At 45.4% G+C, this 57671-nt stretch carries 45 protein-coding genes, 2 pseudogenes and 1 riboswitch (1 of these 48 running past the window's edge); of the genes and pseudogenes, 14 read left to right on the top strand and 33 right to left on the bottom strand.

The window, feature by feature from the left end; genetic code table 11:
* Positions 1-146, bottom strand: partial view of a PAQR family membrane homeostasis protein TrhA gene (gene trhA, locus JJQ88_RS13935; protein ID WP_210366655.1) — the 5' portion only. It extends 493 nt beyond the left edge of the window; 146 of the gene's 639 nt are visible here — the first part of the coding sequence; the start codon lies at positions 144-146; its stop codon lies off the left edge, out of view.
* 438 nt (positions 147-584) lie between these two features.
* Positions 585-4772: a S8 family serine peptidase gene (locus tag JJQ88_RS13930; RefSeq protein WP_210366654.1), complete on the bottom strand. Its 4188-nt coding sequence runs from the start codon at positions 4770-4772 to the stop codon at positions 585-587.
* Positions 4773-5113: 341 nt separating this feature from the next.
* On the opposite strand from JJQ88_RS13930, the gene JJQ88_RS13925 reads away from it, so the two are divergent.
* Together JJQ88_RS13925 and JJQ88_RS13920 are read left to right on the top strand one after the other, a co-directional pair.
* The gene (locus JJQ88_RS13925) at positions 5114-6502 is read left to right on the top strand and encodes a M28 family peptidase (RefSeq protein WP_481748307.1); all 1389 of its coding nucleotides are present in this window, start codon (positions 5114-5116) and stop codon (positions 6500-6502) included.
* Positions 6503-7091: 589 nt separating this feature from the next.
* A complete protein-coding gene (locus JJQ88_RS13920) occupies positions 7092-7280 on the top strand; it encodes a PspC domain-containing protein (protein ID WP_210366652.1) in 189 nt (62 codons plus the stop codon).
* A 447-nt stretch (positions 7281-7727) separates the two neighbouring features.
* Here the strand turns inward: JJQ88_RS13920 and JJQ88_RS13915 are convergent.
* The 11 genes and pseudogenes from JJQ88_RS13915 to JJQ88_RS13870 form a co-directional block, all read right to left on the bottom strand.
* A pseudogene (locus JJQ88_RS13915) lies at positions 7728-8251 on the bottom strand (cysteine hydrolase family protein).
* Between the two features lie 57 nt (positions 8252-8308).
* On the bottom strand, positions 8309-10111 hold the full coding sequence (locus tag JJQ88_RS13910) for a M3 family oligoendopeptidase (protein WP_349237139.1): 1803 nt from the start codon (positions 10109-10111) through the stop codon (positions 8309-8311).
* A 170-nt stretch (positions 10112-10281) separates the two neighbouring features.
* Positions 10282-10766 (bottom strand): annotated as a pseudogene (locus tag JJQ88_RS13905) (class I SAM-dependent methyltransferase); the annotation flags it as partial.
* A gap of 248 nt (positions 10767-11014) precedes the next feature.
* A complete protein-coding gene (locus JJQ88_RS21570; RefSeq protein ID WP_282597704.1) occupies positions 11015-11146 on the bottom strand; it encodes a hypothetical protein in 132 nt (43 codons plus the stop codon).
* Positions 11147-11545: 399 nt separating this feature from the next.
* Positions 11546-12721, bottom strand: a complete 1176-nt coding sequence (locus JJQ88_RS13900; protein WP_246861180.1) for an epoxide hydrolase family protein — start codon at positions 12719-12721, stop codon at positions 11546-11548.
* Between the two features lie 137 nt (positions 12722-12858).
* Positions 12859-13296: a MarR family winged helix-turn-helix transcriptional regulator gene (locus JJQ88_RS13895; protein WP_246861179.1), complete on the bottom strand. Its 438-nt coding sequence runs from the start codon at positions 13294-13296 to the stop codon at positions 12859-12861.
* 317 nt (positions 13297-13613) lie between these two features.
* Positions 13614-14747, bottom strand: coding sequence for a M14 family zinc carboxypeptidase (locus JJQ88_RS13890; RefSeq protein ID WP_210366650.1), 1134 nt, complete (start codon positions 14745-14747; stop codon positions 13614-13616).
* A gap of 337 nt (positions 14748-15084) precedes the next feature.
* Positions 15085-15582 (bottom strand): histidine phosphatase family protein, encoded by a 498-nt coding sequence (locus JJQ88_RS13885; protein WP_210366649.1) that lies wholly within the window; start codon positions 15580-15582, stop codon positions 15085-15087.
* A gap of 129 nt (positions 15583-15711) precedes the next feature.
* A complete protein-coding gene (locus JJQ88_RS13880; RefSeq protein ID WP_210366648.1) occupies positions 15712-16746 on the bottom strand; it encodes a ribonucleotide-diphosphate reductase subunit beta in 1035 nt (344 codons plus the stop codon).
* A 15-nt stretch (positions 16747-16761) separates the two neighbouring features.
* Positions 16762-18978: a ribonucleoside-diphosphate reductase subunit alpha gene (locus JJQ88_RS13875; RefSeq protein ID WP_210366647.1), complete on the bottom strand. Its 2217-nt coding sequence runs from the start codon at positions 18976-18978 to the stop codon at positions 16762-16764.
* Between the two features lie 12 nt (positions 18979-18990).
* On the bottom strand, positions 18991-19455 hold the full coding sequence (locus JJQ88_RS13870) for an acyl-CoA thioesterase (protein WP_210366646.1): 465 nt from the start codon (positions 19453-19455) through the stop codon (positions 18991-18993).
* A 155-nt stretch (positions 19456-19610) separates the two neighbouring features.
* Positions 19611-19794: riboswitch (cobalamin riboswitch) on the bottom strand.
* 598 nt (positions 19795-20392) lie between these two features.
* Here JJQ88_RS13870 and JJQ88_RS13865 point away from each other — a divergent pair.
* Positions 20393-20899: a GNAT family N-acetyltransferase gene (locus tag JJQ88_RS13865; RefSeq protein WP_210366645.1), complete on the top strand. Its 507-nt coding sequence runs from the start codon at positions 20393-20395 to the stop codon at positions 20897-20899.
* Positions 20900-20961: 62 nt separating this feature from the next.
* Here JJQ88_RS13865 and JJQ88_RS13860 read toward each other — a convergent pair whose 3' ends face one another.
* The 7 genes from JJQ88_RS13860 to JJQ88_RS13830 form a co-directional block, all read right to left on the bottom strand.
* Positions 20962-23325 carry a sensor domain-containing protein gene (locus JJQ88_RS13860; RefSeq protein WP_210366644.1) on the bottom strand — a complete coding sequence of 788 codons (2364 nt, stop codon included), beginning with the start codon at positions 23323-23325 and terminating at the stop codon, positions 20962-20964.
* A 225-nt stretch (positions 23326-23550) separates the two neighbouring features.
* On the bottom strand, positions 23551-24471 hold the full coding sequence (locus JJQ88_RS13855) for a 4Fe-4S dicluster domain-containing protein (protein WP_210366643.1): 921 nt from the start codon (positions 24469-24471) through the stop codon (positions 23551-23553).
* 32 nt (positions 24472-24503) lie between these two features.
* Positions 24504-25337 carry a dimethyl sulfoxide reductase anchor subunit family protein gene (locus tag JJQ88_RS13850; protein ID WP_210366642.1) on the bottom strand — a complete coding sequence of 278 codons (834 nt, stop codon included), beginning with the start codon at positions 25335-25337 and terminating at the stop codon, positions 24504-24506.
* A 21-nt stretch (positions 25338-25358) separates the two neighbouring features.
* The gene (locus JJQ88_RS13845) at positions 25359-25898 is read right to left on the bottom strand and encodes a DMSO/selenate family reductase complex B subunit (RefSeq protein ID WP_210366641.1); all 540 of its coding nucleotides are present in this window, start codon (positions 25896-25898) and stop codon (positions 25359-25361) included.
* A gap of 19 nt (positions 25899-25917) precedes the next feature.
* On the bottom strand, positions 25918-28488 hold the full coding sequence (locus JJQ88_RS13840) for a molybdopterin-dependent oxidoreductase (RefSeq protein ID WP_210366640.1): 2571 nt from the start codon (positions 28486-28488) through the stop codon (positions 25918-25920).
* Between the two features lie 14 nt (positions 28489-28502).
* Entirely contained in the window at positions 28503-29225 is a 723-nt protein-coding gene (locus JJQ88_RS13835; RefSeq protein ID WP_210366639.1) for a TorD/DmsD family molecular chaperone, read from the bottom strand.
* Positions 29226-29241: 16 nt separating this feature from the next.
* Complete coding sequence (locus JJQ88_RS13830; protein ID WP_210366638.1) at positions 29242-30564, bottom strand: radical SAM protein; 1323 nt, start codon at positions 30562-30564, stop codon at positions 29242-29244.
* 273 nt (positions 30565-30837) lie between these two features.
* On the opposite strand from JJQ88_RS13830, the gene JJQ88_RS13825 reads away from it, so the two are divergent.
* The 4 genes from JJQ88_RS13825 (at position 30838) to JJQ88_RS13810 (ending at position 35665) form a co-directional block, all read left to right on the top strand.
* On the top strand, positions 30838-32061 hold the full coding sequence (locus tag JJQ88_RS13825; protein WP_210366637.1) for a PucR family transcriptional regulator: 1224 nt from the start codon (positions 30838-30840) through the stop codon (positions 32059-32061).
* 18 nt (positions 32062-32079) lie between these two features.
* Positions 32080-34071 carry a molybdopterin-dependent oxidoreductase gene (locus tag JJQ88_RS13820; RefSeq protein ID WP_210366636.1) on the top strand — a complete coding sequence of 664 codons (1992 nt, stop codon included), beginning with the start codon at positions 32080-32082 and terminating at the stop codon, positions 34069-34071.
* Entirely contained in the window at positions 34064-34603 is a 540-nt protein-coding gene (locus JJQ88_RS13815) for a 4Fe-4S dicluster domain-containing protein (RefSeq protein WP_210366635.1), read from the top strand. The genes JJQ88_RS13820 and JJQ88_RS13815 overlap by 8 nt, the downstream gene beginning before the upstream one ends.
* A gap of 120 nt (positions 34604-34723) precedes the next feature.
* Positions 34724-35665: an endonuclease I family protein gene (locus JJQ88_RS13810; protein ID WP_210366634.1), complete on the top strand. Its 942-nt coding sequence runs from the start codon at positions 34724-34726 to the stop codon at positions 35663-35665.
* Between the two features lie 42 nt (positions 35666-35707).
* On the opposite strand, the gene JJQ88_RS13805 is transcribed toward JJQ88_RS13810, so the two are convergent.
* The 6 genes from JJQ88_RS13805 to JJQ88_RS13780 form a co-directional block, all read right to left on the bottom strand.
* Complete coding sequence (locus JJQ88_RS13805; RefSeq protein WP_210366633.1) at positions 35708-37261, bottom strand: SagB/ThcOx family dehydrogenase; 1554 nt, start codon at positions 37259-37261, stop codon at positions 35708-35710.
* An 11-nt stretch (positions 37262-37272) separates the two neighbouring features.
* Positions 37273-39219 carry a TOMM precursor leader peptide-binding protein gene (locus JJQ88_RS13800; RefSeq protein WP_210366632.1) on the bottom strand — a complete coding sequence of 649 codons (1947 nt, stop codon included), beginning with the start codon at positions 39217-39219 and terminating at the stop codon, positions 37273-37275.
* On the bottom strand, positions 39216-41117 hold the full coding sequence (locus JJQ88_RS13795; protein ID WP_210366631.1) for a putative thiazole-containing bacteriocin maturation protein: 1902 nt from the start codon (positions 41115-41117) through the stop codon (positions 39216-39218). Before JJQ88_RS13795 ends, JJQ88_RS13800 begins: the two co-directional genes overlap by 4 nt.
* Before the next feature lie 129 nt (positions 41118-41246).
* Complete coding sequence (locus JJQ88_RS13790) at positions 41247-41528, bottom strand: heterocycloanthracin/sonorensin family bacteriocin (protein ID WP_210366691.1); 282 nt, start codon at positions 41526-41528, stop codon at positions 41247-41249.
* Between the two features lie 698 nt (positions 41529-42226).
* On the bottom strand, positions 42227-43069 hold the full coding sequence (locus JJQ88_RS13785) for an ATP-binding protein (protein ID WP_210366630.1): 843 nt from the start codon (positions 43067-43069) through the stop codon (positions 42227-42229).
* Between the two features lie 20 nt (positions 43070-43089).
* Positions 43090-44553 carry a replication initiator protein A gene (locus JJQ88_RS13780; protein ID WP_210366629.1) on the bottom strand — a complete coding sequence of 488 codons (1464 nt, stop codon included), beginning with the start codon at positions 44551-44553 and terminating at the stop codon, positions 43090-43092.
* A 186-nt stretch (positions 44554-44739) separates the two neighbouring features.
* Here JJQ88_RS13780 and JJQ88_RS13775 point away from each other — a divergent pair, with 186 nt between their 5' ends.
* Positions 44740-45606: a patatin-like phospholipase family protein gene (locus JJQ88_RS13775; protein ID WP_210366628.1), complete on the top strand. Its 867-nt coding sequence runs from the start codon at positions 44740-44742 to the stop codon at positions 45604-45606.
* A 376-nt stretch (positions 45607-45982) separates the two neighbouring features.
* Positions 45983-46207, top strand: coding sequence for a hypothetical protein (locus JJQ88_RS13765; protein ID WP_210366626.1), 225 nt, complete (start codon positions 45983-45985; stop codon positions 46205-46207).
* A gap of 239 nt (positions 46208-46446) precedes the next feature.
* Here JJQ88_RS13765 and JJQ88_RS13760 read toward each other — a convergent pair whose 3' ends face one another.
* Positions 46447-47172 (bottom strand): phosphatase PAP2 family protein, encoded by a 726-nt coding sequence (locus JJQ88_RS13760; RefSeq protein WP_210366625.1) that lies wholly within the window; start codon positions 47170-47172, stop codon positions 46447-46449.
* Positions 47173-47584: 412 nt separating this feature from the next.
* Between JJQ88_RS13760 and JJQ88_RS13755 the strand changes: the two genes are divergently transcribed.
* Entirely contained in the window at positions 47585-48376 is a 792-nt protein-coding gene (locus JJQ88_RS13755; RefSeq protein WP_210366624.1) for a TIGR00266 family protein, read from the top strand.
* Between the two features lie 452 nt (positions 48377-48828).
* On the opposite strand, the gene JJQ88_RS13750 is transcribed toward JJQ88_RS13755, so the two are convergent.
* Positions 48829-49380, bottom strand: a complete 552-nt coding sequence (locus JJQ88_RS13750; protein WP_210366623.1) for a hypothetical protein — start codon at positions 49378-49380, stop codon at positions 48829-48831.
* Positions 49381-50096: 716 nt separating this feature from the next.
* Between JJQ88_RS13750 and JJQ88_RS13745 the strand changes: the two genes are divergently transcribed.
* A complete protein-coding gene (locus JJQ88_RS13745) occupies positions 50097-51191 on the top strand; it encodes an alpha-helical endospore appendage domain-containing protein (protein WP_210366701.1) in 1095 nt (364 codons plus the stop codon).
* Positions 51192-51452: 261 nt separating this feature from the next.
* Here JJQ88_RS13745 and JJQ88_RS13740 read toward each other — a convergent pair whose 3' ends face one another.
* From JJQ88_RS13740 to JJQ88_RS13720, 5 genes are all read right to left on the bottom strand, one after another.
* Positions 51453-52148 (bottom strand): Dph6-related ATP pyrophosphatase, encoded by a 696-nt coding sequence (locus tag JJQ88_RS13740; RefSeq protein ID WP_210366622.1) that lies wholly within the window; start codon positions 52146-52148, stop codon positions 51453-51455.
* 76 nt (positions 52149-52224) lie between these two features.
* Positions 52225-52689, bottom strand: a complete 465-nt coding sequence (locus JJQ88_RS13735; protein WP_210366621.1) for an NUDIX hydrolase — start codon at positions 52687-52689, stop codon at positions 52225-52227.
* A gap of 197 nt (positions 52690-52886) precedes the next feature.
* Positions 52887-54170: an FtsW/RodA/SpoVE family cell cycle protein gene (locus JJQ88_RS13730; protein WP_210366620.1), complete on the bottom strand. Its 1284-nt coding sequence runs from the start codon at positions 54168-54170 to the stop codon at positions 52887-52889.
* Between the two features lie 7 nt (positions 54171-54177).
* Positions 54178-54582 carry a PadR family transcriptional regulator gene (locus tag JJQ88_RS13725; protein WP_210366619.1) on the bottom strand — a complete coding sequence of 135 codons (405 nt, stop codon included), beginning with the start codon at positions 54580-54582 and terminating at the stop codon, positions 54178-54180.
* Positions 54583-54586: 4 nt separating this feature from the next.
* A complete protein-coding gene (locus JJQ88_RS13720; protein ID WP_210366618.1) occupies positions 54587-55120 on the bottom strand; it encodes a sigma-70 family RNA polymerase sigma factor in 534 nt (177 codons plus the stop codon).
* Positions 55121-55264: 144 nt separating this feature from the next.
* On the opposite strand from JJQ88_RS13720, the gene JJQ88_RS13715 reads away from it, so the two are divergent.
* The 3 genes from JJQ88_RS13715 (at position 55265) to JJQ88_RS13705 (ending at position 57502) form a co-directional block, all read left to right on the top strand.
* The gene (locus JJQ88_RS13715) at positions 55265-55648 is read left to right on the top strand and encodes a VOC family protein (protein WP_210366617.1); all 384 of its coding nucleotides are present in this window, start codon (positions 55265-55267) and stop codon (positions 55646-55648) included.
* 277 nt (positions 55649-55925) lie between these two features.
* The gene (locus JJQ88_RS13710; protein ID WP_210366616.1) at positions 55926-57089 is read left to right on the top strand and encodes an MGDG synthase family glycosyltransferase; all 1164 of its coding nucleotides are present in this window, start codon (positions 55926-55928) and stop codon (positions 57087-57089) included.
* Between the two features lie 89 nt (positions 57090-57178).
* Entirely contained in the window at positions 57179-57502 is a 324-nt protein-coding gene (locus tag JJQ88_RS13705; protein ID WP_210366615.1) for a hypothetical protein, read from the top strand.
* Positions 57503-57671: the final 169 nt, after the last annotated feature.

Below are 57671 nucleotides of genomic sequence, written 5' to 3'. Positions count from 1 at the left end.
AAGCTGACGACGTGCCAGGCCGTTCCGTGCAGGGATGATAACACAATCAGGAAGACAAGTGCTGCGATACTTAATAGGGCGCCTACCCCGTGGATGATTGCATTGGCTATTTCCTCCCGCTTCGTGAATATATGAACATTTGCCATTTTATTGACTCCTTTATTCTTTAACCTGTATTCCTCGAAGGACTCTCGTTTTATTTTTCTATAGTAATAGAAGCTGTATCTACTATAACATTTGTTAATCGAGTTCTAAAGGAATCAATTTATTTTCCATGCTTCAAACTGATTTTTCTTCCAAGTAAAGGAGGTATTAAGACGAAAATGGCCAGCCCGTTAAACTACCCGGAACTGGCCATTTAATAAAGTCCTTACATCCTTAAATTACAGATTGGACCAACAAACCTACCTGCGGATCTTCCTCTGAAAAACATCTGTTTCTGTATCAAAGGCCAATCGGAAACCATTTTGTGCGACCTCAACGTGTATTTCCTCATTGGTACATTTGACTACTGACATAAATGTGTTGGTGTTGGCTTCATCCTCTAAAAAACAACCCTGGAAAATGATTGAGCCAAACCTTTTTCAATTCTTGGATATTATTTTTACCGCCTTACTTTCATACACGACTTTTAGCTGTTTCCAGGTTTCATTGCTAAATGTATCCTTAGACCAAACCGTAATGATGTTTTCTCCATCTTCTAATTTTACATTTATACTGAAGACACCATCTTTCACAACGGTTTCTTTTCCATTCACCCTGACAAAGGCTAAGTTCAAATCATCTGCTCGTCCTTGGACGGTAATGGATTTCTTATGTGTTACCTCTCCTTCTGCTGGTGATTCGATTATAATATCCGGGGCGATAGAGTCTGCCTCTACTGCGACCTCTGCCGTTGTTTCATTGCCTGCCAAATCTTTTGCTAAAACCTTGAGAATATTTTTTCCCTGATCTAATTCAAGTTGTGCTTCAAAGGAGCCATCTGCGACAGTTACTTCAGTACCATTGACGGAAACAGAATCCAGGTTCTTGTCCTCAACCTGTCCTTTCACGGTAAGCGCGGTCGTATTGAACCGTTCACCGTCAGCTGGTGACTCTATGGATATGACTGGTTTCTCCTGGTCAAGGATTGCAGTGACTGAATTGGATGGCCGGGTCAGGGACGGACCTTGAGCTACTTTGGCTGTTAAGACATTTTCCCCATTTGATAAAGTAACTTTTGCCGTGAAATGTCCATCATCCGAAGAAGTGACTACTGCGGTTTCAACTCCATTGTTATATAAGTAAACTTTGGTATTCGGCTGTGCCTCTCCCTCTATCGTTAATACTTTATCAGCTGTAAATATCTTTTCTTCTGGGGATGTAATTTCCGGAACTGCATGATCATAGGCCACAGTGGCCCGAATCATATAATTTCCGTCTGATTTTACGGTTTGTCTCCAGTTGCCATCGATATAGGAAAAGCTTCTGCCTGTCCATGTCCCATTGGTATCTTTATTTATAGCTGGTACGTAAGGGAATTTATTCTTTTGAATATAGGCAAGGTAAAAATCTCGGTTGACTATAATCTCCTCGCCGCTTAAATCGACATACGTCCAATCAGTATAGGAACGGATCGCTTCCGCTTTGATCGGGCCAGCTATTTTTTTGCCAGGAGATCCATTAGGGCCAGTGGCATCGAATACCTCTACCATGAATTCCGTTCCACCTGGATCCGGCCGGTTTCCACCATCGAATTTAAATAATCCGCCTGTTAATACTCCTCTACGTTCACCCTCGGCTAACGACATTTTAACCGCCCAGCCGTTCCCTACAGTATGAAAATAGTTAAGGGATTCCGCAGTACCATCGTCATAGGCAAGCGTTTCTGAATAGCCGAGGATGGGTCTCATCGAAAGATTTTGTACCTTCTTAGCATTTCCTTCAACTGTTATGGGGACATCACTTGGATAATGCATTGGATGAGATACCTTCAGCTTATAGCTGCCCTCAAAGGCTGCAAGGGTGAATTCACCCTCCTCATCAGTCACTGCCGGTTTGATATTAGCATCTTCTACTAAGTAGACTTTGGCACCTTCAATTGGTTCACCCGTAAGGTCATTTATCACTTTGCCTGTGATGTTCCCAAGCTGTTTTTCTTCAAGTGTGAAATCCGCTGCCGTTTCTTGCTTATTCGCGACTTGAATGGTCCGAGTTTGCGGATGGTAACCATATGATTCGGCGACAACTCTATATTCTCCAGCAGGGTGGGTAAGTGTATATCTTCCATTCTGTGGATTGGTAACTGTTGAACGCCCTGTTTCCATAACACTCACCTGCGCTTCCAATGGCAACAATGTTGGAGGGTTCTCTGTTTCTTCCTTTATGGTCTTAATCTCTACTGGTGTTTTATCAGTCGCTGTCAGGCTGTTGCTGCCATCTTGATTGGATGTAGATGATAGTGCCATATCATCAATATACCAGCCTGGCCGATTGGCACTGAAGTCAGAGTAAGTATAAAAGGCAATGTAAATCCCCTTGCCAGTATATTCGGATAAATCCACCTCCGCGTTCACCCAGCCATTGGAGTCGCCCTTCACCATGGCCAACTGGGTCCAATCTTGTCCGTTAGGGGACACGATGACATAACCATAATCATAGGGGGTCCCAGTGGAGGATGATACTTCAAAGCTATGCCATTGCTTGAACTGCAGGAAGGTTTTATCCCCTGTTACAAATAAAGCTGGCATGACAAGCATTTCTCTCATCCCATTGGTATAGTTGCCTTCCAGATTAGTAGCATAGACTTTTTCACCGGATGCTGCACTGTTTGGACCAGAGGTTGGGATTCCCCATTCCCAGTTCGTTGCGGATGTTTCCCCGACAACAGTCCATCCAGCAGGCTCTGTCTCGAAGTCTTCAAAATAGCCAGTCGTTAAGCCTTTCTTTACTGTTACCGGATACTCATCGGTGCTCACTTTATTTCCGGCAAAATCGGTAATGATCCATTGATAGGCTAAAGTTCCGCTGTCTGTTACACCTGCAGGAATCATTGCAGAATATTCCCCTGATAAATGATTTCCTGAGGTTCTTTCTGAGCCGATTGTATTCCATTCGCTGTCATTCACTTTATATTTTAATTCAACAGAGTCGACACTTATATTATCGCTGACAACTATCGATAAATCGATCTGTACCCCCTGATCAGCTTCTGTAATAGGCGTATGTTCATATTTCGGATTTTCTGTATCTTCTCCCTGTATCGTTACATTCCCTTTGATCGTTCCCATACCGACCGTAACGGAAAGAACTGCATCATACACATTCAACAGACCATGGCCATATCCATTATTCGGTGATTTTGGAAAGGCTGTATCCGTCAATGGATTCGCTGTCTCAGTTAAGACTTGCTCGATTTCATCTACGGTTATATTGGCATTGGCTTGCCTTAGCAAAGCAGCGGCTGCAGAAACATGGGGTGTCGCCATGGATGTCCCATTCCATCCGCCCTCATAGCCGCCGCCAGGAACCGAAGAACGAATCTTCACCCCTGGAGCTGTCACTTCCGGCTTGATTTCACCATAAGGCGAAGGGCCAAGTAATGAGAAATCTCCTAAGAGATTTTCGTTATTGGTTGCCCCAACTGCAAAGGATTCCGGATAGTTAGCTGGACTGGCAATAGTACCTGGCCCGTTCGGATTCAAGAGCGAGGCATTTCCTGCTGCGAAAACCGGAAAAATATCATACGCTCGCCATGTCTGAACCACCTCTAAAAACCACTCATTCATTCCTGATCCGCCGCTCCATGAATTGTTGACGACATCTGGTGCCATGTCCACTCGTCCACCAGGAGCAAGGATCCACTCTGCAGCTTGTAAAATATTTGAATCAACCCCTCTGCCTGCTGAATCAAATGCTTTAGCCGCAATCCACTTTGCTCCCGGAGCAACACCGATTCGATTCTTCCCATCCTGTTGGCTGCCGACCATTGTACCTGTCACATGGGTTCCATGGCCATTGTCATCGTACCCTTCTGCTTTTCCATTCACTGCGTCAAAGAAGCTATACTGATGATCGACTGTACTTTCGGTTTTGTTGTAACCTCTATACTTTTCTTTCAGGGCCGGGTGATCCCACTGAACACCAGAGTCGATGGCTGCCACCACAGTACCGGTCCCATCAATCCCCATTTCCCATGCATCCGGAGCACCTACCTGATTAACGTTCCATTCAATATTTGCGTCTGTATTATTTTGATTCATTTCCGTTTTCGGATTCAATTGATGCACTTCATCCAAATAGATTTTGTTAACTTCTTCGAGCGAAGCGATTTTATCCAAAGATTCTTTTGTTCCTGTAAAAGAAACTGCATTAATGATGTAATAAGATTTGAACCTTTTAACTTTGCCTTTTTGTTTTTCCTGGCCTAAAACATCAAGTAGCTTACCCTGTGTCCGATGAGCATTAGCTTTTAATTCAGTTAAAACGGCTGACCGGACGTTATGCTTTTTTTCTTGGGGAGGTAACTTTTTTGTGTTTGCCTGTTTCTTTGCTTGCATAGTGACTTTTGCGGCATCAATTTGTTCTTTTAGTATCACGATCAGCGATACCTCTTCAGAGTCCCCTAGTTTTTGATAGACCTTACCATCAATTTTTTGTACAGCTGAAGTCGATACACTTTTCTCTGGGTTTTTTCCCGTTGAGGCTGCCAAAGCAATGGGGAATAAAAATGTGCTGATCACTAACATAATAGCTGACCACAAAAACACTAGAGATTTAGCCCTGCGTTTCAAAAAATTACCCCCTTAGTTAACTTTTAATAAATTCAGTAACTATTAAATTTATTAATAGATTACCTGAATTGGAATAAGAATGTTGTCGAAACGTTGGTAAATAAGTGGGTTGTTTGGACCATTTTTCCTTACGTGCATTAAATTCCCATACATTTTTAGCACCTTTCCTTTGGTATGAACCTTCTATACATATGGTAAATTGGTCCTTGTTATCAAATGAAATATTTAGAAAATTAGTAATTTTTGAACTTGTTTCTTCTCTTACTTGGAATCTATGATATGGATGTAGGAATCTGAATTTTACAAGATTCCTAATAAAGTAAGTAATGGGAGGGAAAGTCATGGTTTTTCGGAGAAAAGGGTTAAAAGTAGCGGCTTCGCTTCTAGCATTATCGATGGCATTCGGACCGGTAGGATTTGCTGCGACTGACATCAGCAGCAACAAATCGGAGTATTCACAGGACCAGAAAGTAGTTGCCAGAGTAGATGCAGCTCGGGCAATCGAGCATGTCCGCTACTTATCAGAAGAAATTGGTCCACGTCCTGGCGGGCTGGAAGCGGAAAAGGAGTCAGCTGAGTACATTGCCAATGTTCTGAAGGGCTATGGTTATGAAGTGGAATTTCAATACTTCCCGGTAGCTGACCAGTACATAGCGGACGTTGCCTTTGCAGACGGTACTTCATGGCAAATGGCTGCAGCGCCAAAAGGGAAGATCAGCAAGGAAGCTGTCAGCGGGGAAGTTATTTTTGTAGACGGTGGAGCCAATCTCGCTGATTTCCCGGCTGATACGGCAGGAAAGATTGTGGTTATGCCGAGGGAATCCTCACTTGCCGGCTATCGTACTCAAGTTGATAATGCCGTTAAAGCCGGTGCTTCAGGTGTAATCCTCCAAAGTCTTGTCGGAAGCCGTGGAAATTACGGGCAGACATTCAACCCGAATTTAGCGGAGCCAGTTGAAATTCCAGTCTTTGGATCAGCTTTCATCCAGGGGGAATGGCTGAAAGAGCAAATGGCAGAGGGACCGGTAAAAATCAGCCTGACAGCAGAGCACTTCTCCAATCTTAAGTCGGTGAATGTCATCGCTACAAAGGCTCCAAAAGAGAAAAACAAAGATACAAAACAAGTCATTCTGGGCGCACACCATGACAGCGTCGTCGGTGCCCCTGGTGCAAACGACAATGCATCAGGCGTAGGTTTGATGCTTGAACTTGCACGTGTATATAAGGGTTACAATACGGATAAAGAAATGAAATTCATTGCCTTTGGTTCCGAAGAGCGCGGCCTGCTCGGCGCAAGATATTATGTAGACCAACTATCCCAGGAACAGCGTGAAAAGATCGAAGCTGTCTTCGTTCCGGATATGGTTGCCACAAACTACGCACCTGCGAAGAATCTGTATGCGATGACTCCAAATGGCTCGACGAACATTGTCACTGATTCCACAATGGCGGCCGGAGCGCGACTTGGAAATTCTGATATCCTGCCAGGTACATTTGGTTCAAGTGACCATGTTCCATTCCATAATGCCGGCATTCCAGCTGCCCTATTCATCTGGATGGGCATCGACAGCTGGGATCCGCTTGTCTACCATATCGAGAAAGTCTACCATACACCGCAGGACACAATCGAAGACAACATCTCACCTGAAAGAATGAAGTCCGCACTCGATGTCATCGGTGCAGGATTATTCGACGTCGTCAGGAAAGACGTGCCTGCTTCGAATCAATAAATATTTTGTGGGGAGGAACGCCATGCTGTTGCGTGGCGTTTTCTTTGTACTTTAGGAGGTGAATCCAAAGAAGTTTAATTCACTCAGCACGATTCTGAAAAACATTCCTTCTATGACATCGGCGACTCCCCTTTTATAATGCTTTCCTTGAAATCATAGATAATTAATTCACGATGGTTTTTATTTTTCCTTGATGAGACTTTCTTTCTTCTTCCACAAAAGAAGCTAGAGGATTACAAATGAGAAAAAGGTTAAGAAAGTTGAAGCTTTAGTTGAAATTAATGCTAATATTGATATAAAAAGTAGTAATGATTGCACTGCATTGATTATCCTTTGTTGTTATCATCATAACGATATAGTTTAAATCCTGATTAAAAGCTGATCAAACGTTTATATGGCAGACAATGAAGGAAAAACTGAGTTGGCTTAAGCGAAAGAGCATGATATCAAGGGAATTTATAGTCTTATAAGGAATTGAACAAAGGGTTGCAGATGTGGTCCTGGAACTTATTCTAGCGGAGCATTAATGTTTAAATAGAGTACTGTTTATATTTAGGGAAAAATTCATTCAAGTTAGAGGGTATTTAAATTGAAAAATAAGTTAAAAAAGTCTTCAACAGATCGGTCTATAAGTGGGGTTTGTGGAGGTATTGCTGAGTATTTCGGTATTTCTTCTTTGGCGGTAAGACTAATATTTATTTTATTACCTGGCGCTAATATACTAATATATTTAATTCTTGCTAATACGATGGCAGATAGTCCACCCTCATTATATTGAGCGGGGTGCTTTAGTTCAATTGCGCAAAAAATACTACAAAAAAAAACGCTCTGAGCGTTTTTACTTTTATTTATATTGGCAATTGGCTGTTGAAATAAAAGTTAATTAGGCTGTTATTTGTTATTAGAATTATTCTCCTAATAAACCTAACAAGTTATAGGCTGCTCCCTGCGCTGTTTGTGAATATATGTGTTGCTTAAAGTAGACAATCTTAAGAAACATATTGTAATTGACTTAAAAACAATGTACAAATCGGGTCATGCTTTGCTGGTGGATTTTCTCCCTCTTTTCACCATAAAACCTTCCCAATCCGACTTTCACCCAACTTCTCTGTTGGCCTGAATCCACCTGTTTAAAAGATTGTGGCTTTCTTGAACAATGCTTCTTTGATTTGAGTTACATCATCCAATAATATTCCTCCGCGGAATCACCTTGCTTTTGTAGTCTTTAAGCTAAGAAAGAAATTTCTTTACACGGATAAACATCCGCAAACCAACGCAACACCCCATTGTGATGATTGATAATTTGTTGGGCAGTAATATCCTGTGAATTCCAGGTGCTGTGTGCATCTGACGCAAGAGTAACTATATATTCCATACTAAAAGCTCTTCTGCAAGTGGTGTCAACGCATACTTCTGTTTGATTTCCCGCTATAACTAAATGCTTCACTCCTTGTTCTTTCAGTTCAGCCTCTAAGACGTTTTATAAAAAGAATCGGGAGTAGTCTTTTGTATAAACACGTCTTGACTGTTTGGAGTAATGTCAGGGTGTATCTCCCATCCCTTTGTACCATACTCTAGAGGATTACCAGGCGATGCATTATGCTGAATATAAAAAATCGGAACCTCTGAGTAGCGTGCTTTTACGATCAACTCATGTAAATTTTGCAGCAACTCTTTCCCTTTGTATACAATATCTCCCTCCTGGAACATTCCATTTTGGACATCTATAATAAGCAATGCTTTTTTCATTTTTCGACCTCACAATGGTATTCATTATATTAAAAGGCAACAATCACATAATTCAATCTATAAATATTTTGAAGCCAGGCAATTAAAATCCTCCACATCCCTTATGCAAAGTTTGATGCCTTCTTCCCAAAATTCTTCAGAGGTAATATCTTTACCTAAATGCCTTTTTACCAGATCTTCTATCGACATAGTCCCGGAATCACGGAGCAAATTCATATATACCTTTTCATACCCAAGACCATGTTTCTTTGCTTCTTCATAAATGCTTAAAGAAAATAAATATCCGAATGTATACTGGAAGTTATAGAATGGTGAGCCTGTAATATAAAAATGCGGTGTCCACACCCATGAATACGCTGATGCACTATGAAAAGCTCTGGCATAAGCCTCATCTATTGCCTCTTTCATTATTTGAGTTAAGCGAATAGATGGAATAAATCCTTCCTTCCGTTCCTCATAAAATCTTTTCTCAAATAAAAATCTTGAATGGATGTTCATGAAATTCATTACACTCCGCTTTAACCGTTCGTCTAACAAGAATAATTTCTCTTCATCTGACTTGGCTCCTTCAAGCGCAGCATCCAAAATAACCATCTCAAAAAATATAGAAGCAGTTTCAGCAATGCTTAGAGGATAAAATGTGTTCAGGGGATTCAGCTTCTGGAGTGCATGGTTATGAAAAGCATGGCCTAGTTCATGTGCCAACGTTAGGACGTCGGTAATTCTTTCACCATAGTTCAAACATATTCTGGATTCTCCAGAGAGCGGGAATCTTGCACAGAAAGCCGCTGCTGATTTATTCGGTGTGTCTGCCGAGTCTACCCAATCTTGATGAATAGCTTGACGCGCAAAATCTTCTAGTTCAGTTCCAAATTGGCTTAAATGCTCCAGAATAAAATCCACTGCCTTATCATACGGAATCTTCTTCGAGGTTTTCAGGACTGGTGCCCAGAAGTCATAGGAATGCATTTCTTTATTGCCCATCAATTTCGCCTTAATATTTAGATACGTGACAAATGGTTGTTTAAATTTTTCAACCACAGACCACATCCTGTGCAAGCTTTCCTCGTTCATTCGGTTTTTTCTCAAAGGATCGTCCAATATGTTGGTGATTCCCCGCTTCTTGTATATTTGCAATCGATATCCAGCAGTATGGTTTAGGATTTTCGCAAAAACATCCTGGTTTTTATTCCATTCTTTTTCAAGTGCGGCATGAGAGGCTTGACGGATTCTGGGATCGGAATGGGAACGTAAATTAAATGCCTGGCCAAAGGACAGTTCTTTCGTTTCCCCATCAATTTCAATATGTACTCTAAGACTATTGATAAAGGAACAATAGAGGCTGCCCCAAGCATGGTATCCATCAGCCATCAAATCAGATATGATATCTTCTTCTTTTTCCGATAGATAATATTTACCCTGTTCCCGCCATTCTTTCAATATGAATTCAAACTGCATTAATTCTTTACTAGTCAGCAAATGTCCCCATCTATCGTCGTTAATATCAGCAAGCATTTTATGAATCCTCTTCATAATGGATTCAAAACGGGAAACGAACTTAGATAGATTCCCCTGCAATGCAGAAGCATTAGAGGCCTTTGGATTGATTGCAAGAAGACAAGAAATAAATGAACTAGCTTCTGAAAGGTTGGCCCTAATTTTAGTGGCTTCATCAAGCATCCTTTTGATGTTTGCAATATCCAATGTAATTAGTGCTAAAGACATCTTTTTGATTTCATCTTCAAATTTATGTATCATTATTTCTACCATTTCCAGAAGTAATCTAAATTGCTTCGAATCACTGCCGCCTGAATACAATCTTTCAAGATCCCACTTAACCCTATATTTATTATTATCCACTGATATCTCCTTTAATAAGAACATATATCCAGATTATACTGGTTTTAGAATACTATGTAAGACGAAACCTTATAGCCTCACTATAGATTATCCTAATGTTTGTTCTAAGTACATTTCCTAAAGCAAAGTTATATAGCTTATTCGGTACAAAGACTTAAACTATTTCCTCTCGTTCTCCTTAAAAAACCGTTTTTCTTTAGTGCCTTTTTCACTAAATTTTTATAGCTCATTCTACGGTGAGGTGCAATATGATGAAAGCATCCAGAGTCATATACGATATCATAGCTGTTCTCTTAGATATTTAAGTCAAAAATATTTCCTTAATGAAATTTATAGATAAATCCCTATCATTTGCCCGTTCTTTTCTCCATTCTAAAGCTTCTTCTGATAGATCAACCGCATCAACTCTACAGCCATTTTCCGTAAAATAAATAGCGTTTCTTCCTGGACCACATCCTAATTCAAGAACCTTACCTGATTTAAATATATTTTTCTCGAAATACTCAACTAAATTTTCATCAGGCTGATTAACGAAAAAAGGGATTTCCCTTTTTCGATCAGAATAGAAATTATTCCAATTAAAGTGAGCTTGTTCCTTTAATAATTGATCCAACATTTGCAGCAAATCACCATAATTATGAATGCTTTCCTTCAAAAAATAATCCCCTTCCATCCCATTTAATTTTACCATTTCATTATACCAATAATTTCCTATATAAGTGTTAACACAATTCTAAATTTAGACATTTTCAATCTCGAAACTTTCCTTATATCATAGAAAAAATACTTTTCATACTTCAATAAACCGTATCATTTTTTGCTTGTATCCATCTTGAAGGGGATACCATCGGCCTTCTGGCAAAAAACTGGAACCATAAGTGGATCCAGTCTATATTTCTCCCTTTATAAATACTTGCCTGTATGTGAATCAGTATTCTTTGCAATCGAATCCGGCGTTCTTTCGGCAATGACTTGACCGCCTGCCTCTCCGCCTTCGAAGCTTAAATCGATAATCCAGTCAGCCGCTCTGATCATTTTTCTGCTGTGCTCCACCATCATCACGGTATTACCAGCGTCCACGAGTACATTCAACAATTTTAATATTCAGTTGACGCATCCGCATGCAATCCGGTTGTTGGTTCATCCAATAGCGAGCTCGTGCTTCCCTTGTTTTAACAGTTCCTTTGCGAGTTAAAAAGAAATTAAAACCATTTAGACAGTTTTATTTTAAACTGCCTGCAATCTTTATTAGCAAGGATTGGCGGCTTTTCTGGAACAGCCCTCTCTGGATTTTCAAAAAAGCCCATTCTCTCAGCAATAGATTGAGGAAGTGGGCTAATTAGGAACGTTGCTTGCGAGTGTATATAATCCAGTCGAATAAAGGACCATTGCGGGCTGCGGCAGCTACCATTTGAAATACATAATGAATGTTTTTTAGCGGAATCGGCGGAAAAACGCTCGTAAATCTTCCGTTAATAAGTCAGGCACTTCCATTGCTGCGAAGTGTCCACCTAGTTCAAACTCTGTCCAGTGCACGATATCGTACTCCTTCTCAGCGAGACTACGTACAGGTAAAACCAAATCGTGTGGAAGAACTGCCACCCCCATTGGTACTGGGCAATGCATAAGGCGTCCCTTCAAATTGGCACTCTCATAATAAAGTCGAGCTGATGATCCAGCTGTGCCTGTGATCCAATACAGCATTACGTTAGTAAGTAGACGATCGATGCCAACAGGTGTTGCCGGATCAGCCCATTCCATGAACTTCTCTGCGATCCAGGCAAGTTGCCCGGCTGGTGAGTCAGTAAGTGCATAGGAGAGTGTTTGCGGCCTCGTTGACTGAAGCACCATATAACCAGCAGGAGATGCTAAGTAACGCTTCATCTGTACGATTCTGTCTTTATCTTCTGTAGACAGATTACTTAGTTTATCGTCTGGTACATTAGGCATGAAAAAGTAGTTCAGATGTACACCGCAAACGTGCTCGGGAGCAATCGCACCTAAGGTACGGGAAATGGCAGCTCCAAAATCGCCACCTTGTGCTCCATACTTTTCATAGCTTAACCGCCTCATCAACTCTACCCAGGCATGGGCGATTCTGTTTACGTTCCACCCCGGCTCATGTGTAGGACCGGAAAAGCCGAAGCCAGGAATCGATGGAATCACCACGTTAAAAGCGTTGCAGGGATCTGCGCCATAAGACCGGGGGTCGGTTAATGGACCGATGATATCCAGAAATTCTACGACAGAACCTGGCCAGCCATGTGTAAGAATAAGCGGAAACGCATCTTTCTCAGGCGACCAGACATGCAAGAAGTGGATGTTTGTGCCGTCAATCGTTGTGGTGAATTGAGGAAACTCATTCAGGCGAGCCTCCTGCTTGCGCCAGTCATATGAAGTAAACCAGTACTCCACTAACTCCTTCAATTGACCAAGCGGAATACCATAGCTTGCACCTGCTCCTGGCAGCTCGTCGGGCCAGCGAGTTTGCGTAAGGCGAGCTTGCAAATCATCTAGGTCACTTTGGCGGATTGCGATGCGAAAGGGGCGGATCGAAGTGTCACTGTCACTCATGTTGGTACCTATAAGTTCTTGTTTTGACGTATTCATTTTTTTCGGCTCCTTCGATATTGGTTGACTTATCAACTTAATCGGAAGTATACCTCCTTTTAGTTGATTAGTCAACTATTTATCCGCCTGTTTTTAACAACAAAATTCGACCCCATTTCAGTAAGTACCCGAATGGATCATTCATTCCCCATTATTTCATCCAGCGCATTCATAGTCATCTTCTTGATCTTTTTGGCTAAGTCATCCGCTTCTGCTTCCGTGAAGCCGTATGAAATCGTTTGGGTCCAATAATTGAGTTTGGTTTTAATGAAATCGCGCATCTCTAATCCCTTATCTGTCAATGTGACCAAATACGCTCTGCTATCATTTGGATCTCGGGTCCTTTTTACATAACCAAGCTTTTCAAGCCGTCCTATTGCGCGCGCTGTAGCAGCTTTGTTAATAAATAGATTGGCGGACAGCTGCTCCTGGGAAATGCCATCTTTAACATACAGATTAACCAAAAAGATGTATTCAGATGAGTTAATATCGTAATCCTTCAACTCTCTGTTCAGGTAAATTTGAAATTGGCGATGCAGCACTGAAATCCATCTGGCGACGCTTTCTTTTTCCATAAGTATGCTCCTATTCATATAGTATACTAGTCAACCATATGAAAGAATATACCATCCATTAAGTTGAATATCAAATTAAGCTGGAATGATAGTCGGAAAATCAGCTCGAATCTCTAAGTTTTTTTTGTCAGTTTCATCACTATTCCCAATAATGAACCACAAAGAAGCACAAGGTGTGATATGCTCCCCTCCAGAAAAGATTAAACGGCTTTAGCCCCCTAGAATACAGGACAAAAGCCGCTTAGATTGTTTTTATTATATCCACTGCCTACTTGACGGGGAGCAGTTCAGTGCGCCCATGAGATTCTCTCGAAATATTAATATCCACTATTCAATCCGACTGGTACTGTCCCTGCGTAATCAGTCAAATACCCTGCAAGAGGATAATACGGGATATTATACCAGTCATTAGGGTTCACCTTTTCCACGTCACCGGTTACATACCCGTATACCAGCGACTTCAGTGCGAGGTAATTCTGCTTTGTCAGGTAACCGTTTGATTTCTGGCCAAGGCTTCCATCGGAAGAATTCCCTTTTGTTTCAAAGAATACCGCCGGATGGCTATGCCTTTCAGGATTGTGGTTGTTGTAATTCAGCCCCATCATCATCGCTGAAACAACCCCGCCCCTGATATCGATATCATAGCCAATTCCTTTTTCTCGATCAACACCGACCTGGTAACGGTCTATATGTGTATAGCCGTAATCTTTCAACTCATCATAGACGTATGCCATCATCTGCTTGGTAATCTCATTATAACCGGTACCAGGCAGTGTCGGGCCATCTGGAGCAAGTGAGATTCCAAGGGAAAAAGAAGTGGATTCGTTCGTTCCATAGACTTGCTTCAGTCCCTGATGGTGGAGGTCGATGGCGAAATCCGGGTTCACGTCTGCCCAGTAGGCATAGACCACTTCTGACTCAACAGCTTGAAAACCTTCGGCTGTCCAATCGCGGTTCAAGTCAATCAATTTTCCGCTTTCAGCCAGTTTGGTATGGCGGATGTTCATCTCCGCGCCATCCGGGTTGTACATTGGGATGAAATAGAGTGTCGCCTTTTCAAGAACCCTCTCGACGTCATTCTCTCCGCTGTTCGCATAGGTCTTTAGCAGCTGGAGCGCAGCTTCGGTAACCAGTTTCTCATTTCCGTGGATTTGAGCCTGAATCCAGATCTTTTTTGGGCCTGTCCCAACTTTTGCGACATAAATGCTTCTGCCCTGTTCCGACTTACCATACTGATCAAGGGTAGATACTTCCACCTTTCCTTTGCTCGTTCTCTCGATGTCTGCAAGGATTTTGGCAACTTCTTTGTAAGTGAGCGTACTATTAATGTTTGTATTGCCGTTCGTGGAGGGTCCTCCAGGCTGTAGTGCTGCAGATGCCGGCGAGCTGAATGCAATCAACAAGATCAACGCTGCAGTTCCAATTTTCATTAATCTCTTACCCAATTTCATTTATGTAGCCCCTTTCGTCAAGGATGTCGCCCCTATACTATGTTCCCCTCCTTTTTTACCTTTTGGGACGCTAAATAAATGATAATTTAAGTTACTGGCATATTGAATGTGAAAAAAGTATGAATATTTCGACAATAAAAAGCGATGTATGAAAAATGTATATAAAAGCCTGTATTCACTTAAAAGATACTGAATGCAATATATTGAGAGACGTCTCCCTGTACAATTTTGAAAAAAGAGGTTACGTATTATGGTTTTCGACCGCTTGGAAGGCTTCTTTCTAACAAATAAAAGCAAAGGAGCGGATTTTTGTAGCAAGTAATGCTGTCCCCATATTTCAGAATGGAACTGGATGGTCCCCAAATAGTAAGAGTTGTGGGATTTGTGTGAGTTGTTTGGTTATGGGGTCAATTTCCCAGAGCATGTCATATCTGCTTGATGGCCATTTGTCTGGCACCCTCCTGGCTCCAAGCTCTTTTGCGAAGGCTGGGATGGTGGAATGTGACCAGCAGACTAATACGATTTGGTTCGTAAATAGATGGGAAGAAAGGATTTCTGCGGCTGCTTGCTTGTATTGAAATTTTAAATAGATGGTGTTTATGGCGATGGCAGGGTTGATAAAAACCATCTGGCTGATCAATGGAGCGACGGTCTGGACTTTCCGCACACTGCTGTCCCCTAGTCCTGACCCTGCTGCGTAAATGCCTTTCATAGCAGGATATCTCTGAATTAGGCATGAGGATAAAAGGTTTGCCCTGAGGAATCCCTTTGGTGTCAATCCATCGCCATCCGCCTTTTCGCCATGCCGGAACAACACAATTTTTGAAGGAGCCATCCAAGTCCCTCCTTACTAATTCATCATATTAAAATTGTATAAAAACCAGGAGGAAATATGCATCTCATGTTAAAGCAAAGGGACGGTTCTCTTGCTTCATTCTGAAGCAAGAGAACCGTCCCCGTGTTTTCACAGCTCATCAAACCCATTGACATCGGATGTCTTCGTGTACTGCCTTGATTTTTGCTCGAAGAAGTCGGTCTTTCCTAGGTCGACTTCCTGGTAGGCGATGATCCAGCGCAATGGGTTGGTTCGGTATCCCTCGTATGGTGCCTGGAAGCCCAGCTGCTCGGCTCTTTTGTTGGCCATGAACTTGATGTAAGCCTCGAGTTCGGGCATGATCAGGCCGTCGATTTGGTTGCCAATGATATGCCTGGCCCAGTCGATTTCGAGCTCGGCCGCTTTTTTGAAGGTGGCGGTGCCAAATGCCTTCAACTCTGCTGTATCATATTCCGGATGTTCCCGCAAAACCTCTTTGAAGATTTTTTCGAACAAGCCGACATGCAGCTGCTCATCGCGGTTGATGTAGTTGATCATCGTACTGGTGGCGACCATTTTCTGGTTGCGGGCCAGGTTGTAAAAAAACGCGAATCCTGAATAGAAGAACAGGCCTTCGAGTATGACATCGTAAACAATCGAGTGCAAAAGGTTTTCGACTGTCGGATTTTCAGCGAAACCAATATAGCCGTTGGTGATGAAATCATTGCGCTCCCGGAGGATCGGCTCGGTCCGCCAGTAATCGAACACCTCGTCCTGCTTCGCTTTCGGCACGATGCTTGAGAGCACATAGCTGTAGGAATGGTTGTGGACCACCTCCTGCTGGGCGAGGATGATCATCAGCGCATTCAGGCTGGAATCGGTCAGATAGTCCGCCACTTTCCCTGCGTAGTCTGTCTGGACGCTGTCCAGCAATGCCAGGAGGCCGATGATTTTCAAGAACGCGTCCTTTTCATGCTCTGAAAGGTCCGGGAACTGCTTGATGTCCCTTGACATGTTGATTTCAAACGGCGTCCAGAAGTTCGCCAGCATTCTCTTATATTTTGGATAGGCCCACTGGAAGCGGACATCATCCCAATTCAGGATATTCGAACTGCGGCCGTTCAGGATGCCAGTCGATGCGTTCGGCGCCCCGGCATCAATCAGTTTCCGTTTTGTGATTTCCATTCTGCCTCCCCCTTCCTAGCTATGGCAGCTGTCGCATTCTTCGATGGCGCTGCCGGATGTGGACCGGATATAGTAAGTTGTCTTCAGCCCGGATTCCCAGGCGTCCATATGCAAATCGAGCAGCGTTTTCGCCTTGATATCGTTCTTTACATAAAAATTGAAGGAAATCGATTGATCGACATGCCGCTGGCGCCTGGCGTTCTGTTTGATGCTCCAGTGCTGGTCGATCTGATAAGCTGATTTGTAATACCAGGTCGTCTGGGCTGACAGGTCGGGTGCAGTGACCGGGATTTTGTAATCCTTTTTCTCTTCAGAATATTCAAGCCTGAAGATCGGGTCGATGCTTGCTGTCGAACCTGCGAGGATCGAGGTCGATGAGTTCGGCGCCACCGCCAATAAATAACCGTTGCGGATGCCCGTTTGCTTTACTTTGCGGCTCAGTTCCTGCCATCTATAACTCGTATAGCCTCTTTTCTCAAAATAACGGCCAGTCGCCCAGTCAGAGCCTTCGAAATAAGAGTAGCTCCCCTTCTCTTCCGCCAGCTCCTGGCTTGCCTTGATTGTCAGGTAGGCGATTTCCTCATACAAAGCATCACAGTAAGATAAAGCTTCCTCGCTTTCCCATTTGATGCTCTTCAGCGCCAGCAAATGGTGCCAGCCGAACGTGCCAAGGCCGATGCCGCGGTAGTTTTTGTTCGTGAGCTGCGCCTGCAGGACGGGAATCTCGTTGATGTCAATGACGTTGTCGAGCATCCTGACCTGGATCGGGATCAGCCTCTCCAATACTTCATCACAAACGCTTTTCGCCAGGGAGATCGAAGACAGGTTGCAAACGACAAAATCGCCTGGCTTTTTGTAAACGACGATTTTGCCGTCTTCCACCCTTTCCTCTTCCATCACGGTCGGGCTCATGTTCTGGGCAATCTCCGTGCAAAGGTTGCTGCAATAGATCATTCCTTTGTGGCTGTTCGCATTCATCCTGTTGACCGTGTCACGGTAAAACATGTATGGTGTTCCCGTCTCAAGCTGCGAAACCATGATCGATTTGAATATTTCAATGGCTGGAACAACCTCATGGGATAGTCCTGGATGGTTCACACATTCCCAGTATTTTTCCCGGAACGAGCCAGCGCCCTTCTCTTCGTCGTAAAAATCTTCGAGTGAATAGCCCATCACCCGCCTTACTTCATGCGGGTCGAACAAATACCAGTCTCCCCTCTTTCCTACCTGCTCCATGAACAGGTCCGGGATACAGACACCGGTGAAAAGATCATGCGTCCGCTGGCGCTCGTCCCCGTTATTCAGTTTCGAATCAAGGAACGGGAAGATATCCTTGTGCCAGCAATCCAGGTAAACGGCGACCGCTCCCTGCCTCTGGCCCAATTGGTCGACGGAAACCGCAGTGTTATTCAGCTGTTTCATCCACGGGATGACCCCGGAGCTGCAGCCCTTGAATCCTTTGATGTCGCTGCCGCGGCTCCTGATTTTCCCGAGGTAGACACCGATCCCGCCGCCGTTCTTGCTTAATGTCGCGATATCGGTATTCGAGTCATAAATACCCCTTAAGTCATCCTCGACCGTATCGATGAAGCAGCTCGACAGCTGGCCAGAGCTTTTTCCCGCATTGGAGAGGGTCGGGGTTGCAACGGTCATGTAAAGATTGGAAAGCGCCCAGTACGCTTCTTCAACCAAATCAAGCCGTATTTCTTTCCGCTCATCCGCCATCAGGGTCATCGCGATGATCATGAACCGCTCCTGTGGCAGTTCAAGGAAATCTCCATGATGGGACTTAGCCAGGTACCGTTCAGCCATCGTGACAAGGCCTATGTAGGTGAATAGCCTGTCCTTCTCCGGATTGATGACGATTTCCAGATAGTCGATCTCATCCTTGCTGTAGGATTGCAAAAGTCTTTCATCATAGATTCCCATCCCTGTCAGCATCGTGATCAAGTCATGGAAGGATTCATACTCGGCATGGTTGTTCCTTGCCGTGCGGCTGAGCCGGTAGAGCCTTTTCAGGTAAAAGTGTGCCGCTACCTTCGTCCAGTCTGGTTCAAGGCTGCTGATCCTTTCGACTGCCGTCAGGATCAGCAGGTTTTCAAGCTGCCCAGTGGACATCTCTTTTACCTTCAGCGCGGCGCTGATTTTTTCCTTGTAGTCTGTAAAGTCGAGCTCTGGATGCAGGTTTTCCGTTTCAGTTACCAACTCGTCCAATTTCGTCTCGACGACCATCCCTTTCCCCTCCTATCTCCTCATTTCCAGTCGGCGGCGCCTTCTTTCTTCTGCTGTCTTGAACAGTTCTTTTTCATCTTCTGTCTGGGGAATGACTCCCGGAACAGCCACAGGATTTCCATCTTCATCCTTTGCGACCATTGTGACGAATGAAGTGGTCGTCAGTGTCCTCTCACCTGTCTCGAGATGCTGGGTTTCCACTTTCACATACACTTCCATCGATGTCCGGCCAGTGGAGATGATGACTGCCTCGAGCACGAGGATGTCGCCGACCTTCGCTGGCGAAAGGAAATTGACCCGGTCGATCGATGCTGTCACAACTGCCTTCCTGCTGTGCTTCATTGCAGCGATTCCCGCAATTTCATCCACATAGGCGAGAATGGTTCCGCCGAAAATCGTGCCCATGTGGTTCGTGTCTGGCGGCAACACTAAATGCGTCTTGAATGTTCTTGAAATATCCGATGAGATAGCTTCCATTTGATTCTTCTCCTTTTCCATTGAATTCTTCTTCCGGGCATGAAAAAAACCCATCTCGTAAAGGATGGGTATGGCAAACGATGATACACGAATAAACCTTTCGACAAGGTGTCTACTGCATGATCCTCGTTTTACCTTCCCAATCCCCGAAGAAGATAACACGCATAAACATGGCAGGTCTCCTGACTTGTGCTTCTTCCTACTTTAAGGCCTTCCCATCCATTGTCAGACAGTGGTCTTTCCTTATTTCGTCAGCACTTACAGTTGCGGGAACAGTCCTGGATTTCCACCAGATTCCCTTTTAAGCCTGCTAGGGGCACCATATTTACCGGCAAATTCAATATATAGTTTAAAATTCCGAAAACGTCACAATATGTCGTTTTCTTACTACTTGATGATATATGAGTTTTTGGGAAAAAACAACTTTTTTATTTTTCTAAACATTCGTTTCTTTTTCCTGGCTTTTAACATGCTCCCCTTCTTTAACAAAGATTTGCTTCCTATCCGAAAAATCGCTGCTTGATGATAATCCCTTGCCATGATAAGGCCTCTGTGTTTTCAATAAGGAATCCAGTTCCCTCCGTTTCTCCCCTCCCCCTTTAAAAAAGGCTGTTTGCTGAATCAACCTTAAGAGAAACAAATAGTTCGTAAGTATTAATTGGAAAAGAATGAGCATGGCTACTGGAAAATGCCAACCATTTTTGTGCGTGGTGATTTCACAATAGCTCATTCAGTGTCTGGTGGAAAAGTTGAGACCCCACAGGCCTTTATGCGCTGCGAAGCCTCAACTCACCCCCAGGAAAGCGGCGACAGAAGTGGAAATCAATCATTCAGTAAAAAGCAACAAAGCTTGCGGAAACAGCTTTTGTATAATGGTGGCGGTACAGGAAGCATTTATCGTATACTTATTTCATCAAATCTGAATCGAGGTGGCCGGATGAAGGTGCTTGAAACGGAGCGGTTGATCCTGCGCTGGGCAGAGACCACGGATGCGGAGTTCATTTTCCAATTGCTGAATGAACCTGGATGGCTGCGGTACATAGGAGATAAGGGAATCAAGACGCTCGAGGATGCTAGGAACTATATTGTGAATGGACCGAGAAAGATGTACGGACAAATAGGATTTGGGCTCTTCGTGGCTGAGCTGAAAGATGGCAGCATTCCAATCGGACTCTGCGGCCTTATCAAGCGGGACGGACTTGAAGATGTCGATCTCGGCTTTGCGTTCCTCGCTGACTCCCAGAAAAAAGGCTATGCTTACGAAGCTGCCCAGGGAACCGTGGGATATGCAAGGGAAAAGGGATTGAAGCGGCTTGTGGCCATCACGACGAAGGACAATGCACCTTCCTCAAGATTGCTTGAGAAGCTGGGGATGGTACTGGAAGATTATGTAACGCTTCCGAATGATACGGAAGAACTGAAATTGTATGCACTTGACCTGTAATGGCGAATAGGATGGCAGAAAAAAAGGAAGCTGGGTTCACATTCCCTGCTTCCTTTTGTTCGTCAGCATGCTTCCTGGGTTTCGAGCAATGCCTGATACTTGCCGTTCTCAATGGCAGGTGAGTAATAGAAGCCCTGGACTTCATTGCATCCCAAGGAATTCAAGAGCTGGATCTGTTCGTTCGTTTCGACCCCTTCGGCGATGACGGCGAGTTTCAGGGTCCTCGCCATCGAAATGATCGTCGAGATGATTTCCGGGTTATCCGAGGAGTTCGCAATGAATGATTGGTCGATTTTCAGGCGGTCGATCGACAGCTTCTGCAGGTAGCTCAGGGAATTGTAGCCTGTCCCGAAATCATCAATGCTGATTTCGATCCCGATATCCCTCAGCACCTGCAAATCGTCATCAATACTGCTTTCACTTTTCATCATGATGCTTTCGGTTACTTCGATTTCAAGGTCGGAGCCTTGCAGGCCGAAATCCATCATGCTTTGGATGATGAAATCGATGAAGTCCTCCTGGTAAAAATGGATGACGGATACATTGACAGACGTCCGGGGTACATGGAACCCTGCTTGTTTCCAGCGCTTTATGCTGCGGAAAACCTCCGTGAACACCGCTCGTTCAAGCTGGATGATCAAGTGTGCTTCTTCCGCGATTGGAATGAAGACTCCTGGCGAAATGAAGCCGTATTTCGGATGGTTCCATCTTACGAGTGCTTCCGATCCGATCACCTGTTGGGTGACGATATTGTATTTTGGCTGATAGTAAACCTGTAAGGATCCTGCCTTGATTGCGTTTCGCAGGTCGTTTTCCAATTCAAGCTGGTTGAATTTCTTGGCATTCATCTCTTTGCTGAATATTTTATACGTATTTGCCCCATCCTGCTTGGCTTCATTCATTGCCACATCCGCATCCTTCATCAAATCTGCAAGATTGGCAGAATCAGATGGGAACCTCGCAATCCCGATGCTCGCCGTGATCAAAAATTCGTAACCATCGAGGATGATCGGGCTCCTGAATCGATTGATGATGGTTTCGGCAAGCTCCTCTGCCATCTCAAGATCTGGAACGATGATCGAGAATTCATCCCCGCCCATTCTCGCGATGAGACAGTCCCTTGCCATGCAGCTGCCCAGCCTTTTCCCGATTGCCCTGATCACCCGGTCGCCAAAGAAATGGCCAAATGTATCATTGATCCGTTTGAACCTGTCAAAATCGATATACATCAGGGCAAATTCCTGCTGCCTCGCTATCAGCTCCTGGATTTCGAGTTCGAGCCTGCGCTTATTCGGCAGGTTGGTCAAATCATCGGAATAAGCCAGTGATTTGATAAGGGCATCGGACTTTTTCTCGTTTGTGATGTCTTTGACGATTCCATAGACGCCAATGACTTTTTGGTTGATGATGATTCTGACGGCTATGATTTTCACATCGACAACAGCGCCATCTTTGATGACAGCCACGGAGTCAATCGTATTTAACTCTCCGTCAAGAATGCTTTTGAAATGACTTTCCACTTTTTCCAGTTCGGCGTTCACTTTTAAGAGAGCAGTGAAACTGAGACCGATCAGCTCTTTTCTCGAGTAACCCGTGAATTTCGATGCTTCCCTGTTCGTTTCGAGGATCGTGCCATCGCTTGATACCCAGAATACTGGGTCGGGATTATGGTTGAACAGAGACAGATAGGACTGGCTCTTCTTTGCCAGCATCCCCTTGAAAAATGAATCGGGAACGAGCATCAGGATGACATTCGCTGCGATGACAAAGGCAAAGGGCGTCAGAAAAAGCAATTCCTCATTTGAAGGGAATAGATTTTTCCCGAAATCCAGCAGCGAAACCATCACGATGAATGGAATCCCGGCGAGCGAGATGCCGACCGAAATCTGCCCGGCAACCTTCCAATTGGAGATCCCTGGATCTGTTTCTTCATTCGTGACCTGGCTCAGGAACCTGAGAATTGATAAAGAACTTCCAAGTGCCAGGACGCTGGTGATGGCCATCAGGATCGGCGTCACCCTGATCGAGTCGCTGAATAGGAAATAAAACGCGATGTAATCACCCGCTAAAATGGAAAACGCTACGGCAGCACTTGAGTAGAGATGCTGCTTCATATCCGAAAATGGCTTCTGGGCCACCTTCAAGGCGATGTAAGAACCGAGCAAACAGAATAGGTAATGAATGGCAAAATAGTATGAATGCTTGTCTGAAATGGAAAGCGATACCGACTGGATGATAAAAAGGTGCGTTAGCCAGAAAGTAAACGCAAGTATGGATGAATAACCCGCGTTTTTCCTTGCTGAATAGCCAGTCTTTCTGAGTTTCCTGCTGAATTGGGTTCCGAGCACACTGCTTATGATGGATAAAACGACCGTCAGCGCAATCGTACCCTTGCCAAAGTAATCAAAATGAGAAGCATCAAGCATGCCAAAATCCCCCTGAAACTTGCACTTGGATGTCCCAACATCTGCTGTTCGTCCACAGTTCATATTGTTAATTCTACTATCGACAAAATTCGAGCAATTTTAATAATGCCAAGCTTACTTTTTTTTCAAATTCCAATTTTCTTGCTTATCTTTCCAGCGAAAATGAAAGGAGAGCCCCAATTCCAGAGCTCCCCTTTCCGAATATGATCCGGTCCGCATCAGGACTCAGCATATATTACTCCTCAGGTAACCTTCTTTACGGTTCTTGCAGGTCGGGCATTTTTCATCGTTCTGTTGCAACGTCTGGAAGGGTTGTTCACAATCCGCGCAGGTTTTCTTGAATAATTCAAGCGCGTGTGTCCCCGCGTTCTTTATCTCCCTCTCCAGCGTGATAGCCTGTTCCGGACAAGTATCCGTGCAGAGGCGGCACCCTGTGCAGGACTGCGGCGATATGGCGAAGCTTTCCTCCATTATGGTGAAGCAATTCTTCGGACATAGCGCCTCGCACGCCTTGCAAAGGGAGCATGTCTTGCTCTCAATGACTGGTTCATAGAATTGGCTGTCTGGATAATAGCTTGCCAGATTCAAGCTGGAGTGGTTGAACCTCCACCTGGCAGGTGTGACCTCTCTTACCAAGCTTTTGCCTTCTTTGCCCCAAAAGGTGAACAGCTCCCTTCTGGTATAGGCTTCCTCTTCCGTCATTGGCTCAGATGATTCCTTGACGGTATATGGCTGTTTCCCTAATTGGGCGAGCATGCGATTCGTTTCAGCTATTTTATCCGGCCATTCCGTATCCGTTTTTTCCGTTAGGACAATGGAGGTGAGTCCCTTAGCACGATAGATGAGCAGTTCCTTGACTGAGTATCTTTCCTGCTCCTGGACGATCAATTGATTGTCCAGGAAGTTCCTCTTCGGAAAGACCCCTTCGATCGCCTGCACCGGGCATGCCATCATGCAAAGTCCACATTCCGTGCATTTTTCCGTGTCGATGGATGGTTTGCCATCCTGAAGAGCCATCGCTCCCTCGATTGGACAGGCGTCGGTGCACTTGCTGCATGTTGCTCTCGTGCTTTTCTCCTTCACACAGCCATCGGTCACCTTGAATTTGTAGTCCAGGCTTTCAAGCCAGTTCCCGATCATCCCCATCGAACTCACCTCCATTCAGTCATTTGCTAAGCTTAGGATCCCAGGACGTAGAACACATATCTGCTCATGCCTTCTGCGAGAATGAAGACAAGCAAAGCACCAAAGATCAGAGCATAATTGATTTTTTGCCTGCTGCTGAGAGCCATGTATCCCAACAGGGCAAGTCCCGCCATCTCGATTACCCAGCGGAAACCAATCATGCCTGAATAAGGGGCAAGCTTGGCTGCCGCAGTTACGCCTGTGATCAGTTCTACTTCAGGTGTGTAAGCGGAGAACATCGCCGCGCCGATGATTTGGATGGCAATCCCGAATACGCTGAAGATGAAAGCGTACTTTATGATTTCTTTCATCGATTCTTTATTGACTGACTTCAGGAGCAGGCTAGCTGCCAGTACTGGTCCGAGCGCGAAAGCTGTACCGTAGAATACAACGTAGGTGTTCAAGTGGTCCCAGCCATTCACCCGTGTCACTGCATAGGCGGTTGCCATGGCATAGATCGCGATCAATCCTACAAAGCCTGTCACAAGGAGCATCGCCGGACTCACTTTCTTATATACAATTGCCATGCCTGCCACAATACAGAGCAATGCGATGAAAACGCCCGTCAGCACGATTTCATTGCTCATCCAGGAACGCCCGAATCCCCGAAGGGCATTGAAGGCGTTGAGAGGGGTGCCAAGGTGGAAGAATGAACCTGCCAGGCCGACAATCGCCACGGCAGCCATCGTGACTAGCGGCACCTTCATGGTACTGCCCAGATTTTCCTTGCTTTTTGCCAGTTTCGTGTAATAGAACCAGAGAAACAGGATTCCTCCAACTGTAGCGGGAACCGCTACGGTAAAAATCAATAATGGCCATTCATGCATTTTTATTCCCTCCTCATATCCTTATTGTTTTCCTGCGATTACCAGGTTCGGTTTCGTGATCGAAGAACTTGGCAAGCCTTTGATATCAGCATTTTTCCCATATTTCTTGCGGAGCTCGTCAATTGGCCCGAACTCAATGGCCCGCATGATGCAGGAACTTACACATACAGGGTCTTCCCCTTTTTCCCGTAAGTCGATGCAGGTATCGCATTTAGTCATCTTGCCTGTCTCTTCATTGTACTGTGGGGCGCCGTAAGGACAATTCCACTCACAATATTTACAGCCGATGCATTTGTCCTGGTCTACAAGGACAACCCCATCTTCCTCTCTTTTGTGCATTGCGCTGGTCGGACAGCCTATCGCGCATGCCGGTTCGTCACAATGGTTGCATGAAACCGAGACGTGCCACAGGGCAGGATTGGGGAACGATCCTTCTTCGAAATCATAGACCCGCCTGAAGTTCCTGCCGACTTCCAGATTGCTCTTATCCTTGCACGCTACCGTACATGTCTTGCAGCCGATACATTCTTTGACATTTATATAGAAACCCATTTGCGCCATTATTTACACCCTCCTTCTATTAAAACTTGATCACTCGCTGTGGCCATTTGACGTCTGCCTCAAGAGGCTTTCCAGTCCATTTTTCGACATTGCATCGAGCGAGGTTGAAACCGGATGATCCAAGTCCCTTAGGAATATGAGGAACAAACAGGTTATCAGCTCCTGCCCGGTCGATTCCAGTTTCCTCATCGATGTCGATCCAGGCTCCATGCGGAAGTCCGATTGTTCCTGGCATGATCGTTTCGGTTACTTTTGCCGGCCGTAATGATTTCCCGAATTCATTCGACATCAGGACCGTATCTCCGTCTTTGATTCCGATTTTCTTGGCATCCTTGCTGCTGATATAGACTGGGTTCGGCCACGCTTCGCGCAATTGCGGAACGTTATCGAACGTGCTATGGGATCGCCTCAAGTAGTGAGGATTTATGATTTGATAAGGATACTTCCCTTTTTTCTTCGTCTTCCAGTCCTCGAAGGTAGACTCATAACCATGTACCTTTGGTTCATATACCGGGATTGGCTGGATTTCTGAATAGGCTGTTTTCGACATTTCATTGATCGCTTTGCAATAGATTTCAAACTTCCCGCTTTCGCTTGAGACAGGGTTCGCTTTTGGATCATCGATGAAATCTTTGTAGGCGATAAAGCCGAAATTGTCACCTTTTTTCCTTGGAACTTGATAAATTCCCTGTTCGATGAATTTCTTCAAAGGAATCCGGCCTTGCTGAGGTTTTCCTTCAACCCCCATCTCCTTGATATCCTTTGCGGTGATCGTGCACAGTGGTTCGTAATCCACGCCATTATCCTTCACCACCATGCTGCCTGCCAGCTGATTGAAGTATTGCTGTTTTTCAGACAACGGGAAGATTTTCTTCGGTTCGATTCCCATTGCCTTCAAAAGCCCTTCAGCTATTTGCTGGTCTGTTTTCGACTCGTATAAAGGTTCGATGATCTTTGACCAGGTAATCAGGATTTCGCGGTTTCCTCCTGTCACTGCGCCTTCTGTCTCCCATTGAGTCGCAACTGGAAGGACGATATCCGCGTATTTCGCGTTAGTCGTCAATACGTAGGCATTCGCCACTACGAATTCCACCTTCCGATGGGCTTCGATTCCTTTTGCAATGTTGCTCCGCGTCTGCAACGTATTGTTGTAGTTATGGTAGATGAATTGGATATTCGCCTTGCGCTCGCCTTCATATCGCTGAAGGAACTTGCCATCCAGTACCGCATCCCAAATTTCATTCTCGTTGATGCTGTTGTCGATTGGATTCTCGATTGCTGGCGTACCTTTAGAACCGGCTGTGAGGAGCATCGGTCCCATGTTGCCCGCGTATTCCCAGCAGCTTACGCCCGTCATGTTGCCCGGGCTTCCCATATGGCCGGTCATCATTCCGAGTGCAGAAAATGCCTGGACCCAGCCTTCCCCGTTGCTGATACGTGCAGGCGACCAGCCTGTCAATAAGGCGACACGCTCTGTCCCGCCGATTTCACGGGCGATTTCCCGGATCTTGCTTGGCTCGATGCCGCAAATCTGGGCTGCCCACTCAGGTGTTTTCGGCTCATGGTCGTAAGTCCCCAAAATGTAATCCTTCAGGTTTTGTTTCGGATCAGCGCCTTTTGGCATATGGTCCTTATCGAAGCCAACTGTGTATTTATTGAGGAAATCCCACTTTACCAATGGATTGGTGGCAGGGTCATCCTCGTCGAGCAGGGTGTACATGATGCCGAATGCAAGTGCGTCATCTGTTCCAGGCCTGATTGGCACCCAATCCGCTTCAAAAACGCGGGCTGATTCGGAATACATCGGATCGATGGAAATGAACCTTGCCCCGGCTTTCTTTGCTTGTAAATAGTTGTAAGTAACACTTCCCATTGTGCTCCAGGCCGGATTCGCACCCCAGAGGACGATCAGCTGAGAATTCCTTAAATCGAGGCGGTCGTTGATGCCATTGACCATCAGACCTTCGCCGACGCCCATCTGCTCCCAGATCCATCTCCAGGCTCCCCATGAAGAGCTTCCATAACAGGCTGAGTAGCCGCCGGCCGCTTTCATGACATTCGTGATATTCACGTCGCCGCCAGTGACCAGGATGGCTTCATTGCCGTATTTGTCTATGATTCTCTTTGTCTCTGAAGATACAAGATCGAAAGCCTCATCCCAGGAGATACGGACCCACTGGTCACGGCCCCGGAGTTCTTTTTTTCCTCCGCCTGGCGCCCAATTCTTCCTTTTCATCGGGTACTTCAGCCGGTCTGCGCTAAACACCTGTTTCCGCTGCGAACGGCCCCTTAAGCAGCCGCGCTGTTGCGGGAAGTCCGGGCTGTCCTCATGGGTATCATCCGTTTTTTGGCGGATGACCACTCCATCTTTCACGAGTACCTTGTTCAGGCAGCGGCTGCCGCAGTTATGCCAGCATGCAGCTGTTTTCCAGACCTCTTCCCCGCTGCTGTCCGGATTCCCCGAATCTGCTTTGGCGATCAGCCCGCGGGACACTGGAATGGCCGTTGTTGCCGCGACGGCCGAAGACCAGCCGATGAATGATCTTCTCGTCATCTTGAAATCTTTTATTTTTTGTATGAGATCCAACATGTTTGACCCTCCTTTTAATTTTGGATGATTTCTATATTCATAAGTTCTTCAAGAACTTTTGAATCCATGATGATATAGTGGTTCAGGATTTCCGCCATCCCCCTGAAAAAGTCTGTTTCGGCATGCTGGATGACTTTCTCCGTGAATTGAGGGACGAACTTGCTAAGATGCCCGCGGATGAAATCCTGCTGCTCCTTGAGCAAATACATGATTTCCGGAATCGCATTGGCATTTTCCGCATCAGCGGACTTGATGCAAAGGGCATTCAAGTGATACATGAAGTCGAGTTCAAGTCCGATATGGTCATCGGCTTCAACATTGAATTCAGCCGTCTCGTACCCATATTTCTTATAAAGCTTCCTTGCCTCCATCGTTGTCTGCTGGAACAGCAGCTGGTCCTTCCTGACATAGAATGACTCCCACGGGGGAGAAGGAAGATCGAAAGGTCCAATGAATAATCTTGTGAAGTCCCAGTGAAGATCCTCAAAATGCCTGTCAATCTTATGAGGGGCGAATTCTCCCAGGTGTGCTTTGACTTTTTCCACTCCCTCCATGATCCCTGCGGATTCTTCCTTGAATGGGAACAAGGATATCAAATTATTTTCCACAAACAGAGTTACATACTCCCTTGTTGGTTCTTCGATGAAAAATCTCCTAAGGATGTCGTATGCATATTCCCTCGCGCGGAATAAGTCCACCAGATCCTCCAGCTTGATGGCCTGCTTTGCTGCTTCCATGTACATTCACCCTTTCTTATTTTTCCTGGTCATGCAAAAATGCTTCTGACGTTGTCCTTTCCAGTTGGACTTCCCTTATCTGGCGCTCCCCCTGATCCAATTCGACGACATTGGACGAGATGAGTACTTCGAGGTTCCTGTTCTTTAAAATAGGGAGGGCTTCCAGAGAAAATTGAATGAAGTCATATTCATCGTTCTCGATAAAGGCTTGTTTCTTCTTTTCCAGCTGCTTTTTGACAAAATTCCGGTCTTTGCCGAAAGCTTTTACAGTCTTGAAATAATAATCCTCCGAGGAGAAGGAATACGTCGGGTCCAGCTTCTCGTCATGGTTCTGCTGGTAAATTTGCCCGGTGAATTTATTTTCAAGTGAACAATAATGGACTCCGAGCTTCAAATTTTGATCGATTGCGAATTGGACAAGTTCATAACAGAGCTTTTCGCTTTCGGCTACGGCCAATCCGCCTGCATACCAAAAATTGTAGTAGACATCGTAAGGCGGGTTCTTCAGCATGAAGCCTCTATCCTTGAACGCCTGGGCGTTTCCGAGCGGGAAGCAGAATTCGAGGAGATTGATCCCGAATACACCAATCGCGTCCAGAGCGAGCAGCAGCTCTTTCATTTCCTCATCTGTGCCTGGGATCACCGGCATCTCTACGAGAACATCCCGGATGTATCTTTTCGCTAATTCAATCTTCCCGATAATGTGCTTCCTTTTCTGTGGAGAGTCTTCCAATTTGACGCTGAAGCGGATTTCATCCAACCCTGCTGCCTGCAGCTCCTGGAGGATTTCCTCATTTAACAGGTCGCCAGCGGTATACAATCTTGTATGGATTTGCGGGGCGCGCTCGTTCGCCAGCTGAAAGAAAGCCAATGCTTCCTTCGGGTGCAGCAACGGTTCCCCTCCTGTCAGGGCCAGATGAGTAAGATTGACCCCATTGTCAAGCAGGGTCTCCAACTCATGCCCCGCATTTCTCTGGTTATGGAGATAAAACTGATAGTCATCCTGGTTTTTGTTAAAGCAGAAGTAGCAATCTCGGTGGCATTTCAATGAGACAAAGCTTGTATAGCTGCCGCTGCCAGTCTGGCATGCTTCACAAGCACTCGAAATCCGCTGGTTGGATATAACACTCTTTCCGCTATTCCTGAAAATCGCGCCGCTGTTCTTTAAGCGGCTGATATGATTTTGTTTGATTTCCTGATCTGGCTGTTGTTCGAATGGAACGCCAAATCGCTCAATATGATCCTTGGTTGCTTCTTCAATCCCGGAATAGATTGCCATATAATCAAGCAGCGACTGATTCTTGCGCACTGTCAAACCTTGCTCTCTGGATGTTTTCATTCCAACCACCTTCCCTCTGGTCAGCTTTGGCTGTATTCGACTTTCTACTTTGTGAAGTTTTTCACTATATATTTATTATAGATGTAAATTCACCGGGTTTGTATGGACACGGTGAACCAATATAAGGGGTAATTTTTGTACTTCGGATACATATGGATGTTACGGAAATGTGACGTTCTACCTTTTACGGTTCTGTGACATTCATTGAGTTAACGGCATTACTGGGATAACATGAATTTATAAGCTCTATCTAGTGGAAAGGATTTGGTTCACATGGAACAGACTTTGCATATTCCCAGCATCGTAAATGAATTAATCATTTCATCACAAAAAGGGATCGATGAGTTGTCCCGAATTCTTTCCTCGCTGCTTTCAGTTCCAGTACTGGCAACAGACTCATATTATCAAACTCTTGCCTTTTCTTCTCCTGATCCTGAAGGGAGCCTGGGGACGATTTTGGCGATCCAGCAGCTTGACAGGAAAGAACATTCACCTATTTCCTATTACCAGATCACAACGGTTGACGATGACCTGTACGCCTGCGGCACACCGATTGTGCATTCCGGCAATTTGGCGGGCTATCTCTTCATAATGGATGGCAAGGAACCGGACGAACGCGGCGCTGACCGTTCCATCCTCCTGTTCGCCGCTTCCTTAATCGCATTGCAGCTGAATAATAAGATCGAATTGAGGAAGGAAAAACTCAAATTCAAAGAGCCGTTCCTGTTCGATCTCTTGTATGGGAACATAAAACAAATAGATGAAATCGTTGAATACGGGAAGGTATGGAAGTGGAACCTGGCACTGCCGCAGACAGTGATGGTCTTTTCGCTGCAGGACTTCAACCATCTGTCAACCGATAAGAAATTGATTGATAAAATCCTTCATATTATTGAAAGGAAACTGCAGGAGAGAAATATCGAACCAATCACAATGGCAAGAGGCTCACAGGTGACAATGATTGTTTCCCATGACGATAAAGCGCCAGGACCAGCGCTCCGGAAATTGATCGAATCGTTTGCCAGGGATATTCTTGGCCATTTAAGAGTCATCCACCCTGAACGGGAGTTTTCCTGCGGAATTGGGAAAACGTATGCGAAGGCAACAGAACTTTTCAGGAGTTTCCAGGAAGCGAAAGTCGCATTGGAGCTTGGTGAACTGCTGGAGATCGAGGTACCGTTTTTTTCCGATTTAGGCCTGGAAAGAATCCTATATAAGCATGATCTTCAAGAACTTAAAGAATTCTTTGATACAACATTAGGGCAACTGGCCATTTATGATCAAAGCAATCAGACGGAACTGATGGATACCTTGAAGGCATTCGCCGAGAATCAATTCGACATCACTGTGACCTCCAAGGCATTGTTCCTTCACCGCAACACTTTACGCTACCGTTTGAAAAAGATCGAGGAAATCCTCCATTATAAGCTGGATGATCTGGATACCAAATTGAATATTAAAGCAGCCTTCAAGATCAAGCAGTTAAGGAAGCTTTAATGAGAAAAGGTGTTAAAGATGAAAGATGGAATCTATCGAAATACTTGTCCAAGGAACTGTTATGGAACTTGCGGAATCCTTTCCCATGTGAAAAACGGGAGACTGATGAAAGTTACCGGCGACCCTTCCCATGGGTATACTAAGGGGAAGCTATGCGCAAAAGGCTATGCCTCGACGCAATTCGTGTACAGCCCGCACAGATTGAAGTACCCTATGCTGCAAACTCCAAGAGGATCCGGGAACTGGAAGCGGATTTCCTGGGATGAAGCGTATACGATCATTGCCGAAAAAATGATTGAACTGAACAAGCGTTATGGCTCCAATCTTGCTTCAGGCTACAATAAATACTCTGGCAATCTCGGAATTTTGCATTATGCAACGGAAGGGATGTTCAACAGCATCGGCCCGCATACGAAGCCATTCGGAAATCCATGTGCATTGTCAGGGAAGAATGCGATTGAACGATCTTTTGGCGGGAATTTCAGTTCGGTACCAGAACACATGGCCAATGCGAAGCTCATTGTCCTTTGGGGAGCCAATCCTGCCGTCACGAATGTCCACCAGATGAAATTCATCTATGAAGCACGACGCAAGGGCGCCAAACTGGTCGTGATCGACCCGATTTTCACGCAGACTGCCCAAAAGGCGGATCTGTATATTCAGATCAAGCCGGGATCCGATATGTGGCTTGCCCTGGGAATCGCCAAATATGTGTTCGAGCAGAAACGGGACCTTCAGGATATCCAATCTGAAGGCTGGATCGACTACAGGAACTATCTTGAATCCGAGCTTACGATGGAGGAAGTTTGCGCAGAAACCGGCATCGTGATGGAAGCCCTGCTGGAAATCAGCGAACTCTACGCTTCCCACAAGCCTGCGGCAACCTGGGCCGGACTCGGCATCCAGCGCAATCGGCGCGGCAGTGACAGCATCGAAGCCATCAATAGTCTTGCCGCACTTACTGGCAACCTTACATCCGAGTATGGCGGACTCTACTATATGCACTTTGATGTCGACGACTTCCCTTTGAATCTTTTCCATTTCAAGGGGCCTTCCCACCCGGATATCCCCGAGTCAAGGGTCGTCGATATCAGTGATTATGCCAGCAATGCCCTGCAGTTTACCGACCCTCCTTTGAAACTGTTATGGATTGCGTCAAGGAATATTTTTACCCAGGACCAAAACCTGAATGCCTGGAACAAGCTTTTCGATCAGTTGGAATTGATTGTCACGGTTGATTTGTTTTTAACGAAGACCGCGATGCAATCCGACCTCGTCCTCCCTGCTGCGACCCACTTTGAAGAGGAGGATTTGAACATTGGCTATTGGCATTATTGGCTGGCCATCAATCAGCGGGCCATCCCGCCTTATCACGAAGCAAAAAGCGACCTGCAAATTGCCAGGGATTTGACAAGAAAGCTCAATGAGCTGGCCCCTTCCTTTTCCAATTTCCCTTTCGAAAAGGAACCAATTGACTGGATCAAGGAAGAACTGACACCCGAAGTGATGAAGCAGTACGGGATTAGGCAGCTGGACGACCTGTATGAGGGAGCGATCCATAAAAAAGACATCCCGGTATTCTCTGATTTTGAGGATAGCTTCCGTTTTTATTCCCCTGGAGACATGGAAGATTCGGACAGCGGCGGTGAGTCACATGAATACAAATTGATCACTCCCCAGTCCTTGCTTAAGATCCATTCCCAATATGAGTGGCTTTCGTGGCTGAATCAGGAAAAAAATGAGTCCGTCATCGAAATTTCGAAAGCCGCCGCCCTCGAGAATGGGATAAAGGAACAAGAAAAGATAGAACTTTTCAATCACGATGGAACCATAACCGGGATCGCCAGGATCAATCCCTTCCTGCCCAGGAACCTTGTATTGGCCCGCCAGGCAGGAGATAATCCGATCAACCAGCTGATAAAACAAAAGGAACGGCGCGACAAGGACACTAGTACTTATTTTTACGACAGTATGGTCAGCTTGAGGAAATGGAGGGGACAGAATGTTTAAGCAAATGGGATTCAGTTTCAACGCAGATGATTGTATAGGCTGCAAGGCGTGCGAGATTGCGTGCAGGAACGAGAATCAGACCCCTTCGTCGATTCGCTGGAGGAGCGTGAAACGGACAGGCACCGGACAGTTCCTGTCCGCCTCCTGCTTCCACTGCGACAGCCCCGAATGCTTCCGGGTCTGTCCGGAGCGGGCCTTCACAAAAAGAAGGGACGGGATTGTCGAAATCGACGAAAGCCTTTGTTCAGGCTGTCAATTATGCCTTACTGCTTGTCCTTACCATGCACCGCAATACAATCCGGAAACACAGAAGGTCAGCAAATGCCAGATGTGTTATCCGCGCCAGGATGCCGGTCTGCTTCCTGCCTGTGTGGAATCCTGTACGACAGGCGCGCTCTCGATCGTCGACCTGGCCAAGTTCTCCCATCCGGATGCAGTCCGCTCCATTCCTGGCTTTCCTGATATTCACATAACAAGCCCTTCCGTTGTTTTTTATCCAGCGAAACCAAGGAAAAGATATTTCCTGAAATAAAGCGGAAGCCCTCCATCCGGGGAGCTCCCCTTCTTTTACAGGCGGCATTCTACACTTCCATTGCCCAGGTATAAAGGGTAAAATAACCAGTATATCATTCACCAACTGGAGAGTGTCAGAATGTCCAAGAAGAAGAAACAGAAATGGCAGAAAGCACAATGGAAACATCAACTCGATCCCTCGGACATCAAGAACCTGCTGAGGATTCTGCGTGAGAACCGCCGGAAAATCAAGGATAATCGAGAGCTCTATTATGACGGGGAGCTTGATTTGGCCGATCGGGAGGAATATTACCGGGGAACGGCAGGTTCGGAACTTGAGGGTCTTGCGCTTTATTATAAATACCATTCGCTCGTCCATCGGACCCACCGGAATGAAATCCCTTACTTCCTCAGCAAGGACCTATATTTATACACCTGGGTGGATTTGCATCCTGATGGGTCGGCTAAAAGCATCTATTCATCAAAAAAAGAAGATCCTGAGGCATTGATCATTGAGGATGATGAAACCATCCGGAAAAAATACGATAAGTTAAGGCAGCTTTCGCACAGGGTGCAGCTGTATGGTTTCGATTCACTGAACGAACTGAAGGCATTTGAAGAAAGTTTCAAGATGAATACGGAGCATGTCGTACCGCAATCGTGGTTTGGCGGCACAGAACCGATGAAGGGTGATCTGCACCATCTGTTCATCTGCCAGCCGGAGTGTAACATTGCCCGCTCCAATTATCCATATGCAGACTTTGACTTTTACAATCCGGAACAAGATGAAGAACCCGTCAAAAATGATTGTGGGGTGAGTACAGGCTTCCTGTTCGAACCAGAGCATGGGAAAGGAACAGTCGCCCGGGCGATGCTTTACTTTTTCCTGCGTTACCAGCGGTCCATCAAAAGGGAATTCAGTGTCCGGATCGATGTTCCCCTGCTCAAACGCTGGGCTGTCGAGTTCCCGCCAAGCCTGTACGAAAAGCATCGCAACCAGGCCATCTACTATATCCAAGGAAACCGCAATCCGTTCATTGACTTTCCTGAGCTCGCGCATAGGATCCGGTTTCCATTATGAAAGGAGCCGAGTATGCAATCGGCTCCTTTCCTTGATCCTTCCTTAACTCAGCAAACTCCCTCTTAGCCACGGTTTCGGCCTGTAATGCCCGATTGGAATCTGGATCAGGCTGGTTTGGCCTCTTGAATCCAATTGGTATAGGCCATCACTTGCCTTTGCGTCGAATCCGAGCAAGGGATGGCCTCCGAGCCCGACAGCCGATGCTGCTAACAGAAGCTTCTGCATCATAATCCCGGCTTCCATCTGCAGGACGCGATAGCCTCTGTACCCTAATTCATTTTTGTAAAAATCCCTGCTTCCGGCAATATGGAGGCAAATCGGGACCTGCAGCAGATTGACATTATCCATCGACAGGCCATGCTGCAAATCGAGACGGAAATCCCCTGGCTCGATCAGCCTCAATTCGCGCTCTGTCGGATCATACACATACGCACCATCCGCCAGTCCATCGATATTATGGAAACAGCCGTAAATTTGGACGCGAGGGAAGCGGCTGCCAAAAGGAAGATCATCCAGGTCATTCCTGTATGAAAAAGATTGCTGGAGCAAAAGGGCCAATTGCTGCTTGCTTACCTTGCCAAGAACAAAGTCCATGCCTGGTGAAAACCTGTTTCTACACGCGTTGGCGAGATCGTATGCCAAGGACCCGGCTGGAGGGAGAGCAGCAGTCCGTCCTTCCTTTGGAATACCTGCCCTGCTCTTGATTTTTTGAAAAGAACTTGGCGATTCCATCATCGATGCTTCATTCATTGCTGACAGCATTGGATGCTCTTTGGTTTTAGGGGAACGGTCAAATTCTCCGGGATGGATTGGCTTTATTTTCCTGGTGGTATCCTCAGCTCCTACGGCGCTTTGGCTGGTGGACCAATTTGTCGCCTCGACTGATAGCGGGATGACTGAATAAACACTCTCCTGTTGTGGATCAAGACCTAATAAGTGATTGACCGCAGCGTCGATGAATTGGAAGTACACCCCTGATTCGAAACCAAAACGATGAGAGGTCTCAAGAAGCTGGCCAATCACACCCCCGGTATCGAGCCCCTGTAGCCGGTAGGCAAAGTTATTGTATTTGAAAAAGTTTTTCCAAAAACGAGTCGAGATGAAAACTGTGCCAAAGCATGATGGCAGATCGCAGCGATTGCCAAGGGCCTGCGCCAGATCTTGGTCGAAATCTCCTTCCCGAAGCAGGACGAGCTGATGCTGCGCTGCATGATAATGGTAGATGCCTTGTGGCAAGCCATCTATTTTCAAATATATATACAGTTCGTTTGGATACAGCGCCCCTCCGGAAGGAACAAACCGCCGGTAGGAGTGCAGCGGAGATCCGTCAGGAGAGCTCTCCTGTTCCCAGGAGTGGCTTACTTGCGTGATCCCATATACGTACCAGAGAAAATGACCGATTCTGTCCTTATCCGGCCGTTCAGCCGGCCCGCCATCGGCCAGCGTCAATGGGATTTCCCCAGTTAGCGGGATGACGGGCATATCCCTGTACAGCTTATATGGCAGCGGAGCGGCCTCCCAATCTGTTTCCCAGTTTGGCTCGTTCGCCTGATCGATATCGAATTGAAGATCATGAAGAAAAGCTTCCAGATTCATTTCTGACCTCCTTAAGGAAACGGATGCGGATGCTGGTTAAGCTGTTCAGCCGTCAACGGCTGCTTGGTATACCCCAGTTTCATCGGCACAGTCAGTGCCCTTTCAAGCCCGGTCAGCCTTGTCAGGTGGTAGCCGAATGTCATCGGCAGCATGCCGGGAATCAATACTTTTACACAAAACAAGCCATTTTTCCTTGTTTCTGGCGTTGATTGGTCTACCACGATCACATCCAATCCCAGCATTCTGAATTCATTGAGGATATCCCGTAAATCGTCTGTCAGGTCCGAGTGATCCGTATTCCACTTGAATGCTTCTCTGAAAGTTTGCGTTGGACGATGGTCCTCAAGCAGGAAATGAAGCCGTTCTTCCGCCTGCGGCAAGCCATAAAGCATCCCATGGTCATCCATCTGGCGGACCAAAGCAGGATCGTCAAGCATTCTCGTATACTCTTGCTTGTTAGCTTCAAACTTTTCGTCAAGGCTTCCCATCATGCCGGCGAGTTCGTAAACCGCACTCTTCACTGCCCTGACCGGGTCGAGGTGGGCGCCCGCTGCGCAGATCAGATTCAATCCATGGTCCTTCCTATTTTTCGCCATTGCCCAAATGCTTGGTATACCGTGCTCCATCGTCGAATTGTACAGATGCAACTCATACCCGGCTACTTCGTGCATCCTTTCGATCATCAATGCCAGTTCTCCATCCCCAGCTGAGAGCGGGTCAAGCCGCGGCAGGCTCAGTCCAGCATACCAGGTCAGCAGGAATGAGTCCCGTTCTACTACCTCCATGATTCCATAAAATATGGCCTCCTCCAAACTCCCTCCAAGCGCGCAGCCATTGGAAGTCTCATACACGAAACCTTCGGAACGATCACCCAGGCTATAATAAGCAAGCAGCTCCGGAACAAGTACAGGACGCTCTTCCAGGAATGAGTAGCCCCAGACCCAGTCAATTGGCTGTTCAGGGTTGAATGGTTGAAAAGGAAAACCGGGCTTTTCGTATTGCTCTTCTGCATGTACCCCTGCCTTAAACGGATTGAGCGCCTGGCCTTCGAGGTTTCGATAGCAATCGCGGACCACTGTCCGTTTGCCCCGGGGTTCCAGTCCGCAATGCCTTTCAAGGCCTTCGAGAATCGCCGTCAATTCACTTTCCGCATAGGATACAGTCCTTCCCGCTGTTCCTTCATCCCCTGAAAACATTGGAAGATTGACACTCGCATCGGCAAATGGCGTGACCGGGTCATACATTCTGCCGTTAAAAAGCCCTGTACGGTTATCCAGGTAGTCTTTCATCAGGTTTTTTTTTAGGTCATCCAGTGAGGTGCAGCGGAAACTTCCCTGGCCGATTTTCGGGCTAGGCTCAAGCGAAATTTCAGCCAATCCAGGCGAATCATCCGGTATTTGGCTGCACACCCTGCACAGCGAATCCGGCAAGAAAGAGTGCCAGGAGCTTTGCAGTGTCTTCAAATCAGTCAGGCATAAGTGCCCAGCCGTCCGGGGCTGTTCACCATTTATTATCGTCTTTGTTTCTTCCGCTATCAGGATTGCCAGCTGATACAGTCCCGTTTTGGAGGCCCATGGGTCGCTTTTCCTTCCTCCTTCCGCGGCAAGCTTGCTCCGCGCCTCATACATTTCCTTCCGCTCCTGGCCCCCAAGAATCAACCTAAGGTCCGCACATTGGGAGCATCCAGGTGTGTCCGATTGGACTAGCGGCCCGATGACCCCTTCCCCAAAAGATACGAATCCCCGGAGCCACGCAACGCCTTTCTGCCTCATCACTTCTTCTGCCTGCTTGTGGATCGCAGGATTCCAGGCGTCATCCAGTACGAGGGCCAATTCCGCATTCACCGGGAACCCTTTTTCAAAATCGGCCTGCCGGGCGACCGGGAAATGGGCTGATAAGTTTTCACCCACGAGATTTGCCAGCATACCTTCTCCTATTATCACCACGAAAGAACTCAATTCCATTCCTCCTCTCGCAGCAATACCGCAAACACCCCTGCCAGTTCCTGTCTGAAAGCAGGCTCGATGTTAAGCTCGTAAACAGCCAGCTTTTTCTGATGGTTCTTTAACACTTCAATGGCTTCCGATATTGTTTCTGAGTTGGCGCTTTCCCCGTACGCGGGAAAATTGGCGACCGGCAATTCTTTTTCATCGAAATTGATAAATGGATCATCAAACGGCCGTGCTGGCGCTGATTGGTTCTGGGCCGTGCCAAGGGCATTCTTCAAGACGTTCCTTAGTGCCAACGTGGCGTTCAAGCCAGCAGAAGCAAACCAGCCATCCACTGTTCTTGCCCATACTACAGGAAAACCGCTCACATCTTCCCCGAACCCGATCGCCGGCTCCTTTCCCATCGTTGCCAGCGCATCCAGATAGAAACGGGATCGCTCGTCTTCCAGACTTCCTACTTGAACTTTCGTAACGACTGGTTTCTGCAGGCATTCCAATTCTTGGGATAAGCATTGCTGGAGTCCGCGGGCCACACATTCCGCCAATGTCTCCCCGGCACCGATGCCGATAAAACGATTTGAATCCTTAACAAACAAAGTGGCGATCCTGGATGAATAGGTTTCGATTCCTGCGAGGGCTGCTTCCCGTCGTACTTCCTGATGTGTCATACCAGAACATACGATTTCAGGAAGCAGTTCAGCCGGTCCATCGGATAAGGGGTCTACCGGCTGAACCCTGCACTGGGCTAAAGGCAGCTGCTTCAGATCCCCCTCATCCCATACGTGGAAAATCCCCGTTTCCTTTGATGTAAGCAGGCTGAACCGCAGCAGCAGTTTGTCTGGTTCCGCCTTTTCCCTGGCTTGCTGCAGCTGTGTTTCCAGGTTCTCAACCAGATTTGCGGTTACTGCCCCTGTCTCTAAAGGATGGGGTGCAAAGGAATGCCATCTTCCCTCGAGCGTTTCGACATCGAGAAGATAGATTCGATTTTGCTCGTCTTTTTTTGTTATACCGGTGACTGTTTTGAACAATTCAAATACCATGACATTCGCCAGCAGCGCACCTGGAATGAAGGAATCTGCGGGGGCAGGCCGGTCTTTCACCAACGCGGGGCGATGAAGTCGCCGCCATGCAGACTCCCAGCTTGAACCCGAGCCGGGACTCACGATCGGTCCTGCTATACCAACATGCCCGAGGCATACGGCCGGCATGAAATGTATTTTTTCTTCTTCGCAAATGGTTTGGAATTTCCTCACTTCAGCCAAATTTCCGTGCTGGGCCACAAATAAGACCGAATCAAAAGGCTGGATCAGCTTCTTCCAATCATTTTTCATCGGCTCCATCTCGATTACCTCTGCTTCTGCGTCTGTTTTTCGGACATGGGTGAGGATATAGTCTATCCTCTCGCGGTTGGTTGGACCGTCTTCCGTGATGGCCACATGCAGCTTTTTCAACCCAGACTCGAACAACGAAGAAACTAATGAATTTAAAAAAGGACCTGAACCTATAGCCAGCACGTTTGAATTGCGATAGGCTTCGAACCTTGCCGCACCAGATCCAGCGAGGCTGTCGACAAACTCAATCTGTGGTGCATAGGCTTTGCGCACCTGCTCCGGCAATTGGTGCGGTTCGTCCTGGGTGACATCCCGAACAAACCCATTTCCATAAAGGACTTCCGCGATTTCGAATATCCGATCCTGATAGGCAACGGGCAATCCAGCCGTCAGCATTTCCAAAGTGTGCTCGCCGTTGAACATCGGCAGCAGCTTTTCCACCCACTGGTCAATTCCATTGCCATTCATGCGGAACGAACACGCATTGTTTCGGAAATAAACCCCGCTATCGGGCTCCGGGAGATAAAAAGTGTCCCGATTCACTTTGAGACGCATAGAGGGTTTTAATTTTGCCATTCTGATCCTCCTTAGCTTGCCTTGCCTGATTAGTAGCTGTCTTTAACATCGTATGTATTCCAATTTGTCCGTTATGTCTTATCAAAAGAAGAAGAACCCCTGCTGGAAATCGCAGGGGTTCCTTTGAAGCTATACCGTTCCACGATGGCAGCGCCCACAGCCTCCGCATCTGCCGCAGCCTCCGCAACGGGCGCATCCACCACAACGGGCGCACCCTCCACAGCCGAAACAGGAATAACAGCTATAACAGCTGTAACATCCATAACAGCTATAGCAACGTCCAAATCCGCCAAGCCCTAGAATAAACCGCTCATCATCTGAGTAATATTGGCCCTGATCCCAGGTAACAGGTTGCGTTGCCTGGAACTCGCCAACATTCAGCCTTTGCAGCTCATTTTGAAAATCATTCATCATCATCGACATAACCTCCCTATCTTTTTTAAAAAGGGCAGAAGCCAAGCTACATACCCATTGAGCGTACATCAACAAACTTCTGTATCTCATGTGGCTGCAATGGAATTTATAAATACTCCCAATCAATTTATGTAGGCTAGGCGGGCTTTGCTACTGATACAAGAGCCTAATTTTTAAGGCTATGGTAAATTTGACTGTTGGTTTCCACTTCAGAGCTTCAACGGACAGAAAGTCTTAGTGCCGGCTTTGCCGCAGGGCGCGGCGGTTTTAGTCGGCCGCTTTCCGCGGTCGTGCCGGGGTGCCTCTTCTCCGTTTTGCGTTTCCGGATCCCTCTCCCGTACTCCCCCAGGACACTGAATTAGCTTCTGTGAATAGACCACGCACAAAGAAAATGCCTTAATCATGAATGTATGTGTGAGTGAATTGGCTCTTGTCTGTTGATTGAGATAGGCGATGACTGATGCTTTGCGAACAAAGGGCATTATTTCCGAGCTTGGATGAGCGCGCTGCCGAGTGTAAAAGCATCCCTTTCACTTTCTGGACCTGGGGGCGGTTTTGGGGAATCGCGGAGATGCCATTCTCGCATTTTTGATCGGTTAACTTAGTATCATTCGCAGCTTTTCGCCTTTATTCCCTTTAGACGATGAATGACACAAAAAACGCTGTTGAATCCCAACAGCGTTTTCAGGTGAGCATTATTCTTCCCCTTGATTTTCACGATCTTTCAACAGTTGCTGCATCAGCTTCTTGCGGCGGTAGCTTGTCGTCAGTTCGATTTTGATATAATCTTCATAGTCGAGCCGATCGAGGATACGGTCGACAATTCGCTTTGAATATGTTCCTTCGAGGTCAAGCAGGTCGATATTGCTTGTGAAGATCGTGTTCTTGCCCATCCGGCTGTTCAGGATGGAGAACAGCCTTTCCTGGACCCACTGGTTGTTGAATTCAGCGCCAAGGTCATCGATTACCAGAAGGTCGACCTCCTGAAGGACCTTTAGGAATTCTCCTTCAGTTTCTTCGCTGTTTTTTGACCATGTGTCCTTGATGATCCGCATGATCTTATCCATTTCCAGATAGATGGAATGGAAGCCTTTCTTCTTGATTTCTTTATGGATTGCGATGGCCAGATGGCTTTTCCCTACTCCTACATCACCGTAAAAATAAAGCTTTCTTCCTTTTTCGGGATTGAAATTCTTTACATAGTCCAGTGATTTTTTCAGCGCTTCGACTTGCGATTTGTCTGCAGAGTAATCAAAATTCCGGAGGGTCGCATGTTCCAGGTCCGGATTCTGTGTTGTGTAGCGGTCATATTTCTGGACCTTCATCTGGAGGTATTCTGCCTGTGCCTGTTTCGCCACGTCGCATAGGCATTCTGTCCATTGTGTGTGGACTGTTTTTGTTCCGTCCTTTGCAATCTTGGTCGTCTCCCGCAATTCCAGCGTCTCGTTCCCATGCGGGCACAGCTTTGTTTCCAGTACGCGCTGGCTGAATCTTGTATTGCCGAAGCCTTCGTTCAAGACATCCTTCAAGCTTTTCACGAATCTTCACCTCTATCCTTTCAGTCCTCTAAATCTTTGAGCAGTTCTTCCAACTCTTCGCCCATTCTCTCGTACTCTTCTTTTTCCTCTTCGGATAAGTTAGCGATTGATCCTTCGGTTTCTTTCATATTCACCAGTTTTTCCAGCCACTCTTGTTTAGAATAATCCTTCTTCTCGTCTTTTTCCCTATTTTCCTGCTTTCGAGCCTTCTTCGGCTTGCTTTCATCTTCCTGGATCCAGACTATCGCATTTTTAAAGAAACCATTAACACTATAGATTTCCTGGTCCTTCATGAACAACCGACGGAATGCTTTTTCAAAAATCGTATCAGGCAGCTGCCCTTCCTGGTCCTGATAGATGGTATTGATCACCCGCAAATTGTTGACGACCAGTTCATATCGCTCAGGAAAATGCTCAAGGGCTTTCTTCATTTCCTTGTAAGTAAACTCTTTCAAATGATCCGGCAAAGCGAATAGTTTATGGGTGACTTCATCCTGAAGTTTTTGTTCCCTCTCAAAAATATACTGGTTTTCTACTATTTTTTCAAAAAAAGTATGGAATCCTGCCATTTCTCCGTTTTCAACGTCATAAAGGCTGAAAGACTGATCCAATAGCATATTAAAACGGTCCATCGTCAATTTCAAATGCGTCTTCTGCTGTGACAGGATCGAAAGCGAGAATCGGTTAGCATAATGCAAATATTCGACCAGGTCGAAATGCTTGTACATGATCAGCAGTGTATCATCGTTGAACAGCCGGATCAGCGACTGATCGAAAATGCGCTGGCCATTCTTCATGTAATTCAATGCTGCGATTTTTTCCTCGTCATAATCCCCATCAGTGGATTCTTTCGGCATTTCGTTAATGCTGGAAGTATTGATGATATTCTGGTAAGCCTCGCTTATATAATCCATCGTCAGCAATTTTTTCGGATTTTGCATGATGCAGACAGTGTAAAGCTCGCTGACAAGGTCATCGTGCTTCAGGTTATGTTTCCTGATAAATGCCTTTAACATGTCGGCATTCTTCTTGCGAATAACGTCTTTGGGAAGTTCCTCAGGCTCCTTTGCTGTCAGGGAGGTGATATATTCATCCATTTTCCTGATTAATTTCTCCTGATCCTGGCGAGAATGATGGATCCTGCTCTCATCCATGTTCGGTTTGATCAGATAATACCTCACCAGTTTCGGGATTTCTGTGGTGCTGTAATCAATCAGGCGGAATCGGTGCAGTTCCTTCAGCAGTTCCAGATTGATGACGTCCTTACTGATCTGGTCAAGAAACCTTTGCGGATGGTAAAAGTAAACCCTTCCTGACTCCGGCTCTATCCATCCAGCCTGATAAAAAAATGTTTGCAAATCATAAAGGATAGACCATGCGATTTTTGCTTCAGCGGAAAGGTCCTGAAATTGTTCATCAAGCATCAGGCTTTTCGGCAAATAAAAATGATGGCTCCATAGGTCCTGTTCTCGAAAGTAGTTCACTAAAAATCACCTGTCTTATTGAACTTTAAATACGTGCAAATATATGTTCTTTCATTATACCATTTTTGCTTGTTTCTTCTGAATTGTTATTAATCCCCGATTGAAACAGATGGGTAAACAATCCTGCTATCCTGTGCTAGACTGTTTTTAATGGTAAAAATTTGCATGTAACGGGAGGAATCTTCAATGTATAGCAGCGGTCTTGTGCTTGAAGGCGGAGGAATGAGAGGTGTCTACACTGCCGGTGTATTGGAATACTTCATGGACAATAACCTGTTCTTTCCCTATATCATTGGTGTATCTGCGGGTGCCTGCAATGCTGCTTCATATGTTTCAAGGCAGCCGGGGCGCAATCGCCAGGTGACCATCGATTACGTGAATCACCGCGATTATCTTTCTTACCGCAATCTTTTTCTTAAAAAACAGCTATTCGGAATGGATTTCATTTTTGACAAAATCCCGAATGAGCTTGTCCCTTTCGATTTCCAAACGTTTAAACATTCGCCGGAAAAATTCCTCATCGGAACGACTGATTGCCTTACAGGCCAACCAGTGTATTTTGACAAAAATGAGTTCCCTGATGAGATTCTGCAGATTATCAGGGCGTCGAGCACCCTGCCGTTCATGGCACCTGCCATTGAATTCCATGGGATGACCCTGATGGATGGCGGGATTGCCGATCCCATCCCGATCAGGAAGGCAATGGATGATCATGTGGAAAAAAACATCATTGTCCTGACGAAGCCTAAAGGGTTCAGAAAAAAGAAATCCTCTTTTTCATGGGTTCCCAGATATGCCTATAAACAGTACCGTGGCTTAACAACCGCCCTTGAAAACCGCTATAAATTTTACAACGAAACGCTTGAATACATTGAAGAGCTTGAAGCAAAGAAGGATGTCATTGTCATCAGGCCATCAGAAGATTATAGCGTTGGCCGTGTCGAACGTGATCCGGTCAAGCTTACGCACTTGTACGAGCAAGGGTACAAAGATGCACAGGATGCATTTAAGAGAATTGTTGAATGGGTCGGTAAGGATATGGTGACAATTTAAAATTCAAGTGGACGACTCTGTTGAGAGCAGTCCCTCCCCTCTTTGTCCATATCATCCCTTAAGGCTAGCAGCTTAACAGCCGAGACCTCCAATGGGGGAACGGGGGATTTCCAAGTGGACGCTAAAACAGGAAAAGTATTAAAAATTGAATGAAAAAACACTTAAGGGCAGCGCTGGCTGCCTTTTAGTTTATATAAACACATGGCTGGAAGTTTTCCCAATTAAATAGAGGCTTTCGTTACCGTCAGGTTTTGCTATTTTTAGCCAATATATCCTATATAACAACAAATTTCGAAATGGTATGATATTCATATGAATATATTTCACAATGGGAGCCTTGAAGCAGGCCTCCCCGTATTGAAGGGAGATATCAGCCATGTCCTCTGAATATACAAAAATCATGTTGAACACTTTACGCCAGCATCCTCGCTGTGACATAAACCTAACCTTCTACACAAAAGACAAATATGCGCTGTTGTCAGTCAACCATAAAGACAGACGCTTCCATGTCACCCACTTGGTTACTGACGAGGTTCAAACCTTTGAAGACATCGAATCCACGATTTCAGCGATTGATAAAAGCTTGGAACAAATGAATTGAGAAAGGGAGTCTCCGGGCAGATCCCGCTCATGTTTTTAATAGCCTTTTTCAGCGATGTCTTCATTTTTGTCTTTCACCACGAAGTTAACCTCAAACTAACTCCACTGAACTATTAACCTTATTCATATAAGAAGCGGAAGATAACATTGAAGCTGTGAACCTCACGCCCAATTGTAAGGTGTTTCTATCTTTTTGTATTCGTTTCATAATTCAATGTTCCTTCTACCACTCATCTACTGTCATTTGAACCTCTGTTCCAGGAAATGAAGAAATGTTCTGAAGGGGTTCATTGAATTCGCGCTTTGCCATTTCACCCATTCCAACGCGAGAATACAGAGAATCAGCCAGATTCCGCCTGCCAAATGGCCAGCGATGACGTCACTGGGAAAATGCGCTCCCAAATAAATCCGGCTTGTCCCAATCAAAAAGACTAAAAGAAATGCCAGGATAACTGCCGTCCATTTAATGGGTTTTTTCGCTGCAGAACGAATGATGATGTAGGCAATAAATCCGTAAAACAGCAAAGAGCCCATCGAATGGCCGCTGGGAAAACTGTAGCCGATCGCGTCTATTTCTTCATTTATCGATGGCCGTTCCCTTCCAAAATAATGTTTCAGTACTTTTGTCAGGAGGCCCCCGCCTGCGATATTCAGGATAAAAAACAGGATTCCCCATTTATCTTTGGGTTTAATCCACAGATACAGGACGGTCAAGAGTGAGAGCAGTGATAAAAACCATACCGATCCCAGTTCAGTGATGAAAAACATGATCTGGTATTGCAGCTGACTATTGCCGCTTTGCAGAAGATTGATGATGGCTGTATCAAAAGCCTGGACTTCCGATTCGATTACTTCCTCTGCAAGCTCTGCGAATAAATAGATGAAAACAAGGGCCGTGCCGATGCCTGTTAAAAGAAGCAAGATAGGCAAAAGCGTTTTTTTCAGGTCCTTCCTTGTTTTATTCAAGCTGATCCCTCTTCCTAAGAAATTTCTTAATTAGCATTACCCTGCAGCGAATCCGATAAACGATATCAATATTCTATCATTTATCCCCCCGTTCATGCCGGGTGCAGTTACATTGCTTGGAAAAGGCTGCGGTTAAGAACTTAGTCTTTAGGCAAAGAGAAGTAGATTGACAGTGATGGGAAAATTTTTTCCCGCCGATACTAAGCAGGACTTCTTTAGCCATCCAGGCTTCCGACCAAAGGATTGGATCACTTTTTTGCGAATGTTATGGATAAAGATCTTCGTTGGTGCTTCCCCATTCTGCAGGACCCTGATTTTCGTAGCACCGAAAGCCCGGATATCCTCCTTTAATTATCCATTCCAGCCTGAAAAGTTGTACAATGAATGTAGATTGAATATGGAGGGATTGCCAATGAGGAACCATGAAATTGATTATAAAATTTACGGAGATGATATGCAGTTCGTTGAGATAGAACTGGATCCGAATGAAACGGTCGTTTCTGAAGCAGGCAGTTTAATGATGATGGACGACCAAATCCATATGGAAACCATTTTTGGCGATGGTTCACATGGTGGAGGCGGAATGATGGGTAAATTGCTGGGGGCCGGAAAACGGATGCTGACTGGCGAAAGCTTATTCATGACAACCTTCACAAACGCAGGAAGCGGAAAGCGGCATGTTTCTTTTGCCTCACCATATCCCGGAAAAATCATTCCAATGGATTTGGACGAGCTCGGTGGAAAAATCATTTGCCAGAAGGATGCTTTTCTCGCAGCCGCTAAAGGCGTTTCGGTCGGCGTGGAATTCCAGCGCAAGCTTGGGGCAGGATTCTTTGGAGGCGAAGGGTTCATCATGCAAAAACTGGAAGGAGACGGGCTGGCCTTTGTACATGCTGGCGGAACGATACATAAGGTGGAGCTGGAAGCTGGCCAGCTGATCAAAGTGGACACAGGCTGCCTTGTCGCGATGACAAGCACAGTCGATTACAGCATTGAAATGGTGAAAGGCATCAAGACTGCCCTGTTTGGCGGTGAAGGCCTCTTCTTTGCGACCTTGAGGGGACCGGGTACAGTTTGGGTCCAATCATTGCCGTTCAGTCGCCTTGCAAGCCGTGTATTCGCAGCGGCTCCACAAGGAGGCGGACAAAATAAAGGAGAAGGAAGCGTCCTTGGCGGAGTCTTCAGGATGCTTGACGGAGAGTGAAATTTGGGGATGCGGAAGCTGCCGAGGCAGCTTCTTTTTTATTTTTCTTATAACGTCATGATAAGTGTTTTGTAAAGGACCCAATACGGGTCCAACGTAAAGATACGCTGTATCTATTATTGGCAGATAATTGCTTTTCTGAATCAATTTCAAGAAAAACAAATCGTTTTCGAAAAGATTGATTGGAACGGAAGGTGCGAGACTCCGGCGGAATCAGCGGGAACCCACAGGCGTTTTGCGCCTAGGAGGGCAACTCGCGCCCCGCGGAAAGCGAACAGCCTGAAGTGTACAACAACCCTATATGGAAAAGCAGCAAAGTTTACGAAAACAGCCATACTAAACGATAAAAACAACAGGATTTCGTATGAAAAAAGAGTATATAAAAGCTTACGTGTTTCAGTCCCTTTATGTGTTAATACAACTGTTCGCGAAATATAGTCGTTGTCAATTTGTTATTCTCTCAATTTATCCGACAAACCTTCGTCGTTTACGTATTCGAATTTCCCAATTTTGCCTTCTTCTTTTGCAGAGAAATAAGCTCTCCCTTCTATATTCGCAGTTTTTTCTTCTTCTCCACTTTTCTGATAACCAACCCTTGCTGAAAAGGTATAAAGATTTGGGTTATTCTCATTTTGCTCAGCCGTGACACCCTTAAAGCGTAACGTATAACCAGCATTATAGGCAAAAGTTTGGTATTGAGCAGCAAATACGGCTATGAAGGCTTGGAGACCAGGATCTGTAAAGTATGGTCCGTATATCTCTGCCACATACTGATCAAATTCTTTGTTTTCTTCTTTATTTTTAACAACAGTCCTATATTTAGGATTCTGCATTAGCTCCATAAATTTCTCATCAGGACCAGTAAACTGATGCTCAAGAACTTTTTTAATTGCTTCTTTATTCCTGTCTTCTGATTTTGAGCAAGCAGTCATTAAAAGTCCTGACATGATCAATATAACAATGATAAAAATTTTCGATTTCGTTTTTTTATCCTTATTTGACAATACCTACACCCCCTTTTAAGATCCTACGGTATAAATGAATGTAAGATTCGGATTATCGTGTTTACTTTAGCCTGCCATTTCGGAAACACTTATTTTTCTAGTCATTTATTTTATAGATTTATTTATTCAACAATAAACGCTTACTTCCTGCATTGAAGTAAGGATTCCATAACTATAGTTAAAACAATCTTAGACTTTTATTTATCTACTGTAAGTCGATTGTACCGGTATTTGCGTTTGTGATTTTATCCGGACAGCTACTCTATCCAATATGATTTGAAACTTCTTTCCGGTTCATTTTCAGCTCAATAGCTGTTGAATGCCTCAACTCTTTTTTACAAAGTACGAAAGAAGCCTCTATTCGTCGTCTCCTCTTTACAACTTTTTTAAAATTTAGGCTCAGATAAACCTGGGGGTTGATTTCCACTCCAGGGACATGCTTTCCGCGGGACGTCAGGCCCTTCCGTTCCAATCAACTCTTTAAAACAACATTCAGCTTTAACACAGCCAAAATTTAAAAGCAACGTGTCTCCGAAAAACCTCAATCCGAATTTCAATATTATAGTTATAGCATTTGCTAATAATGACGAAATGAAATGGGCGGGTTCATTGCTTAGATCTCTTTGTCACATAGGCGCAAAACCAGGACCTTCACTCATTCGGTGAATAAGCTATAGAGAGCTATATTTCCACAAAAATAGGAAGGAGCAATTTCATTGTCTTTTTCAAATATACCCAATATTACACCCTTGGTTTCCGTTACTGTCAGACAAACAGTTCCCTTGCTTCTAAGTTCGATTGCTTTTGAAGAATTAGCGCTTGCTTACATTATGAATGCTGAGGCGGAAAAGCTTCAATTCACTCTGGGGACATTAACAGGTTCACAGGTGTCTCGGTTCCCCGCTGATGTCTCTGTAGCGGATCTTATCAATGTTCAATCCAGTGTCCAAAGAACTCTCCGAGATGTCATAAAAAAGGAAATGCTGCTGGATATGAGATTTGAAAATTTGTTGGACCATCTGGTTCCGTTAGCGGCATCACCCGCATTCCAAATATTCACTTATACAGGGGCCGTGGAAACCACTACTGTCCCGTCGGGTGTGACGACTGCAACCATCCGGGCAATAGGTGCTGCAGGTGGAATTGGAACTTCGGCAAACGGACTCGGCGCTTCCATTCAGGGTGACTTCCCGGTGACGCCTGGTGAAACCCTAAGTATATTGGTTGGCCAACAGGGACAAACAGGAAAACCTTCTGCTTATCCTGATTTTCAATTAGGTGGCGGAGGGGGTGGCTCTTTTGTTTGGCGTGGTACTGGTCCTGTCACCCCTTTAAATCTTCTTGTTGCCGCCGGAGGGGGCGGCGGTGCCTGTACCGTAGAAGCAAACCCAGGTGTGAACGCATCCATTACTGGCAATGGCACTGATGGAAATCCTGGGGGCATCGGGGGATCAAACGGAAGAGGCGGTGGCAGCGCTGAATTCTCGGCTGGCGGCGGAGCAGGGATTTTGCCAGGGTCTCTAGGGGATGGCGGCAGTTTCTTAGGAAAGGGCGGGCAATCGATACATGATGGAGGCGCTGGCGGCCTCGGCTATACTCCTGGATCGGATGGCGGCTTCGGCGGCGGTGGCGGTGGCGGTTTTGAAGAAGGCGGCGGTGGCGGAGGATTCAGTGGCGGAGGTGCTGGCGGTACAGGAAATTCTATTGGCGGCGGAGGGGGCGGCGGTTCGAAAAATAACGGAAACAATCAAGTCAATATAGCTGGCGTTGGCGCCGGAAATGGCCAGGTGACCATCAGCTATTTTGGTTAATAGATGGGTGTCATGTCCATTTTCTATTTTTACCAGCATAAGAAGCGTCTAAGGATGCTTCTTTCCATTTTGATCCAAGCACTGCCTTTTAGTGACTGCAACGTTCCCCAGGAGGAAGATCTTGACCATTGTCTACCGGCATTCATCTTATCCATCCACTCATTAGGCTGATACCCATCTGAATCCTTGCAACGGGTCCAAAGTCTGAACGCATACAGCTTATGGCTATCTATCCATCCTTCCCCCATTTTCCTCAAGCTTCTACCTTCGTCTTGAAACAGGAACTAAATCAATACAAAGGAATCGATCCTTTTTGGTGAAGTAGTCCGGTGTGATTTTTTGCTCGCCTAATTCAAATGGAACCGGAAATTTAAAGTTGGGACCATCGAAGACAAAGGAATGGAACTCTCCGGATTCTCCGCATATATCATGATCTTTAGGATAATCTTGTATAAAATCCTGGTCATACACTCTTCCTGCGAAGGATTTGTCCAGCTTATCCAGATCGATGCATGTCAGTATTGTTTTGAATCCAATGTTTATAAATTCTTTGCTCACCTTCTCAACAGACATTCCCCATAGCGGAAAAAGTGCTGTCATACCTGTTTCCGAAAGCATTTTCTCTCTATACTCCCGAATATCCTGCAAATGAATATCACCGAATGCCATTTGGGTGACGCCGTCATCCCTCATTTGCGAAATTGCTTCCTTCATCATTTCCTCATATTTTTCATTCGAACAGTTCCTTGGTAACCGTACCTCCCTTAATGTAAGACCCAGCGATTCGGACTGAAGCTTAAGCATCTCGAATCGTACTCCATGACTCGTTACACACTCCTCACCTTCTGTGAGAGTCACGAGCAAAGAATCAATCTCGTATTCCGTATTTTTCTGCAGTTTAAATAATGCAAGAGTCGAATCCTTTCCACCGCTAAATCCAATTACAACCTTCTTCATCATAGCCCTCCTTTAGATTGTTGCTCGAAAACGACTAGGTTCCTCTCCGCTATTCTGACCCGTAAAAGATTAAGATTCAGCATAACCTGGTTATGATGTTATATGGATTCACTTCCCAGGTTTCATACGGAACGAATTGGCTCGAGTTCATTGCATCCAACGTCCTCGACTTCATATTTGGACGTGTTATGAATTCGCCAATATTCTCTTCTGTTAACTTAATAAATCTGGCTTCTTTAATTTCTTCTGGCGGCACTATTATTTCCCCGCCAATGAATTTTGCCCTAAAGACAACGGAAAGAATTTGTTTTGTTGTGTTGTAATAGACTCCTGTAACACCGACTGGCTCTATCGTCACCCCGGTTTCTTCAAAAACTTCCCTTGAAACCGCAGCATCAAGTCCCTCACCTTCTTCTGCTTGTCCTCCTGGCATCTCCCAGGTATCCAACCTCCATTGAACCCTTGTTAACAGAACCTCATTCTTTTCGTTTGTGACAAAAGCCGAAACAGCGACAATGTGTTTAGGTGTTATTCCTTGCAAAGTCTTCTATCCTTCCATCCTGAAATTTTATAGTACTTCTTTCTATAAATGCATTAAAAAGTCCTTTTCATTTCCATTTGTTAACCAAATTCTTATTACAAAAAAGAGAGTTCCGGACCGGAACTCCTTTTTTTATGAAACACATCAAACGCTCTGAGTTGGTTGGCGGAATGAAGCAGGAGAATCGTCCCCATGCTTCACCGTTTGGCAGACTGGAATGAAGCAGGAGAACCGTCCCCGTGCTTCGATACGCTTAGTACGGTTCCGATGATGAAGGCGTTTAGTAGTGTTGGCATCAATCCGTAGCTGATGAAGGGCAGTGACATTGATGTCAATGGCAGCCAGCCGAGGATCATGCCGATATTGTATCCGAATTGGACGAGGTAAAGGGTGATTCCTCCGACTAGAAGCAGTCTTCCGAATGGGTTTTGGACATGGTTTGTGATCAGCAGGATCCGGACCGCGAACAAAGATAGGATGAGCAAGAGGGCAAACCCGAACGCGTATCCATACTGATGGGTTAGCCCTGCGAAAACGAAGTCTGTATGTTGGTTTGGAAGTGACTGGCTATTCTCCATAGAACCAAACCAACCTGCAGAAGTAAGCTGTTCTCGTAATTTTAAATACATATACCCATAGGTATTCGGATACTTTTTTGCATCGATGAATGCGTAAAGCCTTCCCAGCTGGTATTCCTTGGCGGTTGCCAATGCCAGGGAAAGGAGTGCCGCTCCTAAAATGACAGCTCCAACGGTTATTTTCACGGCGTTTTTTCTGCTGATGGTGCTCCACCAGAGCATGGTATACACCATCGCGGTGTAAATCACCATTGTGGAAAGGTCTGGTACGAGTGCGATCAAGTATAGCGGCAGCAAATATAATATGAGAAGGTGCCAGATTTTCAATCTTATGTCATTGTAGAACGAAGACCATGCCAAATATAAGAATGGAAGGACCATAAAACTTTGCAATCTGAACGGTCCCACAGCAAAGGTCAGTGCGCCGTTGATCCTGTAGTTTGAAAAGAACGTGATTAGCAGCAGTCCAAATAACGCCAGGAAATAGAACAGCCAGCCTTTGGAAGCCAATTTGCGATAATCATAAAACATCATGCCAACTGCGGCGACAACTCCCAATAAGACAATCACGGACTTTCTCAGAACAACATTTTGCGTATTGATATCACCGAATGAGAACAACGGCAAAAAGCTCAATCCCATCGTGATGATCAGCAAACCGATGAGCCACCAATCCACCCGGGGACGGTGCAATTTGTTTAACTCCCTGCCAAGCTTCGCGGGACTGCCCATTTGCATAACCGCTTTTTCCTCTGCCTCTGTTTCACACAAACCTTTTTCCATCCATTCTTTTTTGACTTCTTTTAAATGATGCTCCAATTCCGTGGCAACGAATTCCTTTGCTTCCTTCGATCGGATGTGGTTCGTTACCTCATGGAGGAAATGGTCTTTTTTCCTGCTCACTGCCCGGTCACTCCTCTAAAAGGTCATTTGAAATATAGCGTTGGGTCGAAATTTTCTTTTCTGCTTTCCTGATTAATTTCCTGCCCCTATCGCTTATTTGATAAAGTTTTGCGTCATCCTCCCAAATTGCAGAAAGAAGACGATTTTGCTCCATTTGATGAAGCAATGTATAGAGTGAACCCTCGCGATCCTCAAATTTCCGGATTCCTCTCGCCCTCAATAATGAAATTAGTTCGTATCCCGTCTTCCTATGATGTAGAAGATGCAAGATGGCTATGGTGATGTCTTCCTCGTTTTCATTCAGCTTTTGGATGTCTTGATGGACCTGTTTGCGGATTCTGTCCGAGAAAGCCAACCCTTTGAAGGTCGATTCTCCCATTGCATTTCGGAGTTTTCTTAATCGCTTCTCCATATCCTTAAGCCTCCAATCTCTTTTTCAGGAGTTCTTTTGCCCGCTTCAATCTTGTCTTCACGGTATTTTCCTTCACTTGGATCACCGCTGAAATTTCTTTTATTGACAGTTCCTCAAAATAAAAAAGATAGATGACTTCCCTATGCTTCACTGGCAAATCCATGACCGCTTCTGCAAGCTGGTCATCTTCCTCATTCCGGATCACTTCCTGCTCAATGCTCTCACCCAGGACAGTATTGAACGCCGGCTCATAATCCGTTGGAATCACATGTCTGTTATACCAGCTTTTCAGGTAATCCTTGCAATGGTTGGCAGCGATCCGCCATAACCATGTCCGGAATTTCGCTTTTCCCTCGTATGTATGCAAAGATTTATAGCATTTGACAAAAATCTCCTGTGTTAAGTCTTCTGCAATTTCTTTATTTTTCACATAGGAATATGCCAGCTGTAAAATCTCCTGCCCATATTTATTCATGATTTCATCGATCAATTCATCTGCACTCTCGATTTCCATTAATTCTGCCGTCATCTCATCCACAATCGTTCCTCCTTCAAAAGTAATAGACGATGCTTCCTGGAAAAGGTTTTGATTTTTTTGTCAGACATTCGATAGATAATTAAAGGATTTCCATGAACTCTATCGAATCTGTTTAAAGTAATAATTGAAAAGGATGGGTGATCAATGGAAACAACTTTTTCCCCACTAGCCAGTAAAGTGAATAATGTCTTTGTCCATGTTAGCGACTTAAAGAAATCCTCTGAGTGGTACTGCCGCCTGCTCGGCCTCCCGTTCGATCCAAATGATGTCGAATCGCCGGTATTCAATATTCCAGTTACTTCCGAAACCGGATTGACATTGGATGACCATACCTTCGATCCAGGTTTTGAACTGAATCCTTCCAAGCATGTGTTGTTTAATTTTTATGTAAAAGACATAGATGGTGCTTATCGATTTATTAAAGAACTTCATATCAACGTTGTGAAAGAAATCGAGCGAATTGGCGACTTTGCTTACTTTAACTTTGAAGACCCGGATGGCAATGTATTAATGGTGTGCAATTGCTGATTTTTTGCCTGGTAACCTATTGCCGGGATTAACCTGCCCATGTTTTTTACCAGCCCGGAAATCATCAAGATGAAACCGGCTGACAAGTAAACATTCGAATCCCCAAATTCTTATAATGTTTCATCTTCATTTGCTAAAAACATCAAAATGCTCCATGTGTTAACTAAATTCAAAACTCCACGCAGAAAATTTACCTTCTTTTTACAACTCTCCGAACCTTTTTTCATGCTTCCCTGTTAATCTATTGCTGAAAGGAATAAAATAAGGGGCTGATTGATTGAAGAAAAAGGTTCTCATTCTTTCATCCGAATTTACTGGCCACGGTCACAAAAGCATCACCGAAGCGCTTTGCGAGAAGGCAGGAAAAAGGGTGGATCTCGAAATTCATGTTGTCGATGCGTTTTCGCTTGGGGGCCCTTTGCTCCATGGTGCTGCAAAATCATATGGCCCTATCACAAGAAACGCGGCTCCTATATGGAAATTATTATGGAACTTGTCTTCGATTCGGCCCGCCCTGCTGAACCACCTGATTGAAGGGCTCATCCAAGAACAGTTTCTTGATTTGCTGAAAAAAGAAAAACCGGATAGTATCGTTTCGGTCCATCCTAATTTTAATGGATCTGTTTTGAATATACTTGAAAGGAACCAGATTCGCCTTCCTTTTCTAACTTTGGTTGCTGATCTGGTGAATATCTATCCATTATGGGTAGACAAAAGGGCAGATTTCATCATAAGCCCAACAGAAGAGGCAATGGAGAAATGTCTTCACCTGGGAATCCCGCCCAATAAAATCAAGTTGGTGGGATTCCCGGTCAGGTCCCGTTTTTTCAGGAAAGACTCCCAGAAAAAGCTGGCTTATAAGAATGGTCAGGAATTGCACTTCCTTCTTATAAGCGGCGGAGAGGGGGTAGGCAATATGAAGGCTATCGCCCTCAAATTACTTGAGCATTTCGAGTGCAAAGTAAGAATCATCGCCGGAAGGAACGAAAGGCTGCGAAGGAATCTTGAAAACTCCCTTCTTCAGCTTTATCAAGATAAGGTCGAGATTTTCGGGTTCACGGACAAGATTGATGATCTCCTGATCTCTTCTGATATTGCGATTACACGCGCAAGCCCTAATGTCATGTTTGAAGCAACTGCCGCGAATACTCCATTGATCCTTACAGGCGCGTTGCCAGGGCAGGAAGAGGATAACCCGGATTTTGCTCAACGGAACAATTTGGGCATCATTTGCAGGAACCCAGGAAACATCCATCAGGCAGTAACTGAATTGATTGAAAAAAATGGTGAAAGGCTAAATAAGATCATCCAGTCGCAGAGAGCATTTCTGGATTCCAAATCTGCTGAAGAAATCATCGATTTCCTGCTGGCCATTCCGCCACCGCATCCTGAAAGTGTTGCCTCAGATTATAAAGGAACTTCGCCGCAGTTGGAATTATGACACCAAACAGTCCAAAGTTTAAATTTGGACTGTTTTTTACAATCTATATTATTATTAAGATGAGGAATGCCAGGAAGGAAGTCACCTTTATGAAGAACAAACTTATGGATGCTGTGGTACCATTCGTAATAACAAGTATCATTTCCATGTTATCTCTAACCGTACCCGCAAGTTTTTTAGGTGGAGTTATCTATTCATTTGCTGCAGATACAAGGCCGACAGAAGGTATTGACTATATCAGGAAATGCATATTTTATAGTCTATTCGGCATGATCGGCTGGATAGTCTATGTGCTGGCTTTCCATCATCAATTAAGTTTTCAAAGTCCATATATACCCGCTTTATTCTCACTCATATATTATCATTTTTTACTTTGGTGGATTCAGTATAACGGAAATTCAAGAAAGAGCTGACATTCATGGGAGTGAGTTAACGCAGAAGCACCCTATCACAGCGATATTCATTCGGTGTCCAAAGCTTGGCATTTATTCTTTGCCAAAAAACAGAGGGTGTCCCAAAAGTATAAACTTTTGGGCACCCTCTTTATTTTTGAGACTGCTTGGAAAATAGTCCGTTGATTTC

Origin of the sequence: Bacillus sp. REN3 (genome assembly GCF_017912555.1) — a bacterium.
Taxonomy (GTDB): Bacteria; Bacillota; Bacilli; order Bacillales; family Cytobacillaceae; genus Mesobacillus.
The sequence above is the reverse complement of the archived record's forward strand: the minus strand, read 5'-3'. Positions and strand labels throughout refer to the sequence as shown.

Bases quoted from the DNA above. Each gene is read 5' to 3' on its own strand.
- JJQ88_RS13820 (WP_210366636.1), top strand. From the start codon at position 32,080: ATGAAAGATGGAATCTATCGAAATACTTGTCCAAGGAACTGTTATGGA.
- JJQ88_RS13870 (WP_210366646.1), bottom strand. From the start codon at position 19,455: ATGGAAGCTATCTCATCGGATATTTCAAGAACATTCAAGACGCATTTA.
- JJQ88_RS13740 (WP_210366622.1), bottom strand. From the start codon at position 52,148: ATGAAGAAGGTTGTAATTGGATTTAGCGGTGGAAAGGATTCGACTCTT.
- JJQ88_RS13775 (WP_210366628.1), top strand. From the start codon at position 44,740: ATGTATAGCAGCGGTCTTGTGCTTGAAGGCGGAGGAATGAGAGGTGTC.
- JJQ88_RS13805 (WP_210366633.1), bottom strand. From the start codon at position 37,261: ATGAATCTGGAAGCTTTTCTTCATGATCTTCAATTCGATATCGATCAG.
- JJQ88_RS13795 (WP_210366631.1), bottom strand. From the start codon at position 41,117: ATGGCAAAATTAAAACCCTCTATGCGTCTCAAAGTGAATCGGGACACT.
- JJQ88_RS13830 (WP_210366638.1), bottom strand. From the start codon at position 30,564: ATGAAAACATCCAGAGAGCAAGGTTTGACAGTGCGCAAGAATCAGTCG.
- JJQ88_RS13895 (WP_246861179.1), bottom strand. From the start codon at position 13,296: ATGGAAAAAGAAAGCGTCGCCAGATGGATTTCAGTGCTGCATCGCCAA.
- JJQ88_RS13880 (WP_210366648.1), bottom strand. From the start codon at position 16,746: ATGGAAATCACAAAACGGAAACTGATTGATGCCGGGGCGCCGAACGCA.
- JJQ88_RS13725 (WP_210366619.1), bottom strand. From the start codon at position 54,582: ATGGAGAAGCGATTAAGAAAACTCCGAAATGCAATGGGAGAATCGACC.
- JJQ88_RS13810 (WP_210366634.1), top strand. From the start codon at position 34,724: ATGTCCAAGAAGAAGAAACAGAAATGGCAGAAAGCACAATGGAAACAT.
- JJQ88_RS13705 (WP_210366615.1), top strand. From the start codon at position 57,179: ATGAAGAACAAACTTATGGATGCTGTGGTACCATTCGTAATAACAAGT.
- JJQ88_RS21570 (WP_282597704.1), bottom strand. From the start codon at position 11,146: ATGATCAGAGCGGCTGACTGGATTATCGATTTAAGCTTCGAAGGCGGA.
- JJQ88_RS13850 (WP_210366642.1), bottom strand. From the start codon at position 25,337: ATGCATGAATGGCCATTATTGATTTTTACCGTAGCGGTTCCCGCTACA.
- JJQ88_RS13925 (WP_481748307.1), top strand. From the start codon at position 5,114: ATGGTTTTTCGGAGAAAAGGGTTAAAAGTAGCGGCTTCGCTTCTAGCA.
- JJQ88_RS13825 (WP_210366637.1), top strand. From the start codon at position 30,838: ATGGAACAGACTTTGCATATTCCCAGCATCGTAAATGAATTAATCATT.
- JJQ88_RS13790 (WP_210366691.1), bottom strand. From the start codon at position 41,528: ATGAATGATTTTCAAAATGAGCTGCAAAGGCTGAATGTTGGCGAGTTC.
- JJQ88_RS13765 (WP_210366626.1), top strand. From the start codon at position 45,983: ATGTCCTCTGAATATACAAAAATCATGTTGAACACTTTACGCCAGCAT.
- JJQ88_RS13715 (WP_210366617.1), top strand. From the start codon at position 55,265: ATGGAAACAACTTTTTCCCCACTAGCCAGTAAAGTGAATAATGTCTTT.
- JJQ88_RS13885 (WP_210366649.1), bottom strand. From the start codon at position 15,582: ATGGCTCCTTCAAAAATTGTGTTGTTCCGGCATGGCGAAAAGGCGGAT.
- JJQ88_RS13900 (WP_246861180.1), bottom strand. From the start codon at position 12,721: ATGAATACGTCAAAACAAGAACTTATAGGTACCAACATGAGTGACAGT.
- JJQ88_RS13860 (WP_210366644.1), bottom strand. From the start codon at position 23,325: ATGCTTGATGCTTCTCATTTTGATTACTTTGGCAAGGGTACGATTGCG.
- JJQ88_RS13835 (WP_210366639.1), bottom strand. From the start codon at position 29,225: ATGGAAGCAGCAAAGCAGGCCATCAAGCTGGAGGATCTGGTGGACTTA.
- JJQ88_RS13875 (WP_210366647.1), bottom strand. From the start codon at position 18,978: ATGGTCGTCGAGACGAAATTGGACGAGTTGGTAACTGAAACGGAAAAC.
- JJQ88_RS13815 (WP_210366635.1), top strand. From the start codon at position 34,064: ATGTTTAAGCAAATGGGATTCAGTTTCAACGCAGATGATTGTATAGGC.
- JJQ88_RS13840 (WP_210366640.1), bottom strand. From the start codon at position 28,488: ATGTTGGATCTCATACAAAAAATAAAAGATTTCAAGATGACGAGAAGA.
- JJQ88_RS13890 (WP_210366650.1), bottom strand. From the start codon at position 14,747: ATGAAATTGGGTAAGAGATTAATGAAAATTGGAACTGCAGCGTTGATC.
- JJQ88_RS13845 (WP_210366641.1), bottom strand. From the start codon at position 25,898: ATGGCGCAAATGGGTTTCTATATAAATGTCAAAGAATGTATCGGCTGC.
- JJQ88_RS13865 (WP_210366645.1), top strand. From the start codon at position 20,393: ATGAAGGTGCTTGAAACGGAGCGGTTGATCCTGCGCTGGGCAGAGACC.
- JJQ88_RS13855 (WP_210366643.1), bottom strand. From the start codon at position 24,471: ATGGGGATGATCGGGAACTGGCTTGAAAGCCTGGACTACAAATTCAAG.
- JJQ88_RS13755 (WP_210366624.1), top strand. From the start codon at position 47,585: ATGAGGAACCATGAAATTGATTATAAAATTTACGGAGATGATATGCAG.